51 protein-coding genes and 1 tRNA gene (1 of these 52 only partly in view) are annotated in these 57,671 nt (G+C 38.6%); 24 read left to right on the top strand and 28 right to left on the bottom strand.

Annotated features, from left to right (window positions below; all coding sequences use genetic code 11):
- A protein-coding gene (locus ANA7108_RS0123750) for a DUF3120 domain-containing protein (RefSeq protein WP_026104412.1) crosses the window boundary here: on the bottom strand, window positions 1–321 show its beginning. Its footprint begins 447 nt before the window's first position; only the first 321 of its 768 coding nucleotides appear in the window; the start codon lies at window positions 319–321; its stop codon lies beyond the left edge, outside the window.
- A gap of 187 nt (window positions 322–508) precedes the next feature.
- Between ANA7108_RS0123750 and ANA7108_RS0123755 the strand changes: the two genes are divergently transcribed.
- The 7 genes from ANA7108_RS0123755 to ung all read left to right on the top strand — a co-directional run bounded on the left by ANA7108_RS0123755 (window position 509) and on the right by ung (window position 12,746).
- Window positions 509–1,444 (top strand): undecaprenyl-diphosphate phosphatase, encoded by a 936-nt coding sequence (locus ANA7108_RS0123755; RefSeq protein ID WP_016953333.1) that lies wholly within the window; start codon window positions 509–511, stop codon window positions 1,442–1,444.
- 99 nt (window positions 1,445–1,543) lie between these two features.
- Window positions 1,544–2,866, top strand: a complete 1,323-nt coding sequence (locus tag ANA7108_RS0123760; RefSeq protein WP_016953334.1) for a TIGR03279 family radical SAM protein — start codon at window positions 1,544–1,546, stop codon at window positions 2,864–2,866.
- A 267-nt stretch (window positions 2,867–3,133) separates the two neighbouring features.
- Window positions 3,134–5,953, top strand: a complete 2,820-nt coding sequence (locus tag ANA7108_RS0123765) for a glycoside hydrolase family 10 protein (protein WP_016953335.1) — start codon at window positions 3,134–3,136, stop codon at window positions 5,951–5,953.
- Window positions 5,954–6,478: 525 nt separating this feature from the next.
- Entirely contained in the window at window positions 6,479–10,315 is a 3,837-nt protein-coding gene (locus tag ANA7108_RS0123770; RefSeq protein WP_016953336.1) for a PAS domain S-box protein, read from the top strand.
- A gap of 3 nt (window positions 10,316–10,318) precedes the next feature.
- Window positions 10,319–11,530, top strand: coding sequence for an EAL domain-containing response regulator (locus tag ANA7108_RS0123775; RefSeq protein ID WP_016953337.1), 1,212 nt, complete (start codon window positions 10,319–10,321; stop codon window positions 11,528–11,530).
- A 149-nt stretch (window positions 11,531–11,679) separates the two neighbouring features.
- Window positions 11,680–12,066 (top strand): phosphomannose isomerase type II C-terminal cupin domain, encoded by a 387-nt coding sequence (locus ANA7108_RS0123780; protein ID WP_016953338.1) that lies wholly within the window; start codon window positions 11,680–11,682, stop codon window positions 12,064–12,066.
- Window positions 12,066–12,746 carry a uracil-DNA glycosylase gene (gene ung / locus ANA7108_RS0123785; RefSeq protein ID WP_016953339.1) on the top strand — a complete coding sequence of 227 codons (681 nt, stop codon included), beginning with the start codon at window positions 12,066–12,068 and terminating at the stop codon, window positions 12,744–12,746. Before ANA7108_RS0123780 ends, ung begins: the two co-directional genes overlap by 1 nt.
- A 147-nt stretch (window positions 12,747–12,893) precedes the next feature.
- Here ung and ANA7108_RS0123790 read toward each other — a convergent pair whose 3' ends face one another.
- The 9 genes from ANA7108_RS0123790 to dndC form a co-directional block, all read right to left on the bottom strand.
- Complete coding sequence (locus tag ANA7108_RS0123790; RefSeq protein WP_016953340.1) at window positions 12,894–13,652, bottom strand: HEAT repeat domain-containing protein; 759 nt, start codon at window positions 13,650–13,652, stop codon at window positions 12,894–12,896.
- A gap of 107 nt (window positions 13,653–13,759) precedes the next feature.
- Window positions 13,760–14,293 (bottom strand): N-acetyltransferase, encoded by a 534-nt coding sequence (locus ANA7108_RS0123795; protein ID WP_237741543.1) that lies wholly within the window; start codon window positions 14,291–14,293, stop codon window positions 13,760–13,762.
- Window positions 14,294–14,416: 123 nt separating this feature from the next.
- Entirely contained in the window at window positions 14,417–14,560 is a 144-nt protein-coding gene (locus tag ANA7108_RS30620) for a hypothetical protein (protein ID WP_016953342.1), read from the bottom strand.
- 77 nt (window positions 14,561–14,637) lie between these two features.
- Window positions 14,638–15,039 carry a hypothetical protein gene (locus tag ANA7108_RS0123805; RefSeq protein ID WP_016953343.1) on the bottom strand — a complete coding sequence of 134 codons (402 nt, stop codon included), beginning with the start codon at window positions 15,037–15,039 and terminating at the stop codon, window positions 14,638–14,640.
- Window positions 15,024–16,313 (bottom strand): AmpG family muropeptide MFS transporter, encoded by a 1,290-nt coding sequence (locus ANA7108_RS0123810; RefSeq protein WP_016953344.1) that lies wholly within the window; start codon window positions 16,311–16,313, stop codon window positions 15,024–15,026. Before ANA7108_RS0123810 ends, ANA7108_RS0123805 begins: the two co-directional genes overlap by 16 nt.
- Window positions 16,314–16,407: 94 nt before the next feature.
- Entirely contained in the window at window positions 16,408–16,803 is a 396-nt protein-coding gene (gene dndE / locus ANA7108_RS0123815) for a DNA sulfur modification protein DndE (protein WP_016953345.1), read from the bottom strand.
- A gap of 85 nt (window positions 16,804–16,888) precedes the next feature.
- Window positions 16,889–17,167 carry a hypothetical protein gene (locus tag ANA7108_RS0123820; protein WP_016953346.1) on the bottom strand — a complete coding sequence of 93 codons (279 nt, stop codon included), beginning with the start codon at window positions 17,165–17,167 and terminating at the stop codon, window positions 16,889–16,891.
- Between the two features lie 30 nt (window positions 17,168–17,197).
- On the bottom strand, window positions 17,198–19,186 hold the full coding sequence (gene dndD, locus ANA7108_RS0123825) for a DNA sulfur modification protein DndD (RefSeq protein WP_016953347.1): 1,989 nt from the start codon (window positions 19,184–19,186) through the stop codon (window positions 17,198–17,200).
- 223 nt (window positions 19,187–19,409) lie between these two features.
- Window positions 19,410–21,026, bottom strand: coding sequence for a DNA phosphorothioation system sulfurtransferase DndC (gene dndC, locus ANA7108_RS0123830; protein WP_016953348.1), 1,617 nt, complete (start codon window positions 21,024–21,026; stop codon window positions 19,410–19,412).
- Window positions 21,027–21,201: 175 nt separating this feature from the next.
- Here dndC and ANA7108_RS0123835 point away from each other — a divergent pair, with 175 nt between their 5' ends.
- Complete coding sequence (locus tag ANA7108_RS0123835; protein ID WP_016953349.1) at window positions 21,202–22,800, top strand: DGQHR domain-containing protein; 1,599 nt, start codon at window positions 21,202–21,204, stop codon at window positions 22,798–22,800.
- A 7-nt stretch (window positions 22,801–22,807) separates the two neighbouring features.
- On the opposite strand, the gene ANA7108_RS0123840 is transcribed toward ANA7108_RS0123835, so the two are convergent.
- The 10 genes from ANA7108_RS0123840 to argF all read right to left on the bottom strand — a co-directional run bounded on the left by ANA7108_RS0123840 (window position 22,808) and on the right by argF (window position 33,325).
- The gene (locus tag ANA7108_RS0123840; protein ID WP_016953350.1) at window positions 22,808–23,746 is read right to left on the bottom strand and encodes an HNH endonuclease; all 939 of its coding nucleotides are present in this window, start codon (window positions 23,744–23,746) and stop codon (window positions 22,808–22,810) included.
- 34 nt (window positions 23,747–23,780) lie between these two features.
- Entirely contained in the window at window positions 23,781–24,254 is a 474-nt protein-coding gene (locus ANA7108_RS0123845; protein WP_016953351.1) for a DNA phosphorothioation-associated protein 4, read from the bottom strand.
- A gap of 119 nt (window positions 24,255–24,373) precedes the next feature.
- Window positions 24,374–26,272 (bottom strand): DUF3370 family protein, encoded by a 1,899-nt coding sequence (locus ANA7108_RS0123850; RefSeq protein WP_016953352.1) that lies wholly within the window; start codon window positions 26,270–26,272, stop codon window positions 24,374–24,376.
- Between the two features lie 224 nt (window positions 26,273–26,496).
- Entirely contained in the window at window positions 26,497–27,138 is a 642-nt protein-coding gene (locus ANA7108_RS0123855) for a Uma2 family endonuclease (RefSeq protein WP_016953353.1), read from the bottom strand.
- A 50-nt stretch (window positions 27,139–27,188) separates the two neighbouring features.
- The gene (locus ANA7108_RS0123860) at window positions 27,189–29,258 is read right to left on the bottom strand and encodes an AAA family ATPase (RefSeq protein ID WP_016953354.1); all 2,070 of its coding nucleotides are present in this window, start codon (window positions 29,256–29,258) and stop codon (window positions 27,189–27,191) included.
- The gene (locus tag ANA7108_RS30625; RefSeq protein WP_016953355.1) at window positions 29,255–29,428 is read right to left on the bottom strand and encodes a hypothetical protein; all 174 of its coding nucleotides are present in this window, start codon (window positions 29,426–29,428) and stop codon (window positions 29,255–29,257) included. The genes ANA7108_RS0123860 and ANA7108_RS30625 overlap by 4 nt, the downstream gene beginning before the upstream one ends.
- 81 nt (window positions 29,429–29,509) lie before the next feature.
- A complete protein-coding gene (locus ANA7108_RS0123870) occupies window positions 29,510–29,959 on the bottom strand; it encodes a GxxExxY protein (protein ID WP_016953356.1) in 450 nt (149 codons plus the stop codon).
- A 6-nt stretch (window positions 29,960–29,965) separates the two neighbouring features.
- Entirely contained in the window at window positions 29,966–31,447 is a 1,482-nt protein-coding gene (locus ANA7108_RS0123875) for a DNA phosphorothioation system restriction enzyme (protein ID WP_026104415.1), read from the bottom strand.
- Between the two features lie 194 nt (window positions 31,448–31,641).
- On the bottom strand, window positions 31,642–32,247 hold the full coding sequence (lexA, locus tag ANA7108_RS0123880) for a transcriptional repressor LexA (RefSeq protein WP_016953358.1): 606 nt from the start codon (window positions 32,245–32,247) through the stop codon (window positions 31,642–31,644).
- Window positions 32,248–32,404: 157 nt separating this feature from the next.
- Entirely contained in the window at window positions 32,405–33,325 is a 921-nt protein-coding gene (gene argF, locus ANA7108_RS0123885) for an ornithine carbamoyltransferase (RefSeq protein ID WP_016953359.1), read from the bottom strand.
- A 300-nt stretch (window positions 33,326–33,625) separates the two neighbouring features.
- Here argF and ANA7108_RS0123890 point away from each other — a divergent pair.
- From ANA7108_RS0123890 to ANA7108_RS0123915, 6 genes are all read left to right on the top strand, one after another.
- Window positions 33,626–33,697, top strand: a tRNA-Thr gene (locus tag ANA7108_RS0123890).
- 627 nt (window positions 33,698–34,324) lie between these two features.
- Window positions 34,325–34,708, top strand: a complete 384-nt coding sequence (locus tag ANA7108_RS0123895) for a hypothetical protein (RefSeq protein ID WP_026104416.1) — start codon at window positions 34,325–34,327, stop codon at window positions 34,706–34,708.
- Between the two features lie 304 nt (window positions 34,709–35,012).
- Entirely contained in the window at window positions 35,013–36,071 is a 1,059-nt protein-coding gene (locus tag ANA7108_RS0123900; protein WP_016953362.1) for a DMT family transporter, read from the top strand.
- A 76-nt stretch (window positions 36,072–36,147) separates the two neighbouring features.
- A complete protein-coding gene (locus ANA7108_RS0123905; RefSeq protein WP_026104417.1) occupies window positions 36,148–37,215 on the top strand; it encodes an aromatic ring-hydroxylating dioxygenase subunit alpha in 1,068 nt (355 codons plus the stop codon).
- Window positions 37,216–37,299: 84 nt separating this feature from the next.
- Window positions 37,300–37,548: a ribbon-helix-helix protein, CopG family gene (locus ANA7108_RS0123910; protein WP_016953364.1), complete on the top strand. Its 249-nt coding sequence runs from the start codon at window positions 37,300–37,302 to the stop codon at window positions 37,546–37,548.
- The gene (locus ANA7108_RS0123915) at window positions 37,545–37,964 is read left to right on the top strand and encodes a type II toxin-antitoxin system VapC family toxin (protein WP_016953365.1); all 420 of its coding nucleotides are present in this window, start codon (window positions 37,545–37,547) and stop codon (window positions 37,962–37,964) included. Before ANA7108_RS0123910 ends, ANA7108_RS0123915 begins: the two co-directional genes overlap by 4 nt.
- 308 nt (window positions 37,965–38,272) lie before the next feature.
- Here ANA7108_RS0123915 and ANA7108_RS0123920 read toward each other — a convergent pair whose 3' ends face one another.
- The gene (locus ANA7108_RS0123920; RefSeq protein WP_016953366.1) at window positions 38,273–39,748 is read right to left on the bottom strand and encodes an alpha-amylase; all 1,476 of its coding nucleotides are present in this window, start codon (window positions 39,746–39,748) and stop codon (window positions 38,273–38,275) included.
- A 241-nt stretch (window positions 39,749–39,989) separates the two neighbouring features.
- Complete coding sequence (locus ANA7108_RS0123925) at window positions 39,990–41,579, bottom strand: hypothetical protein (protein ID WP_016953367.1); 1,590 nt, start codon at window positions 41,577–41,579, stop codon at window positions 39,990–39,992.
- A gap of 490 nt (window positions 41,580–42,069) precedes the next feature.
- On the opposite strand from ANA7108_RS0123925, the gene ANA7108_RS0123930 reads away from it, so the two are divergent.
- The 4 genes from ANA7108_RS0123930 to ANA7108_RS27865 all read left to right on the top strand — a co-directional run bounded on the left by ANA7108_RS0123930 (window position 42,070) and on the right by ANA7108_RS27865 (window position 44,375).
- A complete protein-coding gene (locus ANA7108_RS0123930; protein ID WP_016953368.1) occupies window positions 42,070–42,327 on the top strand; it encodes a hypothetical protein in 258 nt (85 codons plus the stop codon).
- Entirely contained in the window at window positions 42,327–42,770 is a 444-nt protein-coding gene (locus tag ANA7108_RS0123935; protein WP_016953369.1) for a type II toxin-antitoxin system VapC family toxin, read from the top strand. The genes ANA7108_RS0123930 and ANA7108_RS0123935 overlap by 1 nt, the downstream gene beginning before the upstream one ends.
- A gap of 220 nt (window positions 42,771–42,990) precedes the next feature.
- Window positions 42,991–43,902, top strand: coding sequence for an ISAs1 family transposase (locus ANA7108_RS27860; protein ID WP_237741570.1), 912 nt, complete (start codon window positions 42,991–42,993; stop codon window positions 43,900–43,902).
- A gap of 44 nt (window positions 43,903–43,946) precedes the next feature.
- Window positions 43,947–44,375, top strand: a complete 429-nt coding sequence (locus ANA7108_RS27865) for a DUF4351 domain-containing protein (RefSeq protein WP_016953371.1) — start codon at window positions 43,947–43,949, stop codon at window positions 44,373–44,375.
- A gap of 78 nt (window positions 44,376–44,453) precedes the next feature.
- Here ANA7108_RS27865 and ANA7108_RS0123950 read toward each other — a convergent pair whose 3' ends face one another.
- Window positions 44,454–45,590 carry a cob(I)yrinic acid a,c-diamide adenosyltransferase gene (locus ANA7108_RS0123950; protein ID WP_026104418.1) on the bottom strand — a complete coding sequence of 379 codons (1,137 nt, stop codon included), beginning with the start codon at window positions 45,588–45,590 and terminating at the stop codon, window positions 44,454–44,456.
- Window positions 45,591–46,014: 424 nt separating this feature from the next.
- Here ANA7108_RS0123950 and fraC point away from each other — a divergent pair, with 424 nt between their 5' ends.
- The 3 genes from fraC to ANA7108_RS0123965 all read left to right on the top strand — a co-directional run bounded on the left by fraC (window position 46,015) and on the right by ANA7108_RS0123965 (window position 48,558).
- Window positions 46,015–46,566: a filament integrity protein FraC gene (gene fraC, locus ANA7108_RS0123955; RefSeq protein WP_026104419.1), complete on the top strand. Its 552-nt coding sequence runs from the start codon at window positions 46,015–46,017 to the stop codon at window positions 46,564–46,566.
- Window positions 46,567–46,618: 52 nt separating this feature from the next.
- Complete coding sequence (gene fraD, locus ANA7108_RS0123960; protein ID WP_016953374.1) at window positions 46,619–47,629, top strand: septal junction protein FraD; 1,011 nt, start codon at window positions 46,619–46,621, stop codon at window positions 47,627–47,629.
- Window positions 47,630–47,778: 149 nt separating this feature from the next.
- Entirely contained in the window at window positions 47,779–48,558 is a 780-nt protein-coding gene (locus ANA7108_RS0123965) for an ABC transporter permease (RefSeq protein ID WP_026104420.1), read from the top strand.
- A 204-nt stretch (window positions 48,559–48,762) separates the two neighbouring features.
- Here ANA7108_RS0123965 and ANA7108_RS0123975 read toward each other — a convergent pair whose 3' ends face one another.
- Window positions 48,763–49,650 (bottom strand): carbohydrate ABC transporter permease, encoded by an 888-nt coding sequence (locus tag ANA7108_RS0123975; RefSeq protein WP_016953377.1) that lies wholly within the window; start codon window positions 49,648–49,650, stop codon window positions 48,763–48,765.
- A 49-nt stretch (window positions 49,651–49,699) separates the two neighbouring features.
- Here ANA7108_RS0123975 and purN point away from each other — a divergent pair, with 49 nt between their 5' ends.
- The 3 genes from purN to rdgB all read left to right on the top strand — a co-directional run bounded on the left by purN (window position 49,700) and on the right by rdgB (window position 52,533).
- Window positions 49,700–50,350, top strand: coding sequence for a phosphoribosylglycinamide formyltransferase (purN, locus tag ANA7108_RS0123980; RefSeq protein WP_016953378.1), 651 nt, complete (start codon window positions 49,700–49,702; stop codon window positions 50,348–50,350).
- A gap of 69 nt (window positions 50,351–50,419) precedes the next feature.
- Entirely contained in the window at window positions 50,420–51,862 is a 1,443-nt protein-coding gene (locus ANA7108_RS0123985) for a phosphoglucomutase/phosphomannomutase family protein (RefSeq protein WP_016953379.1), read from the top strand.
- A gap of 92 nt (window positions 51,863–51,954) precedes the next feature.
- On the top strand, window positions 51,955–52,533 hold the full coding sequence (gene rdgB / locus ANA7108_RS0123990) for an RdgB/HAM1 family non-canonical purine NTP pyrophosphatase (protein ID WP_016953380.1): 579 nt from the start codon (window positions 51,955–51,957) through the stop codon (window positions 52,531–52,533).
- 528 nt (window positions 52,534–53,061) lie between these two features.
- On the opposite strand, the gene ANA7108_RS0123995 is transcribed toward rdgB, so the two are convergent.
- The 4 genes from ANA7108_RS0123995 to hetF form a co-directional block, all read right to left on the bottom strand.
- On the bottom strand, window positions 53,062–53,313 hold the full coding sequence (locus ANA7108_RS0123995) for a HigA family addiction module antitoxin (RefSeq protein ID WP_016953381.1): 252 nt from the start codon (window positions 53,311–53,313) through the stop codon (window positions 53,062–53,064).
- An 11-nt stretch (window positions 53,314–53,324) separates the two neighbouring features.
- Window positions 53,325–53,474: a type II toxin-antitoxin system RelE/ParE family toxin gene (locus tag ANA7108_RS29165; protein ID WP_084776970.1), complete on the bottom strand. Its 150-nt coding sequence runs from the start codon at window positions 53,472–53,474 to the stop codon at window positions 53,325–53,327.
- A gap of 100 nt (window positions 53,475–53,574) precedes the next feature.
- A complete protein-coding gene (locus tag ANA7108_RS0124000) occupies window positions 53,575–53,913 on the bottom strand; it encodes a P-II family nitrogen regulator (protein WP_016953382.1) in 339 nt (112 codons plus the stop codon).
- A gap of 327 nt (window positions 53,914–54,240) precedes the next feature.
- Window positions 54,241–56,709, bottom strand: coding sequence for a cell division protein HetF (hetF, locus tag ANA7108_RS0124005; protein ID WP_016953383.1), 2,469 nt, complete (start codon window positions 56,707–56,709; stop codon window positions 54,241–54,243).
- Between the last annotated feature and the right edge of the window lie 962 nt (window positions 56,710–57,671).

The following is a 57,671-nucleotide window of genomic DNA, read 5'->3' on the forward strand; positions in this document are numbered from 1 at the left end:
AAATCCTAAGAGTAAATCTCCCCAGAGATAGGTTTGTGGACGTGACATTAGTGTCAAACTCAGCCAAATCCAAAATCCGGTCATGGCTAAACTGAGACTGGGTAGCGATCGCACTAACGGCGCTTCTACAAATACTGGTACAGATACTAACAATACAGCCGCCGCAAACACTAACCAAGTTTGTCTCCAAGTTATTGCTATAGGTAGAGACAGACTCGAATCTAGTTCTTTGATTCCTCTATGCTTAGTTTCTAAGGAATGCAAGTTATTATCAATAGCGGAATCGGACGCTGTGTAAGAGGAAAGTGTATTATTAATCAATGTTTTTAATATATGTTACTAAACTTTACTTATCTTAAGATATCATACTTTAAAATCCCCCCTAGGGGCATTTTAATTATACTAGAAGTTTTTGCTCCCTCAAAGATGTTGCCCGGAATAACTGACTATAAGCAGGTAAAGTTGGATAATTTTCTCAGGTTATTGATCCAATATAGGAGCATGGTTAATGGTGACAATATTTGTAGCAAGTGGTATGGACTGGTTATTTCCTATTTGGGGACAGATTTCACAAGTAGAAATACCTACCGAAGCTACAACTGGTGGAGTGAATCTCATGGCTGAATTAATTCAGGCATTTATTTTGGGAATTGTCCAAGGTATTACCGAATTTTTGCCTATCAGTAGCACAGCACATTTACTAATTGTGACAAAAGTATTTGGTTGGAAGGAACTAGGTTCTAAAGATTTTGTTGATGCAATTCAATTTGGCAGCGTTATTGCAATTTTGTTTTATTTTTGGTCACTGATTTCTAGTATTCTTAAAGGTGCAATCAAAGCACTCAAGGATAAAAATTGGGAACAGGAAGAATGGAAAATTACCGTAGGGATTGCAGTAGGAACCTTACCTGCATTAATTTTTGGCTTTCTTTTGAAAGACGTTTTACCTGAGAATGCATTAATCATTGCTATCATGTCAATTATCATGGCAATTTTGCTAGGTTTAGCAGAAAAAATTGGCACTCGTAAACGAGATTTTAATTCATTACAAATTCGGGATGGTATTTTAGTCGGATTAGGACAAACGCTGGCTTTAATTCCCGGTGTTTCCCGCTCTGGTTCAACATTGACAACGGCCTTATTTCTAGGACTAGAACGTGATACAGCCGCTAAGTTTTCATTTTTGTTAGGTTTTCCAACTCTTACCATTGCCACTCTATACAAAAGTCTGAAAATATTCAAACAGTTTCAAGCTCACGAGTTGCCAGATAACATTGTTTTACTGTTAATTGTTGGGATTATTTCTGCCTTTATCTTTTCCTACCTATCAATTGCCTTTTTGATTCGGTACTTACAAACCAAAAATACTTTAGTCTTTGTTTGGTACAGATTAGCATTTGGCAGTGCAATACTATTAGCAATTGCCAGTGGTTGGCAAGATTAATTGTTGAAAGAAGCAAGATGCAGGGGGGCAGAGTAGAATAACTTTACTTTCTATCTATTCCCCAATTAAGAATTAAGAATTACGAATTACGAATTTTCTATGACTATTCATCCTGCCAAAATTACCAAGGTGCTTCCCAACTCAATTGCTGCCGAAATTGGCTTTGATGCAGGGGATGCGATTGTCGCTATTAATGGGATAAGTCCTCGTGATTTAATTGACTATCAGTTTTTATGCGCTGATGAAGTTTTGCAACTAGAAGTTTTAGATGCAACTGGAAAAACTCATCATCTTGAAATTGAAAAAGATTATGATGACGACTTGGGGCTAGAATTTGAAACTGCATTATTTGATGGATTAATTCAGTGTAATAATCGTTGTCCATTTTGCTTTATTGATCAACAACCACCAGGTAAACGTTCTAGCTTGTACTTCAAAGACGACGATTACCGTTTGAGCTTTTTGTATGGTTCTTATCTAACTCTGACAAATTTACCGGAGAAAGAATGGCAAAGAATTGAACAAATGCGGTTATCTCCCTTATATGTTTCTGTTCATGCAACAGAACCAGAAGTGAGAATTAGACTTTTGAAAAATAACCGTGCAGGACAGATATTACAACAACTTAAATGGTTTCAAGAAAGACGATTACAAATTCATGCTCAAGTAGTAGTTTGTCCAGAAATAAATGATGGAAAACATCTAGAACAAACATTACGAGATTTAACATCTTTTCATACTGGAGAAATACCTGCTGTGGCATCAATAGCCGTGGTTCCAGTTGGTTTGACCCGTTTCCGTCCCCAAGAAGATGAACTAATCCCAGTGAGTCAGCAAAAGGCTCAGGAAGTGATTTCTCAAGTTAAATTACTTGCTCAAGAATTTCGGCAAAAATTCGGTTCTAGTGTGGCTTGGTTAGCTGATGAATGGTTTTTAATTGCTGGTGAAGAATTACCTAGCGAAGCGGAATATGAAGAATATCCGCAAATTGATAATGGTGTCGGTTCTATTCGCTTATTTGTGAAGCAATTTACCCATGCTGCTCAGGAATTATTACCGCCAAAAGTATCTCCTCAAAGAAAACTAACTTGGGTTGTAGGTAATGCTGTTGAAAAAGCATTTCAACCCATCGTTAAACAGTTAAATGCTGTAGCAGGTTTAAAAGTAAATATGCAAGCTTTATATAGCGATTATTGGGGACAAAATATTAGTGTGACAGGATTAATCACGGGACATGATTTACTTTTTCACTTAAAAGGGCAAGATATAGGAGAGGGAATTTTATTACCTAGTGTCATGCTCAAAAATGGGGAATTGGTCTTTTTAGATGATATGACTGTGGAGGAAGTTGCTCGTCAACTTAATACAGAAATATTACCAATATCAGGCGTTGAGGATTTAATCAATACCTGCGTAAAGTAATTTGTAATTAAGAATTTTGTAGGTTGGGTTAAGCAATAGCGCAACCCAACAAATGCTTACAAGTGTTGAGTTTCTTTCCGATTGCTCCGCGAACGTTCACGTTCCACAACCCAACCTACATAATTTAATTTTTTGAGCTTAATCAACAAGTATTGGACTGAAACCCATACTTGATATTTGATGTTTTCTGTCAATGCGTAAGTCCTAGTTAATATCTATTCTCACCATTTATCTCTGTTATTATCTATAATTTGTGAGGAATAAATCGTGAAAAATTACGAAGAAAAAGTTAAAAATAACATCAAATTAAAAATTACAACAATAGGCTTATTTTTTTTAAACTTTAATTTTTTAACTTTGAATTTAGGGAAGATGCTGCCGGCTCAAGCAGTGACAGAAGCAGCTGTATTAAGCGTAGTCAAAAGCCAAGATAATGCCAATCAATGGATAGGGATTACCAAACGCTTAGAAACTGTGGGAGTAAAATATTGTGTAATTCCTTTAAGTAGTGTGAACAATGTGGCGGATTTAGGACAGCCACAGGTGTTGTTATTGCCAAATATAGAGACATTAACGACAGTACAAGCGATCGCTCTCAAAGAATGGATGAATCGAGGTGGACGCTTAATTGCCAGTGGACCAGTAGCCCGTTTATCCACACCTGGAGTGCGCCATTTATTGCGAACTTTGCTAGGAGGTTATTGGGGATTTAACTTAAATACTGCCCAAGAATTACAGCCAGCAAAAACTAATCCTCAGGAATGGGCAACTACTAAAGAACTTTTTGGTCAAGCTGTCGGTGCTGTCATGATTCCTGATCACCTTAATACTCAAATTGCTGCTGTTTGGAATTCCCCAGATCATCCAGCCGCAGTACTAACAACTGAGCAGTCCACGTTTCTAGGTTGGCGCTTGGGAACAGATACAGCTTCAACCGCAGATTTAGATACTATTTGGTTAAAAGCTGCATTAAATCGTTATCTAAAATTGTCAACTACAAATGTTCCCACAAATGCGCCAAACTGTTTTTCTACTTCCATAAATCAATCAACAACTCAAACCTCACAATTGAGCAATACTAATCCACCTAAACGAGTAATTACTCCCAAAAAAACCAATCTTGCTAATTCCAGAACGAAACCCAAACCCAAACCCAAACCCAAACAAGTAATTACTCCCAAAAAACCTCATCCGTCTGCACGGGTAAAACCTAAAAACCCAAAATCAATAGCCATAACCCCCCAACCCCAAAATTTCCTAGAGGCCATTGAACAACTGCAAGAAGCAGTGCGTTTAGATGTCATACCCAATTCTAATCAGCCAATTAATAGTCAAGATGCATTGGCTCTCCAACAAGAATTAGAAAATTTAATTGGTCGAGTGGAAAGCGCCCATTTAGCAGCTTTAGTTAATGGCACAAATAGAGTCAGTAACACCCAATCATTGAAAGTAGAAAGTGAAAAATCTGCATCTACCCAAGCAGAAACAAAAGACCTCAGTTTAGAGCAAACCTTAGCTCAAGCCAGAGAAATTGCCAAAAATATACCTGTATTAATTGCCCAAAAGAACTATACCTTGGCACGTCAGCAGTGGTTAAAGACAAAGACGACTTTATGGCAGCAATTTCCTCTCAATCAGCGAGTTGCTCAACCAGAAATCCGCTCCGTATGGTTAGATCGAGGGACAATTGTTAACGCTGGGAATGAAGCGGGACTAGTAAAAATCTTTGACCGACTGTCCCAAGCCGGAATTAACACCATATTTTTTGAAACCGTCAATGCTGGTTATACAATTTATCCCAGTCAGGTTGCACCACAGCAAAACCCATTAATTCAAGGTTGGGACCCCCTAGAAGCCGCCGTAAAATTAGCCCATGCAAGAGGTATGGAGTTACACGCTTGGGTTTGGACTTTTGCAGCTGGTAATCGCCGCCACAATGAGATTATTAACGTTAGTCCTGATTATCCGGGTCCTCTGTTGGCAGCTAATCCCAATTGGGCAAATTATGATCAAAGTGGCAACATCATTCCCGTTGGTCAGACAAAGCCGTTTTTAGACCCAGCAAATCCCGAAGTTCGGCAGTATTTATTAAAGCTATACGCAGAAATTATTAGTCGCTATCAGGTAGATGGCATACACCTAGATTATATTCGCTATCCTTTTCAAGACCCCTTCGCAGGTAGAACTTACGGTTATGGTAAAGCTTCCAGAGAACAGTTTCAGCAACAAACAGGTGTAGATCCTCTGAATGTTACTCCTAGTCAGCGGGATTTGTGGCAAAAGTGGACAACATTTCGCACTGAGCAAGTTGATAGTTTTGTGTCTGAAGTTTCGCAGATATTAAAACAAAAACGCACAAATTTAATTTTATCTGTGGCTGTATTTCCGCTTCCAGAATATGAACGAGTTCAAAAAATTCAACAGCATTGGGAAGTTTGGGCAAGACGGGGAGATATAGATTTAATTGTGCCGATGACTTATGCTGTTGATACTCCTCGTTTCCAACGTCTAGCACAACCTTGGATTAACTCTACTCAATTAGGTGCTACTTTATTAGTTCCCGGAATTCGGTTACTTTCTTTGTCTACAGTAGGAGCATTTGACCAACTGCAATTGCTTAGAGATTTACCCGTTAGTGGTTATGCACTTTTTGCAGCTGAGAATTTTAATACCGAGTTTGATGAACTATTTAGTAATACTCAAGGTAAGGTACAACGCTCCAAAAATGAACCTATTCCTCAGCGTCAGCCATTTCGCACGGCGGCTTTCCGCTATGCAACTCTACAAAAAGAATGGCAATTTCTGAGAGAAAATAATCAATTACCAATATCTACAAATAAAATAGCTGATTTTAATAACCAGTCCCAAGAATTACAAAATGCTTTAAATCAGCTTGCGGTTTTACCTTCTGCTAGTAATTTAATCAAAGCCAGAAATGTTCTAAATCGCTTCAAGTTTAAATTTAGGACTTGGATGAATGTGGAAATTCAGGAAAATTCTTATCAAATTAAAGCCTGGGAAAATCGACTGGTAACTATTGAAAGACTTTTACGTTTTGGTGAGAGAAAAGTGTTGAATAATTCGTAATTAGACATCTCCAGCCATAAAATAGGCTTGATCCTATTTACTCCACTCTGTGGGTAGTATGAAGATATGGAATGGAAATAGATATAGCAGGTGACTCTTAACAGGTGACAGGTGACAGTCTGAAAAGTCTTTTGGTGTCTAGGTTTTATAATCAGTTGGTGTCCTAACCGTCCTGTCCGTTGCTATATGTGTCTCTGTGTCAGAATTTATAAAAGTTTCATAGCTTCACTGATAGTGTTTTTCGGTAAAACATAAAGTAGTAATTTTTGACCATAGCATTTACCGTGTTTATACTCGTGATAATCTTACTGGTTTCGCGTCAAAATGTTTGTGAGGTTAGGTAAATAAATCAGCAGTTTTGGATCACGATACAGAAAATTGCCAGTGGCAGGAGGTATAAAATTTCAGGACAAAGCCTGATGGTAATGGACTTTCAAGTCTGTTAACTGCTGTAAATATCAAGCATCTGTCAATTCTGGCTTTTGAATTCTGCTGTATGTTTGGTAGTAGATACCCAACTAAAGTATGCAAGCATCACCTCATCATTTCTTATTACAAAGCTTAGAGTCAGTGATTGACTTGTCACCGCTGACGGTTGCACTAGAAACACCTATACTAGATGCGATCGCTCTGATGGCGGCAAAATCTCAAGGTGTGTTGGTAAAATCAGCCTCAGATGTGGTTGGATGCTTGACACAACAAGATATAGTCAGGCTCGTAGCGACAGGGACTGATTTGAAAACAGCCCAAGTTGCGGAAGTGATGCAGAAATCAGTTATAAAACTCAATATCCACACAATTAAGACTTTAGATTCAGTAATATCATGGTTATGTCAGCCTCAGTTTCAGCTCATAGCAGTTGTAGATGAGGATGGTGAAATTATCGGCACTATCACCCCTGAAAGTATTTGTTTAGCTCTTTCTGTAGTAGAAGCAGAAATTAGTAATCCCAGATTTGTCTCTTCTTGCCCAATAGTCGAACATCAACTCCTGCAATCCCCTCAAATATTGCAGTTAATCATTGATACCATTCCCCATAGTATTTTCTGGAAAGATATAAATTCGGTCTTTTTGGGTTGTAATCGCAACTTTGCAAAAATGGTTGATTTTGACAATCCAGAAAATATCATCGGTAAAACAGATTACGATTTGCTTTCCAACCATGAAGAAGCTCAATTCTACTGCGTTAGTGACGCGGAGATTATGAGAACTAATCAGCCGCAATATCAAACTATCACACCTAAACAGCAAGCTGATGGTAGCCAAATGTGGCTAGAGACGAACAAAGTCCCTTTGTATAATACTAAAGGTGAGGTGGTAGGTATATTTGGTACATTAGAAAATATCACCGAGCGCAAACAAGCACAAGATGCTTTAAAAATCAGTGAAGAACGTTTTCGTAACTTAGTGGAAACTAGCAGTGATTGGATATGGGAAGTTGATGAAAACTGCATTTATACTTATGTCAGTCCTAAAGTCCGCGATATTTTGGGCTACGAACCGCAAGAGGTATTAGGAAAAACTCCTTTTGAATTAATGCCACCAGCAGAAGCAGAACGTGTGATGCAGATTTTTGCACCGATAGCTGCTGAACGACAATCATTTAAATGTCTGGAGAATACAAATTGTCATCAAGATGGTCATCTGGTAGTTCTGGAAACTAACGGATTGCCCATCTTTGATGTTGAGGGTAGATTCCGTGGGTATCGTGGTATTGATCGAGACATCACTGCTCGCAAGCAGGAAGCAGCGGCTTTATGGGAAACTCAACAGCAGCTACACGCAATTTTAGATAATTTACCAGCAGTGATGTATTTATTAGACACTGAGAATAAATACTTGCTAGTTAACCGCCAATATGAAAAGCTATTCAAGACTACTCAAGATCAGGTAGTGGGCAAGAGTGTGTATGATATCTGGTCTGATGATATTGCTAAGGCATTTGCCGTGAGCAACTCTCAGGTAATTGCAGGTGGTATACCTTTAGAAAGCGAAGAAGTTGTTCCCCATGAAGATGGTTTGCATACTTATTGGTCGGTTAAGTTTCCTTTAAAAGATGCCAATGGAGTCTCTTATGCTATTTGTGGTATCTCTACAGATATTACAGACCGCAAAAGAACCCAAGAAGAACTTTATAAAAGTGAAGAAAGCTTCCGTTTATTAGTAGAAGGTGTTAAAGACTACGCAATTTATATGCTTGACCAGGAGGGACTAGTCAGGAGTTGGAATTCTGGAGCTGAATGTATTACTGGATATCAGGCAGCAGAAATTATCGGGCAGAATTTTTCTTGTTTTTTTCCACCGGAAGATGTTGTTAACTCTCTACCAAAGCAACAATTAGATATAGCAGCGGGGAATGGTCGGTGTGAATGTGAAAGTGTTTTTGTTCGCAAAGATGGTTCCTATTTCTGGGCAAATTGTATTTTAACCGCATTACGTGATCAAACTGGTCAGCTACGAGGTTTTTCTAAAGTTACCCGTGACATTACGGAACGTAAATTAGCAGAGAAGTCTTTGTTGCGGTTGCTTAAAGCCATAGAAAGCACAAGTGATGCTGTTAGCATTGCGGACATATCTGGTCAGTTAAGTTATGTAAATTCTGCATTTATAGATATATTTGATTATACTGAAAGTCAATTAAATGCAGATGAGGGACTCTCAACTAATTTTCACACCAAGGAAGTATTTAAACGAGTAATTGAGACAGTCCACAGAGGTGAATCTTGGCGTGGTGAAGTGATCATGCAAAGTCGTAGTGGGGAAAGTGTACATATAGACTTACGAACTGATGCGATTAAAGATGATACTGGTATGATCGTCTCTGTAGTTAGTATATATACTGATATTACCCAGCGCAAGTTGATAGAGGAAGGGTTAAGACTGCGCGATCGCGCCATCGCTGCCAGTAGTAATGGTATTGTGATTGCGGATGTCACCAGCCCTGATAGTTCAATTATCTACGTCAATCCGGCTTTTGAACGTCTAACTGGTTACTCAGCAGATGAAGTCATAGGGCAGAATTTTCTTTTGATCCAAAGTTCTGATATTAATCAACCAGGATTGCAAGAACTCAGCAATGCTATGCAATTAGGACAAGATTGTACTGTAATTTTACGTAACTCTTGTCAAGATGGTAGCATATTTTGGCATGAGTTAAATATTTCCCCTGTTTATGATGCTGATGGTTATCTCACTCACTATATTGGCATTCAAACAGATATTACTGAGCGTCAACAAACAGAAACTGCATTACTTGTCAGTCAAGAGCGGTTACAGTATTTACTAACTTGCAGCCCAGCAGTTATCTATGCTTCTAAAGCATATGAAGATTTCGGCGCTATCTTTATTAGCGAAAATGTTCAAGCTATGATAGGCTATGAAGCGCGGGAATTTACACAAAGTTCTGATTTTTGGTTTAGTCATATTCACCCAGAAGACGCGCCAAAAGTAATTGCCGAACTTTCAAGGGTATTAGGTCAAACCGAGTACACGTTAGAATATCGCTTTTTACATCAAGACGGCATCTATCGTTGGGTATATGATCAAGGTAAAGTCGTCTGGGATGAAGCGGGTAATCCTCTGGAACTAGTTGGCTACTGGGCAGATATTACCACTCGCAAGCAATTAGAACAAGAACTAAGAGTAGCATTAGAGACAGAGAAAGAACTCAATGAACTTAAATCCCGCTTTATTTCCATGACTTCTCACGAATTCCGCACACCCTTGAGTACTATCCTTTCTTCTTCTGAGTTGCTAGAACACTATAGCCACAAATGGACACATGAAAAACAACTTACTCATCTGCACCGCATTCAAGCGGCTGTAAACCGGATGACAGAAATGTTAAACGATATTTTGGTGATTGGCAAAGGAGAAGCAGGAAAACTAGAATACAGACCATTATTATTTGATTTAGTCAAATACTGCCGTCAGCTAGTGGAAGAAGTAAGTTTGAATTTAAAAAGCCAACATTTAGTATATTTTAGTAGTCCATATGAATCTGTATGTTGCTATATGGATGAAAAATTACTAGGGCATATTCTTAATAACTTACTCTCCAATGCGCTCAAATATTCCCCAGATGGCAGTTTGGTGAATTTCACTCTCACTTGTCAAGACGGGCAAGCAGTATTTGAAATTAAAGACCAGGGAATTGGCATTCCCGAAGAGGATATGCCCCGATTATTTGAATCTTTTCATCGCGCTAGAAATGTCGGTAATATTTTAGGAACTGGATTAGGACTAGCAATTGTTAAAAAGTGTGTAGATATTCACCAAGGTACAATTTATGTTAATACTCTACCAGGAGTTGGCAGCAGTTTTACTGTTACTTTACCATTAAAACAATATCATATGAGGTAAATTATGCCTAAAATTTTAATAATTGAAGATGAAGAATCCGTTCGTGAAAATATTTTAGATTTATTAGAAGCTGAGAATTTCCAAACGATTGCTGCTGCTAATGGCAAAATCGGATTAAATTTAGCTACATCCGAAATACCAGATTTAATTTTATGTGACATGATGATGCCAGAATTGGATGGCTATGGTGTATTAACAGCTTTACGAAAAGAGTCATTAACTGCGGCAATTCCCTTTATTTTTTTGACTGCCAAATCTGCCAAATCTGACTTTCGTCAAGGTATGGATATGGGTGCAGATGACTATCTAACTAAGCCATTCACCCGGTCTGAATTATTGAATGCTATTATCACTAAATTAGAAAAGTATGCAAATTTAAAAAAATCTTTATCAACTCAGGATAAAGTTCATAAATTAACTGAGAGAATGCAATTTCTAGAACCAAAATTACGTTGGGCAATCGAACAAGATAATTTTCAAGAATTTGAAATTTATTATCAACCAATTATTGATATATCTACTGGTGAAATAATCGGTGCTGAAAGCTTGTTACGTTGGCATAGTAGGGAAATTGGTTCAATATCACCTAACGAATTTATTCGTTTAGCCGAATACAATGGTTTGATTGTCAATATTGATAAATGGGTATTGAAGAAAGTTTGTCAACAACTTAAAATTTGGCAGGATTCGGGAATTAATTATTTAACTATAGCTGTCAATTTATCGGCAATTGAATTTAATCAACCAGATTTGATTACCACAATCGTTGACTTAATCGAGTCGAATAATTTGGAAAATCCTGGACTAGAAATTGAATTGACAGAAACCATGGTTATGCAAGATGTTAATAGTGCAATCGCTACCATGAATCAATTACGCTCATTGGGCATCAAAATTGCCGTTGATGATTTTGGGACTGGACAGGCTTCATTAAGCTATATAAGTCATTTTCCTATGAATACACTCAAGATTGACCGTTCTTTTATTCAAAATATCACTTATGATTATCACAAATCAGCTATTACTAAATTCTTGATTAAAATGGGACATGAACTAAATCTTAAGATAGTTGCTGAAGGTGTAGAAACAGAAGCAGAATTATCCTTTCTCCGCCAAGAAAAATGTGATGCTATCCAAGGTTTTATATTCAGTCAGGCATTACCTGTATTAGAATTTGAAAAACTGTTATTTTCTAAAAAATGCTTTTATGTCTAATAAAATCTCCGCCGTTTTTGGTAAATTGGGTTTTACTCCTCTCAACCCAAACTACAAGTTCAGGCTTTTTTAAAATTTGGCGAAGGTATTGATCTAAAAAATATAATAATCTTCAAAATCTAAAATTGTCTAAAATGGAGAAACTAGCTATGAACCAACATCAAAATCAGCTTGAATCCGACATAAATCCAATTTCTTCCCATTCAGGTGAACGCTACTGGGGTAATGTAGAAGTTATAGAAGAGGGCGAAAATTATAGAATTAGTCGGGTAGAAATTAAGGCTAGACACGGCATTAAACCACAAATTCATTATCATCGTCATGAACATTGGGTTGTCGTTTCTGGTGTAGCTAAGGTAACTTGTGATAATAAAGAAACATTGCTGAATTGCAACCAGTCAACCTATGTACCGGCAGCAACATTACATCAGGTAGAAAATCCTGGATCTATTCCTCTAGTAATTCTAGAAATTCAAAATGGTGAGTATTTGGGTGAAGATGATACAGAGCGTCCTTTTGAACTACCTTCAGTTTAATGCAAAATATCCAACTTCCTAGTTCTTGGCAATCTGTTCTATCTGAAGAATTGCATAAATCTTATTTTGGTAAACTCCAAAATTTTTTGACAGAAGATAGGCTATCTTATGATATTTATCCACCTGAAGAAGATGTTTTTTCTGCCTTTGATTTAACACCCTATGAACAAGTGAATGTCTTGTTGTTAGGGCAAGATCCCTATCATAATCAAAATCAGGCACATGGATTATGCTTTTCCGTCAAACCTGGTATCAAACCACCCCCATCTCTGGTGAATATTTTTAAAGAACTCAAAGCAGATTTAGGTTTTGATATCCCCAATCATGGTTATCTGGTGCAGTGGGCTAAACAGGGTATGCTGATGCTGAATGCGGTGCTGACTGTGAGGGCGCATACGCCAAATTCTCACAAAAATCAAGGTTGGGAAATATTTACAGATGCGGTGATTAGTAAAGTTAACCAGAAAAAAGATCCTGTTGTCTTTGTGCTTTGGGGTGGATATGCACACAAGAAATTGAAATTGATTGATACTAATAAACATAAAGTTATACAGTCAGCCCATCCTTCACCACTTTCTGCACGGAACGGATTTTTTGGTAGTAAGCCATTTTCAACTATTAATTCAACTTTGGCTGATTGGGGTAAACCGGAGATTGATTGGGAAGTTGGTGATTGGTAATTGGTGATTGGTGATTGGTGATTGGTGATTGGTGATTGGTGATTGGTGATTGGTGATTGGTGATTGGTGATTGGTGATTGGTGATTGGTGATTGGTAAAAATTTTCACCCTATTTCCTGTTCCCTGTTAAGAGTTCCCTCGTTTTAGTTAAAACCAGCCTTCTTGTTCGAGAGTTTCAATTAACTGCAAACCACGAGGATCACCCACACCCAAAAGTGATGCTTTTGCATCTTCTCGTACTCCTAAATCTTTGTCTTCGGCAAAGGCTTGAATTAAGGAATCAATGGCTGTGGCATAAACTACATTAGAAGGCAGTTCTTTGCACAGTTGACCAATTGTCCAGGCGCTGTTGCTTCGCACTGCGGCGGTGGGGTCTTGAACTAGGGCTTCAATGAGGGGGGGAATTGCACCTACAACCGCCTCATAACCCACTCCTGCCATCTGTGCTAGGGCGCTTGCTGCCCAAAGACGCACGGCGGAAATATCGGTTCTGAGCGCGTTGGCCAGGGGGATTAAGGAACGGCGATCGCGGCAATTTCCTAAAGCCCAAACTACACCTTTGCGGACATAGCCATTAAAATCACGGTTCAGTTGAGTAATTAATGGCTCCACTGCATCCTGGCTAGGATTACGTCCGATGGCATAGGAGGCACTGACTCGCACGAGAGGACAGCTATCAGTTAGTAAGTGAATTAAATGAGGAATTGCTCGTTGATCTTGAATATCGCAGAAAGCACGCGCAGCTAACATTCGTTGCTGGGACTGGGGATTTTCCAGAAGTTCCAGCATTAATTCAGGATCAGGTTTTACCACTTCTGATTCAGCAGTAAGTGGCTGTATGTGGTCTAGGGGGCTTTCTAGCTCCACCCCGACATCCAGTAGGCTTAGGTCGTCTTCGTCGTACATGATTGTTCAATTTCTCTCCCCGCTAGGGATCAACTGATAACCGTTGATTCACCCTTTATACCAGCCAGAAAAACCCTGATAGATATTAAGTTATATTATTTTACAGGCTAACGAAGAGATTTTACCATCCACAGGGATTGTGTTTGATAACCAAGTTGATGATAAAGCTGTAATGCTGGTGTGTTGGACTGGAATACTTGTAGTCCGATTTGGCGATAGCTCTGCTCGCCGAGGGCATCGCCCTTTTGTTTTACCCAATTTTCTACATAGTTCATTAAGGTTGAACCAATACCTCTACGGCGATGTTCTGGGGCTACATAGAGGAGAAAAATGTGAGCATGGCGATCGCCATGTAGTTGATCTATGGCGTTACCAACCCAGACGCAGGCTACGGGGGCAGAGTAAGCAGGAGGCAGAGGTGAAAATTGCTCTGACCCACTCCCCGATCCCTGCTCTCTTGCTTCTTCTACCCACCATACAGGGGTATTGGCGGAGAAATATTGTTCAACTGTGAGGGCTAGGTGGGAAAAATCTTGATTGGGGAACATCTCCTCGTAAGTCCGCTGCATAAACTTGACGAGGAGGGCGCGATCTACGGTGGAGCCTCGGCGAATGTTGTAGCCGGGTAGTAAGGAATTCAAAATTCAAAAAGTGGTAGAAAGGTGATGTGCTGGGAAGAAAATTACCTCTTCCCTAATTAAGAATTACCTACGGGATTGTTGGCATAGCTGTTAGCTAAACTCTCCCACAGGGAGCAAGAGGCATTAAAAATTGCGAATTACCATACCGATTGGTGCGGGTGCAGCCATATCGGAGGGTAAAAAGATGCGAGCGCTGACTGCCACTAAAGCAAAGGTAAATATCAGCACTGCGAGCAAAGGGGCGATGTATTGACGAAATATAGCCATATTTGGGTTTTAGTTAGCTAGGGATTTTCTGAAAAAAAATTATTTGAGTAAAACACTCGGTACTCGGTACTCGGCACTTACCGCTGATCACGGTCTAAATCATCTAGCACCCTTTCACAATACCAATTTTCTGGCATCCCAGGATAATTCTGCTTGGCTTGTTCAATTAATCTTTCAGCAGCGGCGACATCACCAGATAATCTAGCAATCAGTCTGTTTTTTAAATAGTTACCGGTGCTTTCTTCGTCTACTTGGTTGGGTATGCTGCCTTTAAATGGCTGTGATGGCTCTCGCCGCAACTGCCAAAATAAGACGTAATACAGTGTGCCAAAAATTAAAATCAGGCTGATTGTGCCTAGGAGTGTGAGGAGGTTAAACCCCAGAAATCCTAGAACTAACTGGGAGAGTACGTAGCCCAGTAATAAACCTGTGACTATGAGGACGAATGTACCGACAAGAATGACTACTTGGTTCCCCATATATCCTCTTCTTCTTCTAGTCCTGGTCTGGTTGCTGCCATTGGTTTGGGATTCCAGGGGGCAAACAATGGTAACAGGAGAAGTCCTGGTACAGCAGCAAAGATACTAATTACGAAAAATAATGGCCAACCTGTACTTTTTGCTAAGGAACCTGCTGGCGCAACTAGAATATCACGACTTACGGCCATAAAACTAGAAAGTAAAGCATACTGAGTGGCGGAATAACGCGGATTACACATATTCATCAAAAAGGCAACGAAGGCGGCTGTTCCTAACCCAGCACAAAAGTTTTCTATATTAATTGTCAGTACGAGAACCTGATAATTTTTCCCCACTTGTGCAAGTACAAGATAAGCTAAGTTGCTAACTGCTTGCAAAGCACCAAATACCCAAAGTGAACGATTCAGTCCAATTTTACTCAAAAATGCTCCACCTGCAAGTGTGCCGACTATTGTGGCTATGAGTCCCATTCCGCCTTGAATTGCTCCAATGTCGGTTTGTGTGAAGCCTGTTTGCAGTAAAAACGGCGTGGACATATTGTTGACAAAGGAATCGCCGAGTTTATAAAGGACGATAAATAACAGAGTGAGTATGGCTTGAACTACGCCTTGACGTTGAATAAATTCCCCAAATGGCAGGATCACAGCGTCGGTTAATGACGCTGGTGGATTTATTTCTTTTGGTTCTGGTGCAAATAGGGTGGCAATAATGCCTATTCCCATGCCTACTGACATTAATAAGTATACTGATGACCAGGAAATTCTATCGGCAAGGATTAGGGCTAATGATCCTGTGAGTAGTAGGGCGATGCGATAACCTAGGACGAATACTGCTGCACCTGCACCCATTTCTAGTGGTTCGAGAACGTCGGTGCGGTAAGCATCTGCGGCAATGTCTTGGGTGGCACTCAGGAAGGCGATCGCAACGGCGTTGATGGCTAACAGTTGTAGGGCTTGTTTGGGCTGTTGTAATGCCATGCAAGCGATCGCTATCAATAACCCAATTTGGATTATTATTAACCAACCCCGTCGTCTGCCTAAAAATGGCAACGTAAACCAGTCTAACAGAGGCGACCAGAGAAATTTTAAGGAGTATGGCACGCCTACAAGGCTAAATAAGCCGATGGCGGTTAAATCTACGTTTTCCACTGTCATCCAAGCTTGTAAGGTCTTGCTGGTTAAAAACAGGGGCAAACCAGATGAAAATCCTAGTAGTATCAAAGCCGCCATTTTCCGGCTACCGAACACTTGCAGTAGGGATTTGACTGGATTCATTAGTTTAAATTTCCTTCTCACTGAAGAGAGTTGCAGTTATCTTGCCATATTGGCTATGTGTTTTCCTGCCTACACGCCAATTGACATTGCAAAATCAGGATTGTACTTTGTTTGTGGCGATCGCAATTAAATCTTCAATTTTCTTGATATTCTGATCGCCGGCTAGATAGCCAATTCCCCGATGTAAATGTAGGCGAAATTGCGTAATTAGGGTTTCTCTATCTGTATCGAATCCGTCGTTGTAGCAGCGTTGTTTGAGGGCTAAAAGCAAAATATCAGATATTTCTCCACCGAAAACGCGCCATGTCATTTCGACGTTGCTATCTTGGGGGATGGGTACGGGTGAGGGTGGGGTTATTTCTGCAAGGGAACGACAAAATGCCCACCGACATAATATGTTCCATTGGTCGATTTTTGTACTGCGTTTAAGTTTGAGAAGTTGTTCTTTGGCTGTTTGGGAGAGTTTAATTCTTTCTATTGGTGATTCCATGTTTTTTTGATTAACGAACCGCAAAGACGCGAAGAGCGCGAAGGTAAGAAAAAATAAGGAAGATGTAGAAAAATTTGGTGCTATTTTACCAAGAGAGGATATTTTTATTTTCAAAAAGATTACAAACTACACGATTTATAAAACTGAGATAATCATCTATTTCTTCATAACTATCTAATTCTTTTTCTTCTTCTGGTGTAAGTTGAGAATCTTGTTGTTGTAAAAGTAATTTTTCAATCCGATTCTGAACATTACTAGAAGCACGAAATATAGGTGTTTCTTCTTGTAACTCGATGCTGATAGCACCTTCTAAGGGTAAGGTAGCAGGTAAATTATGTAAAGTTGGTAGTAAGGGAATAGTCATATTTAACTCTGTGAAATACTAAATGATATTTTACCAAAAATAACCGTGTTTTATTGTGGTTTCTCTTTTGCTGGAGTTGTATTGGAGGAGGTATTCGCGGGCTATTGCTTCGGTTTCTTTGAGGTTTTGATATTCTTTTTTCCCGATTTCGGTGTCGGTGGAAAGGAGGATGACTTGATGGCTGGCTGAGGGAAAGTATCTTTCTACTAGGTTGTTACGGTGGGAGGAGTCTAGTCTTCCTAGGGGGGTGTCTATGGCTACGGGTAAGCGTCTTCCTGATACTTTGGCTAGTCCCCATAAAAATGCGATCGCTAATAATTGTTTTTCACCCGCAGAAAGTCGGTGTTTGGGGACTGGTTTTCCGTTTAAATCATATAATGATAATCCGAAGGTTTTGCTATCAATAGCAATGCGGTGTACTAAGTCTGATTTATGTAATAAATATAGAAAACAGTTTTTTACTTCTTCTTCTAATTTGTTCAATTTTCTCAGGGTTAATCTTTCTCGAAATACCTTTAATGTTTGTTGAACTTTTAAGGCAGAATCAATAATGTGTTCACTATTTTGATATTTGAGATTTTCTACTGTATATTCATTTAGTTCTTGTCTCAATTTTTTAGTTTCTGTCTCTAATTCTATCAATTTTTGAGTCATTATTTCTGACTGAGATTTAATTCTATTAAATTGAGTTTGTGCTTCTTTTACTGCTTTTTGCAATTTTGTATATTCTTCGGGTGCAGCCGCAGTTTGTACTTGTCTTTCTAAGGTGAGTATTTCTTCTTCATAATTAGTTAATTCATCTAACTGTTTTTGGGCGGTATTTTGGGAAATTTGTAAACGATAAGTTATATTGTCAAGTAAACTTAAACTTTCTTCATCTCCATTTAACCAAGTATTTTCTGTTGATAAGTTATTGGTATATAAGTTATTGATATCTTCAGCTAAAAAAGATTGAATATTAGTAAGTTTATTATTTTCTAGATTTAATTGTTGTAGCCAATTTAGTAATCTTTCATCTCTGGCTATTAAGACATCTTTCGCTAATTGGATTTGTTGAGTTTTCAGTTCTTTTTCTCCCTGTCTTTGGACTTGCGATAATAAAGGACTAATTAAAGCCAACGGTAAAACATCAGCGGCTAGTTCACATAAAGATTCACGGACTTTATTAGCAACTTTGATTTTATCTTCTTTTTCTCTTTCTAATTGGCTACGTTCAGCAGCAATTTTACCACCTTCATTAACAAATCTATCTAAAGCTTCTTCATGAATTTTTTCTAATTCTGTAACTTCAATATTGAGATTTGCTAGTTTTATCTGATTATTTTCGTATTCTTCCTGTTTTTCATGGAGTCGGGTTTCAATTTCTTCTAATTTTGCTAAATCTTTTGTATCTGCAAATTCTCGTTTTTTGCGATTTACTAAAATTTCTAAATCAATTGCTAATTTATCGGCTAATTCTAAACCCAAAAGTCCGTTAATAGCATCAACAACTATGGGCGGCGGTATTTCCTGTTCTGCAAGTTCTTTAACTTGTTCACCGTCAAAGAGAAATAAATTGGAAATACCTAAAGGTAAAATATTTTCTATATATTCATCCCAGATATTTGCTAATGAATCAATTGGCCAAGTTTCATCATCACCTAAAATGCCTAAATGGTCTTTACCATCTTTAGGATTTTTTTCCCAAGTCCGAACAATACGATATTTTATTGGTCTATCTTCTTCAATATGTTCAAAAACTAATTCAATACGAGTTTTTTCTGTAGGGTTAGCTTTACTATTCACACATTGGGTGAGAAAATCACTATAACTCAAATTTCCCCTTGTTGAACATTGGGCGCGTTGTCCATATAATGCAAGGCGAATGGCATCCATTAAGGTGGTTTTTCCACCGCCATTCATTCCCCCGAAAAGGATAATTGGGCGAGCGTTATCTTCATCAATTTGGGGGTTGAGGTTGATGACTTGTTTACCAGCATAAGGACCGAAGTTTTGCAGGACTAATTCTAGGAATATCATGGTTTTTGGGTTATTTTATTTGTGTGTGTTTTTTAACGAACCACAGAGGCACAGAGGACACAGAGGAAGAGAGAAAGGAGATGTTTATCTAGTTTTATCTCGTTTTCTGGCTCTGACAGGGAATGCTTTCAAGAGGCTCTGCCTCTGTTATAATTAGTTGAGGTAGAATCTCAAGATTGGCATTCTTAGCTAGAGGATAGGAAGGGGGAATGATATTTGCCCGTTATTCCCCATTATTATCCTTTTGTGCATATTTGAAGTTAGCCCAAGTTTGTGGTTTACTCTCTTGTTTTTCGGGGGTATCTCCTAAACTTAATTGCTTGAATTTTTCCCGAATTGTGGCAACATCACCTTCTAATGCTGCTTGTCTTAAATCCCGTTTTAAATGGGCATTTGCAATGGCTTTTTCTGGTGAACGGGAACTTGTATCAAAGCATTTTTCTAGGCTTTCGTAGATACCCACACGGCGAGTTTTTTTCTTGAATTGTCTTTCTGTATCTAATAGTCTGGCCATCAATTCTAAGTGCATTCCGTCACCGTCACAGATTTCTTCTAATACTCCCCATTCATCACTACCAAGTATGCTATGGTCAGCACCAGGACGAGGATCTTTAAATACTTCTCCTGTGACTTCTTCATATATGCGGGGAACACTATCATCAAATTCGTGTTTTTCTTCTAACCATATTCGGCGAATTTCACTCAATTCAGCTTGAGAAATTAGGGTAATATCGCGCATATTTTCGGGTGCATTTTCACGCATTTCAGTTTGCGCTGTCAATAATTTTCTTAACCAATATTCTCGCCAATATTTTGTATACGGACCATGTATAGGTTCAACAGATGTTTCCCCATTTAAATTACGTTCAAATAATTGAACTTCTCCCCAGATACGACGAAAATCTCTTTTTTCGCGGTCACGGTCAACATCTAATTCACTCCGAAAATCAACTAACGGTTGTAACCATTCTTTTTCTTCATCATTTTGAATCATTGCTTGCATAGATTTATCACTATTAACTAATGTGCAAACCCAGCAACCAAAGCGAGAACTACCACAGCTAGGAGTAGAAGTATCGACAACTAAAGGACATTCATTATCTGCTGTTGCACCTCTATACATAGAAAATAAATCTTTATTGCTATATCCCCAAGGGTTTTCCCATTGCATTAAATATAGCCAAACTTCATCAGTCTGCCAATCTTCAATAGGTGTGTAAAGTAGAGAATTTATTAAATTAGGATGAGGACAAAGGCGTTCTCTGACTCGACCTACTTCACGTTTTTCCATAATCAAACCACGAGTTATGCTTTCAGTTTTGCGAGTTCCTAAAATAACAATTGTTTCACCATTAGCTCTCACAACGTCACGAATAAAAAGATTGGAAGGTTCTATTTTTAGCCGTCCGGTACACCAACGGAATTTATTGCGCGGTGCTGGGTAGCCTTTACCAATTAAACCTGCCCAATATGTTTGTTTAGTTTCTGGTTGCAGCAAATGAGGTTGTATTGGCATTTTCTGCTCTTGAGCAGCTACTTCCATTTGTTTTAATGAGTTTTTTACCCAAGCTGAAACATAGGGATTTTCTACCCCTGTATCTGTCGTAATTACATGAATTGGCTTAGTTCTTTTTTCCGGTGGAAGTCCAGAAATTGCATTCCAAATAAGCTGTAAAGTAGCAGTGCTGTCTTTTCCACCCGAATAGCCTACTACCCAAGGTATCTGGTCTAAACAATACAATTCTTGAATTTCTGTCGTCAAAGCTTGGATATACTCCACTAACTCTGCTACAGTACGATTCGGCTGATTTTTATTTTCTGGCTGTTGTGCTGTAGTCATTTTTCACCACCTACGTATATATGGACTTAGACTCAATACTTCCCTGCGAGGGAAATCATCTGGTATATAAATAAACCTAGCTATGAGTGCAAAATATTTTTAAAAATTGCATCCCTAGTATCCATTTTTTTTGACAATAAAGCAAGAGTTAGTTACTAAGTTTTCAAAAACAAATATGAATGATAGTACAAACACACTAAATGATCAACTCGCTAACGAGTATTTAGAACGGGAAAATAAGGATAAACAGGTATTAGCTTTACTGCTAGAAAGGTTTTTAGAGAAGAAAGACCAAATTCTTGTCCAAAAGACAGAAATGGGTGGGACTGAGGCTTATGTAGGTTCTGTAACATTAGAATGGTTCGCGGGACGGGTACATTTTGCGTCTGGTTTACCCCTGCTGCAAAAAAAGTACAACCCAGAGACAGAGAATATTGAAATTGACGCTGATAGTATTGATGAAATTCAACAACGTCCTGTTGATTGGTCGCGTCAAGCACCGTTAGTACAGTATTTAGCAGCGAGAAAAAACCATAAATTTCCGGCTGTGTTGGTGGTAATTAATCAACCTTGGGTAGATAACCCCAAAGCAGCGGAGTGGGATAGTCAAGGAAGGGCTAAAAAAGCAACTACTGATTTTATACCTTTAGATAAAGATGGTAAAGTTGGTTTACTGAATATTTCTGAAGAAAATGTGACAATTTATGCTTTAGATGGTCAGCATAGATTAATGGGTGTCCAAGGTTTAATGGAGTTAATTAAATCTGGTAAACTCCAACGTTATAAAAAAGATAAAACTGCTGATGAAAGTTTTATTACTTTGTCAGATTTGATTGAGAAATATCAAGTAGAACCTGCTTATTTACAAAATTTACGTCAAGAAAAGATTGGGATTGAATTTATTTGTGCGGTGAATACTGGGGAAACTCATACAGAAGCAAAACGACGAGTAAGATCAATTTTTGTTCATGTGAATTTGATGGCTGCACCTTTAACGAAAGGTCAGTTAGCACAATTAAATGAAGATGATGGTTTTGCTATTGTAGCGCGAAAAATTGCGGTGACACATCCACTTTTAGAACAAAAACCAAATCGAAATCCGCGTGTTAATTGGAATAGTGCCACAGTAGCCGCTAATTCTACGGTTTTAACGACGCTGCAAGCTTTACAAGATATGTCTGAAAGGTATTTGGGGCAAAAGTTCCCCCACTGGAAACCTTTGGAAAAAGGGTTAATTCCCATGCGTCCAGAAAATGAAGAAATTCAGGAAGGAATTGCAGATTTTAGACTACTTTTTGATAATTTAGCTAATCTTCCCAGTTATAAAATATTGGAACACGAAGAGACAACTGTTTTGCGTCGCTTCTATTTTGAAAAAGATGGTGGTGAGGGAAATATGTTATTTCGTCCAGTTTCTCAAGTTGCTTTAGCGCAAGCTTTGGGAACTTTGGTATTTAAAAAAGGTTTTGCTTTGACGGATGTTTTTAAGAAGTTGGAGAAATTTGACCGTCAAGGGGGTTTTAGTGGTATGGAATATCCTCAATCTTTATGGTATGGGGTTCTCTATGACCCAAATAAAAAGCGGGTACAGGTAGCAGGAAAAGATTTAGCTGTGAAGTTATTAATTTACATTTTGGGGGGAATGACTGAAAAAATGGAAGTTACTGCTTTACGTAAAGCCTTAGCTAATGCTAGGACTATTGAAGAACAAACCATAAGTTTTGATGGAAAGTTTGTGAAACCGCAAGATGTAGGACTTCCAGTTATTATATAATGGCTAATTATGGCTGAAATATATGATGACGATGCCATTGTAAAGCTTCAATATCTGGAAAATATTTCTCTACTTTAGGTAATATGAGTATTTCCCCATGAAATTCTGTTATTGTTCTAGCATGGGGAGATACTTCTTCTAATTCTTTACTAACGATAATTTTGTATTTATCATCAACAGCAAACCAACCTTTATCAAAAGCCCAATGATGATTTTTACAAAGTGCTATTCCGTTATGTATTCTACTGTCATAAAATGCAGAAAATGGCTTTATATGTGCGCCGTCAACAATATTTTGATTACCAGTTTTAGTAACTTTCAGTCCACAAAAAGCGCATTGACAATCATATACAGAAACAATAGCTTTTCTAAAAAAGGCATTTCTAATTAGTGTTTTTTTTAAACTCCATTTAGGGTTGTTAGGTAAATTTTCAGTATCATCTAGTTTTTCTATTTCTGGATAATCTTGAAAAGTCTGATTAATTTGTAGAAATTCCTCAATTTGATCTTCATTATCCGAGAAAAAAGCAGCTACAAGTACATCAATTAATTCTTTTCGAGAAGATTCATCTTGTAAATAGTTAAATAATTCCCTGTCTAAATATGCGTATTCAACAGCCAGTTTTAATTTGTTAGTTGTTTTTGGTTGTAAATTATTAAAACCTGCTTTTATTTGTACGTGCCAAAATCCCTCATTTTGTAGATGAAAAAATGGATAGTGTAATCCCCCTTGATAAGATTGTGAGCCAATTACATCCCAATATTTATTAAAAGCTTCAATTAATTCATCTGAAACAAAAATTTGATTATTGGTAATAACTCCTCTCATAATTAAATCAATTACGGTTAAAAGTAATATCGGTTTATATTGAGCATTGCCACGTTTTCGGCTATTACTTACTTTCAAATTAGAGAATTTTTCACAATAAAAACGGAGATTATTCATGTTTCACTACTTTGTAAAAATGTAAGCAAATGGATCATTTTAAAAATCTACTTAAATTAAATTCTTCTTCTATGTTATTTTCTTGATAATCTCTTGCCGTAATTAAAATTACTAGAAGTTGTGCTGCATAATCAACAACTCCGCGCAATTCACTTTGTAATATTTCTAATCCACCATTAGCATACTCTTCAAATATTTGAGTCCGTTTATCCTCATATTCATCTTCCCTAGACGCAAGTATTTGGATATCACTTGTCTCAACAATTCCTAATAATTTTATAATTTTGTCATATCCAAGTGAAGCAAAATTGTCTTGTGGAATTGGAGAAGGATCTCTTTTTGTGGTATCTCCTAGAGGAACACTTTTTTTATACTTTACTCCTAATGCTGCTGCAAATATCATCACCTCCACATAAGTCTGGAAAGGTCCCGGTGTTTCTTTAGAAGCTAGTAACGATTTCACCAACTCAGCCTTATCTTGAGCAATTTTGATTCTATTTGCAGCCATAATATAAATATCTACACCCTTAATATATCAAAACAAACCTCATTTACTAATACTACACTCTTACATTCTTCTTTGCGCCTTTGCTCCTTAGCGTCTCTGCGCGAAACAAAATTATAAAATTACCCCTCAGTTTTCACAGTCAAAACTTGCGGAGGAGTAGAATCAGGAGGATACAAAAAATCTACCTGAACTTGTCTTTTTTCACCCGGTGCTAACTTCAACTTTACCAAAGCTTCCCCAGGTTGTCCCCGTCGCTGTACCAAATGCACATAGCGCGTTTTTTCCCCACCATTATCATCCGTATAACGCACCCGCACAGTACCCCGGAAAAATATTTGTTCCACTTGTGGCTTCAAAAACAACAATCTATCAGTACCACCTTCATCCTTAACAGGCGTTTGAATTGATACAGCTACAGTTCGGGCTTGACTACTAGAATTATATAGAGGTAAAGTCAGATTATATTCTACACCGTAGTTACTATGGGCAAAATACGCCGTATCAGGATAGCGTTTGAGCATTGACGCACTCTGTATTTGTCCTGTGCTGAGTGTAATTAAATGAACCGTTCCCAAAGGATAAGAAACCGCCTTTCCTGGCTGGGGTAAAGTTAAATTAGGGACATTTGGATTATCTGTAATATTTGCTTCCCATTTTGTCCCTTGAGAAACACCCGCAACGCGACTAAATACCGTTGGTTCTCTGGGAGGGTCTAAAGGCGTGGGAATGGGGTCACGCTTTCCTGCTAAACTGCCTGTATCTAATAGCTGTAGCCATTCTACAATAGTTGGAGGGCGATCGCTCCTCTTTGCTAAATTTGCCATAAAAATCGGTTTATTGCTACTCAACCGCATCATCACCGTGCGACCATTAGAAGAAGGTGCTTGCACAGAAATAGGTAAACTAGCTAAAATTTGACTTTCACCCGGCTTTATCACCAGTTTGACAGGAAATATCTCTTGCTTAACCCCTCGCAGCACATCACTCATAGTCCGACTACCAGGGCCAGCATAAACCGTACCTTGGGGATTATCTACTATATCTGGTAAATTAATAAAAGGCGCTTCCCGTGAAAGATAACTAGCAGCTTGTAAAACTTCAAGATTCACTGCTTCATTACCTGGATTATGAACAATAATTCCCTGATAGATAGTCCGGTTTTGGGTTATAGTTTCCGCTCTAACAATGTGATGAGAAAACACATCAAATCTACCTTGAAAGGGATAATTTAAATGTGCTTCTTTGATTTTTTTCCCTTCTGGAGAAAAAGTAGAAAGTAAAATTCCATCAGTATCTACAAGTTCAGGACTATTACTATTAAAAGTAGGAAGAGAATCTAATTTTCCTGGTAAAGCGCGTACCTCTTGCGGTTGTACTTCCACACCAGCAATATATTGAGGAGGGACAGCGTAAATATTTAAAGCTCGACACATTAAAGTCGCAACTTCACCTCTAGTAGCTATTGCTTGAGGCTTTAACTTTTTAACATCAGGATAATTAACAACAATACTATTAATAGTTCCCGCAGCTATAGAACTTTGAGCATAATTAGGAATTAAATTAGCATCTTCAAAATAACGTTGTAATATCTGATTTGAATTAGATACAGAACTATAATTTTTTCCCCCAGCGACAACACCAATAATTTGCGCTCTAGGAATTGCTTGATTAGGTTGAAAAATATTTCCTGGATAACCAGAGAAAAACCCTTTTTGATAAGCAGTATTAATTGCTTTATATCCCCAATAATTAGGAGATACATCGTTAAATATAACCGAATCCCTTTTTATTGGTGCATTAGGAAAAGCATTTAACATTAAAACCGCAGCTTCTGCGCGGGTAACAATTGCATTAGGACGAAAACTACCATCAGGATAACCAGTAAGTAACTTCCTTTCTCCTAATTGTTGAATACAATCTTTCCCCCAATAGTTTTGAGTATCAGAAAAAGCCAAAACACGAGCAGGTAAAAAGCTTAAAGCCAAAGTAATTATAAATAAATAATTTCTAACTAACATTCTTTGCACCCTATAATTGATAATTAACCGCTGATATAGGAATAATATTTGATTTATGAAAAGATACGTAGGGTGCGTCAGACTCCATAAATTCTATTAATAAACAGATTTGTAATATCTGACGCACCCTACAATACCTAATTTTTTTCAAAAATCAAATATGACTTCTATAAACATAAATAATATTATCACATTTGCCTCTCTGCGACTCTGGGTGATACATATCAACTAAAAATTCCCAACAACCAACGATTAACTTCACCATCATCTTGAGTTAGACTACGTTGAATAGCTTCTTTAACAGTAGCTATTTGTAAACCCGGTAAAACCTTCGACTCCTCAATTCTTCTACTTCCTCCGTCAATAATTTCAAAAGCAATAATATCATGATTATTAGCATCCATCACCCAATATTCCTTTACCCCCAATCGTTCATAAAGTAACCGCTTAAACCCTAAATCATCATTTACAGAAGAACCAGCAATTTCTACTACTAAAGTCGGTGCTGCTAACTCATTAATATTGACAGGAGAATTATTTAAAGGTGGAAATATTATCTTATCCCCAATATAAAAAGCTAAATCAGGTTGACATTCTCCTTCACCTATTTTTCTAAAGCTGGTATTAGTAGCTTCAATAATTTTGATATTTTTGAGAGTAGCAAATAAACTCACCACCTTAGAAACAATAGAATTATAACGGCCATGACGAAAACCAACTGGTAACATTTCAATCCTCATGTAATTTTGATAAAAATAAAATCTTCCTTGCTGATAATCAGAATGTTCAGCAACTTCCATAAACTCATCCCAACTAACACTTACCCACGTATCTGTCACCAAATTTTGCAAATTTACAGTTAACATATAACTCCATTTCCTCTGTGTTCTCTGTGTCTCTGCGGTTCGTTACTCTTCTACCGTTCAACCTCAACAATTTCAGTATATTCAAAACCATTCAAACTCTGTCGAACCAAAGCATATCTTTCCCTACCCAACTCAATAAAATCCTGTTCACAATTAGGTTTAGAAGAATAATAAACCAACACATATTCCTTCCCAATTTTATCAGCAATTTCCTCCTCAACCTCCACCCTCCATTGAGTCTTAGTTACTAAAACGATTAACTGATTTGCTAACTTAGGAATAGTTCTCGCAATGTGACGACGAGAATTAGCATCTAAACTTCCAAAAGGAGAATCCATGACAATGGGAAAAGTGCTACTATCAGGAACCATCATCATTTTCCGTTTCTCACTCCAGTCGCGCACCTTATCAATAATACTAGCGATAAAAGATAAACTGAGAATTTGATTTTCTCCTGTAGAAGCTGCGACTGGTGCTTCAATTCCCGTCGTATTTTCCACCAAACTCAACTCATACTTTTCGCTAATTTTAGGAACATATGGAGTAAAAGACATATCTGAGAAAATTTCCTGTACCCGCTGTTCCAATTGCAGACGAAACTGATTTTCTTGACGATTTTTAACTTCCGATAAACGTTCAATTGCATCTTGAGTAGCATTAATGCGACGCTGTGCTAAAGATTGTTTTTCTTCATTTTGCTTTTGCTTAGATATTTGTTTAAATAAAGCATCAATATCAGTTTTGAGGTGAGAGAGTTCCTGTTGATTTGCACCTTGTTCTCGATTTAATTCATCAATTTTCGCTTCAATTTCATCAAGACGTTTTTGTAAACTGCTAATTTCCTCATTCGGATCTTTTCGCAGTTGTTCTTGAATACCCGCTAATTCCAGTTCAACTTGATTAAGATTTTCCCGTAACTGTTGAATTCGTGCTTGTTCCCTATCCGCTTCTTCCCAAAATGAAATTGCTTGTTTGTCAATTTCATCAACTTGTGCGCTCATTCTAATTGCGGTTTCTTCCACTGTCGAAGAACCTGCTTTTCTCATTATATTTTTAACATGAAAATGAGTATGAGTACCTTCCCTTAAATCTGCACCACAAATACAACGTCCTGATTGTAATAACTCATCTAAAAATTCCCGCGAAATTCCCACTGTCAATTCACCACGTTGTTTTAAATCTGTAAATATTTCCCGAAATTTAGCTGTAGTTTCCGATAATAGAACTGTATAACCTCGTGCGGAAATAACTTTTTTTAAATTTTCCCGTGTTTTCTTCAATTCTTCCCGTAAGCTATCCCTTTGTGATTCTAAGTTTTGCTTTCTTTCCTGTAATTCCTTAACAGCACTCAATTCTCGTAACTTATTACTAACTTCCTTTTTAAAAGTTTGTTGATATTCCAACTCTTGATTTATTTCTGTTTGACGTTTATTGATATTGTCAATTTCCAGTTCTTGTTTTTCCTGCTGAGTTAATAACTGTTTAGTTTCCGCGTCACCAATATTTTTCAAATCAGTTTCTAAACTCTTTTTAGCATCTTTCAGATGTTTGATAGAAAGTTCAATTACTTCCACACCTAAAAAAGTCCTAATTGCTTCTGCAATTTCTGCTTTGTTATCAGAACGCACAATTTCTTCAATGCGTTCACCGTCAAAGAAAAAATATTGATGTAAACTTGCTGGTAAAATTTGAGTAATGATTTCCTCAGCTTGCTGAAGGGGAAAATACCATTTTCCGTCATCTCCAGCAACTTGAATTTTTAACTGAGTTTTACCAGCTTCAATAAAATCACTTTCATTTTTATAAACCCGACAACCACGAGTAGCACGATAACGATTACTTTCATGTTCCCAACCAACTTCTACCCAACATTCTACAGGTTGACTAGGTTGAGATTCTGCAATTGCGCGTTTATTTACTAACTGTTCTGTTGACGCAAACGCAGCACTAAATTTTTCATATAATACCCAGGTAAACGCATTCAAAATACTGGTTTTACCTGCGCCATTACTACCATAAATCATCGTAGTATTGCGAACATCTCCACCAGCTAAAGTTATTTCTGGGGTTTTTCCATAAAAGGAACGAAAATTACATAATTTAATTGAAGTTAGCTTCATTGCACCGCTTCCTTCACTATTGTGAGAATATCATCATTAATATGACCTTTGCTCTTTCTATCTAATCTACTTTTCTCTAATTTACATACCTTATCAATAATTTGCTTGACTTCTGGTGGTGCGGTGGTAATTGGTTCTTGTACATCTTCAATATTTGAATGTTCTGGCATTTTTTTGTTTGTGTTTAGAGGTGTAAGAGTAAATAAACCGCAAAGGCGCGAAGGGCGCGAAGGAAGAACGAAGAAGAGAATTTAAGAAGAGAGGATGACTCGTTTTATTCCTTCTTTGAGGATGGGGACGTTAAAGTTTATGAGGAGTCCGAGACGGTTATTTGTCATTTTTAGATATGAAATAACTTGAGCTTCGTGAATGGGAGCTAATTTTTCTACAGCTTTCAATTCAACAACTAAAATATCACCAACCAAAAAATCTAATTCACCCTCACCAATAAGATTACCTTTATAATTTATTGCTACTAAATATTTAGGTTTACAAGGTATCCCCCGCAAACGCAATTCACAACATAAAGCTTCCTGATAAACCCTTTCCAAAAACCCCGCTCCCAACACCCGATGGACCTCAATAGCCGCACCAATCACCGCATAAGCCAATCTCTCCACCTCATCACCCAACTCCCTCATTCTTCCCTCTTCCTTCTTCATTCCCTCTTCCTTCGCGCTCTTCGCGCCTTCGCGGTTCATTTATCTTCAAATATCCAACAAACCATATCGCTTTTGTAAAGCCAATAACTTCATCCTAGCTTCCCCAGCGTTATCTGCTAAATCAGCAAATTCCACAAAACGCCGTAATTCCTTCTTTAACAAATTCCTTTCTACTTCGATAGTTTCTCTATCCAAATCTGGAGGTAAAATAATCATATCAAATATAGTTGCCCTATCCTTACCTGGATGAGGACGCAAAACTCGTCCGCGACGTTGGATAAATTGACGGGGATTTCCTGAACTTGATAAAATTACCGCAGTTTGAATAGCGGGAATATCCACACCTTCATCTAAACAACGAATAGCAACTAAACCTTGCAATTCTCCACTTTCAAATTGACAGCGTAAAGTTTCTCTTTCTTCTAAAGAAGTTTGTGCGGTGTAGGTGCTGACTTTATAACCTAATTCTACCCCCAAAATTTTAGAAACAGCTTTGAGTTGACGCAAAGATGAACGTTGTCCGGTTTCTGGAGAACCATCACTACAATAAAATAGAGTATGGCTTGTGTCTTTGCGAGTCTCCATTAATTCCCGTAAAGCTGTTAATTTATTTTCTGCTGTACCAATTAACCTAGCACGTTGTATTAATAAAGATTTGATATCTTCGTTGTCTTCAAAATCGCCAATATCACCATGATCTCGTTCTCGATATAATAATGAGCGGCCGATTTTTTTGGTTAACTTAAGATAGGCAATACTTTCAGCCTCTGTCAATTCTACCAAAACGGGATAATAAAGATAATGTACCAAAGCTCCTTGTGCGATCGCATCCTGTAAACTAAACTCAGGTTGGAGAACAGAACCGAAATAATCAAATAAAGATTCTGTCCCCCCATCATCAAAATACCTTTCTGGAGTCGCAGATAAAGCCAGTCGCAACCCCACATTCCGAGGTAAACTTTCCTCTAACCTAGGTGCGCCCAAATTATGGGCTTCATCACCAATAATTACAGTTTTAGCCGGAAAATATTTAAGTTGCGACTGAAAACCATCACCAATTAAAGTCGAGTTAGTGGTAATTACCGTCACAAAACCTTGAGAACCAGAACGCAGATTATAAATTTGCGTTGATAGTTGACCTTGCCAAGTACGTAAATTCTCGAAAGCCAAAATCGGCTCCAAGTTAAATTTCTCACATTCTCTAGCCCATTGGCTGACAAGATGACGATAGGGACAAACCACCAACAAGACTTGTAACCCAATCTGCTGATACAATTCACAAGCAATAGCCAGTGCAGTAATAGTCTTACCACTACCAGTAGCCATTTTTAAAGTTCCCCTACCATTATTAGCAAACCAGCTAGTAATAGCTTCACGCTGATATCCCCGCAATTGCAGAGATAAAGGCATTTTTGGACATCCCGGTAATGGCTGCTTAACGTGATAACTGCCCTTTTTCTCGCCCACATAAGGTAACTTGAGAGAGAAAGAAGGCAATTTCTGCACTGGTGTTTGCGTTATATACATAAATTGGTGATTGGTGATTGGTGATTGGTGATTGGTTAGGACTTATACAAAAACTCTCCCAAAATTTTATTTCGACCTGTTCTCTGCGTCCTCTGTGGTTGGTTATTCCGTGAATCGTGCATAAGTCCTATTGGTGATTGGTAATTGGAAAAACTCTTACCCATTACCCATTACCTATCACCCATTACCATTTTTCAGTTATAATCCCGCCAAACACCAATTAAAGAACCTTGTACCTGTACTTGCATTGCTGGTACTTCAATGGGATTGTACTTAGGATTTGCCGGTTTGAGAGTCACCAGATCATCATGACGATAAAAACGTTTTAATGTTGTACCATGTCCTTCAACTCTAGCTGCCACAATAGTTCCATTTTTTAACTGATTGGGTTCTGCTACCGGACGCAAAAATACCACATCACCATCAGCAATCAAATCTTCAATCATGCTATCACCAGCAACCCGCAAAGCATAACTATGGGCAGGTAATGATAAATTAGCCAAGTCTAAATGTTCTACAGCATCCGTAAAAGGTTCAATTAATCCCCCAGCAGCAATAGTTCCTAAAATCGGCACACCTAGCTTAACAGAACGCAAAACCCGAATCGTTCGCGCCTTACCTTCTTTCCATTCAATATATCCCTTATTGCGTAAATGCTCCAAACGGCTTTGAATCGGTGCTGGTGACTTCAGGTTCATTCCTTGCATCATTTGACGAATAGAAGGCGAATGCTGATTCATTCGGATATATTCTGTCAACCATTCGTATAATTCTTGTTGAGCTTCTGTTAGCCTTTCCATAATTTTTTCGGGAAGTAATTACAAATGTCTCTAGAACATTAGTACTACAAAAATCTTCCCTTAACAAGATTCAATTGAAGATTAATGGTAATTGGTAATAAATAATTTGGAATTGTTATTTCTCTTACTCATTACCTATTACCCATTACTTAGAAAGCTACTTAGCCCCTAAAATACTAGCCAGTAAAGCCTTTTGAGCGTGTAATCTGTTTTCTGCCTGATCCCAAACCTTTGATTGAGAACCCTCGATTACTTCCTCAGTAATTTCTTCACCACGATGGGCTGGTAAACAGTGTAAAACAATTGCCGCTGGATCTGCAAGACTTAATAAGTTTTCAGAAATTTGATAAGGTTGAAAAATTGGCAATCTATTATCAGCTTCTGCCTCTTGTCCCATACTTGCCCAAACATCAGTGTAAAGTACAGATGCACCTTTAGCAGCTGCTTCTGGATCATGAGTGAGAACAACTTCAGTTTTATTATTAGCTATTGTCCTCGCTTTTTCCACAATTTCTGCATCTGGTGCATATCCCGACGGAAAAGCCACCCGCACATTCATTCCCACCAATGCACAACCCAACATCAGAGAATTAGCGACATTATTCCCATCACCCACATAAGTCAAAGTTAAACCAGCCAAAGTCCCAAAACATTCTTGAATTGTCAATAAATCAGCTAAAACCTGACAAGGATGTTCTAAATCTGTCAAGGCATTAATCACAGGAATTTTGGCATAATCAGCAAAAGTCTCCAACTCCTGCTGGGCAAAAGTGCGAATTGCTAAAATATCCAGATAACGATCCAACACTCTGGCTGTATCCTGTACAGGTTCTCCACGACTCACCTGAGTCACATTGGGGTTAAGATCGATTACCTGTCCACCCAGTTGGTACATCGCCACTGTAAAGCTTACTCTCGTGCGAGTTGAAGCTTTAGAGAATAACAAACCCAACACTTTATTACATTGCAACTTTAGCTGTTGCGACTTAAGCAGAGTTGCCAATTCTAGAAGTTCTTGCAGTTCAGTAGAACTCAGATCCGCCAGACCTAATAAATCTCGTCCGATCAATGCTGCCATGCTGATGATGTTTAAATAATAATGATCTGTGTCTGTGCCTTTACTCAGCCGCCTCAAAAGGAATACAGTCTTAAAACTGTACCAAATATTGTTACTTTGAGCTACAGAACTAAAGTCAGCTTTTGTAATACATAATCAGTTTTTAACTAAACAGCATATTTTTGCTTTTGATACAAGTAGCCAGGGACTAAAAATAAGCTATGGATGAGAGAGAAAATTTCTTCTGCTTAACACTAGACAAATTTCATATTTATGATATGATTATAAATCAGTGAGTGCTTAAAGCTTACTTCCCAAATCGCCAGCATAGCACAGTGGTAGTGCATCCGACTTGTAATCGGAAGGTCGCGAGTTCAAATCCCGCTGCTGGCTTAATTTAGATTAGCAAATTAAGGTTGATTCTTGAAGCAAGTACGTGTTTATTCGCGCACAGAATCGCCGAAGTCTTGATTATTGATGATTTTTCAAAAAAGTTTTGAGTTAAGTTAATTAATACGCTCAATTAACTTGCTTAAAAATATTTCATCAAAACCCTATTTAAAATTAATATCATGTCCGCCTAATCACTTATCAAAAAAAATCTCCGCGTAAGAGCGTCTCCGTGTCTTGAGCGTCAGTCTAAATGATAAGTATATCTCTGACGAGACGCTACGCGAACAACTGGACATGATAAGTAGGTGAACGGAAAAAAACCGTAGACGCGCAGCGGCTTCTCGAAGAGTACTATGTAACGAAAAGTAAAATCTCCCAAAACCTCTTCTCTGTTCCCTGTTAAGAGTTCCCTGTTCCCTTGTCATAACGACAATTTTTAACGCCAACCTACTTATCATTTTAATGAGGTTAATAGGGTAAGGTTTGTTTACCTACCCTTAAATATCATCTAATTTAGTGAATGCTAACTTGCTTTTAACAGGCATCATTAGTGGTTTCAAAAATTCACTTGATATTTGATAGTGAATGGAATAACCTAGATAGTCAGTTATCTTTTTTGGGAAGTTTATGAACAAAAAGCTCATACTGAATTTACTAGCCAGTTCCTCAATTTTTACATCGTTGATGTCTACACTGGGTATCATTAATCCTGCCCATGCTAGTGTTAATCTGACCCAGCGATTAATCCACACTAATGACGGTCGTACTTGTATTACCAATCCTCACGGTCTCAAAGACTTTGTATGTATTCGAGATTCCGAGAGAGATCCAAAGGCTGTTCCTGTACCCAAATCTACGTTAGTCTCATCGAAACCATCTGATAACACAATTGCTGAACTTAATTTTACAGATGAAGAAAGCGAGGCCGCAATTAGAATATTTAAGTGCGATTGTCCCTATTGCATCAATTCTTTACGACAATTACGCGGTATGGGCAACTTGGTTTACTAAGCTTTACGAGTATTAGCCATCATAATTTTGACTCGACTTTTTATTTCCCTTGAGTTTGTAGAAGTTGATTACCAGAAAATTAGCATTTTTGTAACCAAATACCCATTAAATCTTTTAACTATTCTATAGTTAGATTAACTAAAAATTGCGATCGCTAATCACAACAGATCAAAACTATTACTTTGTATAAAGTAAAACTTGGTTTTGAAGGTTTTTAAATTTTAATTCCTTCTCCACATAATTTCAGTTTTGTCTCACCTAAAGTATTTACAATTAAAAGTATTTTCTTTACAGTGGTGTTATTGTGACCAGACAGAGAAAAAGACATCTTTCCATCCCCAAAATTCCAGGTCAAATCTATCTCTGGCTGGCAATTCTGATTTTTGGAGCCTCTAGTGCAGTTACCCGCAAACTAACGCAAATCGGCGCTCAACACTTCATCGATGGTCGAAATCCAATTTCTCTGTGTAATGTTTTATTCGTAGGTAATCTCTGCGCTTTAATAGTTCTGTTACTAATTTATGGACGACAGTGCAATAAAGCGACTTTGCAGCAACTGTCAAAAAAAGATTGGTACTTACTAACAACGGTAGCTATTTTATCTGGAGCCATTATTCCCGGCTTAGTTTTTCAGGCATTAGCAATAACAAGAGTCAACAATATCATTTTGATTGGCCGCTTGGAACCACCGTTAACTATGGCTTTATCAGTGTGGTTACTGCGGGAACGGGTGAATCGTTGGGACGTTATGGGAGCCTTGGCTGCATTTGTTGGTGTCACCCTCACTATTCTCCTTCAACCACCAGGAGCAGCGATGATGAATATGGGAGGTGTAGGAGTTGGTATTGGCGAACTATTAGTAACATTCGCTGCCTTGATTTCTGTAGTTTCCACAATTATTGTCAAAGGATGGCTTGCCCATATCCCCCTAGGAATCTTCAGTATCTTTCGTACGGCTCTAGGAACTGTAGTATTTTTCTTCCTGGCTTTAATTCTCTATGGCCGCGACCACTTTAAAGATGTATTATCACCTTTTCTGTGGCAGTGGATGCTTGTTTATGGTGGCGTAATTGTCGTCCTAGGTCAATCATTTTGGCTTAAAGGCTTGAGAGCTTCTACAGTCTCAGAGGCTTCCTTAGCCGGCTCTTTTACCCCCATTGTCGGTATTCTAGCAGCTTACTTGGTACTGGGAGAAGCCCCTACCGTAGCTCAATATATCGGTGGTAGCTTGGTTTTGGTTGGTATATTCTTGAGCCAGATTGGGATCAGACTTCAGAGCAATCGCAAAAATACATCTAAAAAAGTAAATTCTCTTCCAGCAGAACAAGAAGTAGAAACTGGAATGGGATTTAAGGGCATATAGAACTTATCTGCAAAGAAAACTTGTTGTCTACCGCTATTGTCGGATATATTGCCTTTAGTTATACGTTAGTTATATTGTGATAGATAACAACAACCTTTTATTACGTAATCTTTGGTACTACGCACTACCTAGTTGTCTGCTCAAACCAGGTAAAATGGTTGCCCGGATTTTCTTAGGAGAACCAGTGCTACTGATGAGAAGCCAAGATGGTAAAGTTTCTGCTGTGCGCGATATTTGTCCTCATCGGGCTGTACCCTTGAGTTGTGGTCGATTCGATGGGCAAGAAGTAGAATGCTGTTATCACGGTTGGCGTTTTGACCCGGCTGGACATTGTGTCACAATTCCATCTTTATTGCCTGAGCAATACACAGATTTAAGTCGCTTCAATGTGCAATCATATCCTATCCATGAAACTCAAGGCAATATTTGGATATATATGTCCGATGGGGATAAATCTCAACCCCATGCTTCAGAAATGGAAGTTCCCATAGTTCCAGGTTTTGCTGCTGAACAACAACCCCAACTAGTTGAGGTAATGAGGTTTCCTTGCTTTATTGATCATGCGGTAACAGGTTTAATGGACCCTGCTCATTCTCCCTATGTACATCGGGTATGGTGGTGGAGAAGCGGAGAACTACATGAAGAAGTCAAACAATTTGATCCTTCACCTTACGGGTTTACAGTCCGACGACATAAGTTGTCAGAGAATATGGAGAATATGAGCCGATTATATTGGTTAGTAGGTGGTGGTATTCCGGAAGTAGAAATTTCTTTTCGTTTACCTGGTGTGAGAATAGAAGAGATTACCTTTGGTAAACATCGACTTTGTAATTTGACCGCAGTTACACCAATTTCTGAGACAGAAACTGAAGTGAATTTTGTTCTTTATGGAATGCCTTCTTGGTTAACTGTATTCAAACCTTTAATTCATGTACTAGCACGGAAATTCCTGGGACAAGACCAAACAATTGTAGCAAAGCAGCAAATTGGACTTAAATATGATCCAGTGCTGCGATTAATTAAAGATTCAGATATGCAAGCCCAATGGTATTACCAGTTAAAACGGGAGTTTGCTCGCGCAACATCTGAAAAACGGGAATTTGTCAATCCTGTTAAGAGTGTTTTACTGCGATGGTTTGCTTGAAGAACTAGTTAATTGTACAATTAGTTAACAACAGGCTGAATAGGTTTATTGTTATTGTCAAATCAAGACACTATAACATCCGACATGAAAGAAGAACGTATTACCATCTGTATTGATGAACAGGAACACTCTCTTTTAAGCAGTCTCTCCCTCCGGGAGAATAAGACTGAATCGGAGATAGTGCGAGAAGCACTGAGAATGTATTTTCAATCTGTAGGTTCTCAAATGTCCTGTTACGATTTGGCTAAGGATTTAGGAATCATTGGTGTTGCTGGAGATATGCCATCTGACTTAAGTACCAACACAGATTATTTAGAGGAGTTTGGCAAATGAGCGGCATTCTCATTGATACAGGTCCCATTGTTGCCATTCTTTCTTCAGCCGATAACCATCATAAAATCTGTGTTGAAACGCTTAAAAAACTCTCCCCACCTCTTCTTACTACATGGCCTGTGATAACCGAATCTCAGTATCTTCTGCGGAAGAATAAAAAAGCTCTCCAAGGATTATTTCATGCATTCTCTGGAGGATTATTTGCGCTAGAAGAGTTACCTTCTGAATCACTACCTTGGCTAGAAAATTTTCTTACAAAATACGACGATATAAATTCTCAGATTGCTGATGCCAGTCTTATGTATGTAGCAGAGCAAAAAAACATTGACACTATTTTTACTCTAGACAGAAGAGACTTTTTTATTTACCGTTTCAGTAATAAAGAAGCGCCAAAAATCATTCCTACAATGCTGTAAATTGAATTTTGGTGATGGATCACCCAGAAAAACTGGGTGAAAACAATTAAATTATTTCTTAGTGCTGAAGATGGTAGTGAACATCATCAACATCCCACCTACCAAAATAGCGATCGCTAATCCCCCAGTCACCAAATCCAAAGTATTGCTATTATCCATAATTGCTCCTATTAGTTAAGTTAACTGCCAATTGTCAACAACCTAAGTAATAGTACCCTATTCACAAATTAAAACGAACCTCCAAATGAGGAGATTCGCTAATGCTTTCAATCAAATAGGATCAAAAACCTATTTGAGTTTTAAATTCATCAATCTTGAATCCACACCGAAACTGAGCCACCTTGACAAGGGAACTCAGCCCAACCCTCTTCACCCGTATAAACAGGTTCTTTAATCTGTTCAGTCAGATCGTAAAATTTGGCGTTAGGTTTACCAACTTCCATCCATTTACTACCACCAGATCCATTACTCATAACTACAGCCAGCCCTTTGGGGTGTTCTGTATCTCCTAGTCTTGTCCAGCCAATTACATTTTGGTCATCAAAATAGTCATATTGTGGACCATAAGCAAGATTCTGACGAGCATAGAGAAATTTGTCAATTAACCAACGATGAGAAGGCATAAAAATCTTGTAATCGTTGCCATCTCTGCCCTTGTCTTCATATTCTGCACCATAATAGTCAGCATAGAATACGCAAGGATAACCTTCGCCACGGAGAAGAATCAAAGCATAAGCCAAAGGTTTAAACCAAGGTTCAACAGTTGATTCTAAAGCTTGCAATGGTTGGGAGTCGTGGTTTTCCACAAAAGTGACAGCTTGAGTGGGTCGTTCCTGCATTAATGTCCCATCAAGAATGCACCGCATATCATAGTCACCACCTGATTTACTAGCACGGTGGAAATTGAAGTGGAGAGGAACATCAATTAAGGACATTTTGTTCTCAACAGTATCGAGATACCAGTGCAATGAGGTGATATCGTCCTCCCAATATTCACCCACTGCAAATAAATCTTTGCCCACATATTCCTTGAGTTGATCTAACCATTGAGGAAAGAACCAAGCGGAAATATGTTTAACTGCATCTATACGGAAACCATCAATTCCCGTAGTGTCAAGATACCATTCACCCCAACGAGTTATTTCTTCTCTGACTTCCTGGGATTGAAAGTCCACATCACATCCCATCAAAAAGGCAAAATTACCTTTTTCTAAAGCGACATAATCATCAAATTTTTTACCATCAAATAAATAGATAGTATTTTGCTCTTGGGAATAATCATCATAATCTACAGCATCAAAGTGCCACCAATGCCACTGGAAGTCGGAATGTTTGCCTTGACGACCGGGAAATGTGTAATGGGTATAAGCATTGATATCGTGTGGCTCACCTTTGGGATTAAGCCGATTATTATGGGAGAATGGTGTGGCTTTAGCGACTTCGCTCTCATCTCCTCCCAGTCTGTGATTGAGTACAGTATCTGCGTAGACTTGTAAACCCTGTTTTTGAAGTGCTTGAATAGCATCTAAATACTGTTGGCGATCGCCATATTTAGTGCGAATTGTGCCTTTTTGATCAAATTCGCCCAAGTCGTACATATCATATACGCCATATCCCACATCATAACCACCTGCTATTCCTTTATAGGCTGGTGGTAGCCACAAAGCCGTAAAACCTGCATCAGCTAATTCTTGAGCTTTGTTTTTTACATCATTCCACAGGATTAAATCGGGATCGATATACCAGTGAAAATACTGCATCATTGTGCTGTTGATTTGGGGCATTTAGCTGATTTCCTAAAATAGTTGACAAAATAATGGCGAAATATGAAAAGCTCATCCATGAATTTTTTGGATAGCCAGAGCTTTTTAATTACTCCAATAGTTACTTGGTATTTTACGGGAAATCACTGTTTTTTTGAGAAAATTTTAGAATTTTATATAACCAGCAAATCACCTTACGTAATGTAGAGATGTTTCATGGAAGGTCTCTACAAGAGTTCCTATCTGTTGATCGGATACAATATTATTCGCGTTTTTGTCTTGTTTGCCAAGAAACATAGAAAAACAAAATAGCCAATAAAATATAGCCTACAGCCCAATTACCACCAGTTCCCCAACCTAAATTAACAACTGTATCGGCAATTGTCCATTGATAACTGTGCATCAAACCTACCCAAGATAAAACCGCACCGCCTAAAGACCAATAAGCCGCTTTTTTAAAATCTCTTTCAATGATGAAAACGGTAATAGCTGCTAAAATCATCGCTGAAAAAATAAAACCTTGTTCTAAAGCAAATGCCCCATCAATAAAGGTGTCACTTAATTTAAATTGCTCAATTAATGCCGGGGTAAATGGCTTTTCTGGTGTGCCTAAACCCGCCGCCCGCAAGGCATTTTTAGCGATTAATGCCCCCCATCCCGCAATACCTGGTAACAAGCCTACAACTACCGCCGGCGCGTGGTAAGAGGGTGTAGCGGTGAAACTTTGAGCGACGATGACAATACCTATCCACAGGACAATGGCCATACCTGCGTCAATGGGGACAAAATAGGCAAATAGGGCGATCGCACCACTTAAACACAAAACGCCCATAATTATACCATTGGCGATAGAATAGCCCACTCTTGCCCCTAATGCTTTCCATCCGGGATGTCCGATATAGATAGTTGTGGGGAAACAAGAACCAAACACCGCAGCCACAATAGTACCAATCCCGTTAGCAGCTAAAGACGGTACGGCTGGGTAAGTATCTCCCGCAGCTTCGGCACTTTCTAAGTTTTGAATACTACCAACTAGGTTAAATAATCCCATTGGTAAAATAATACTTAGGTATTCTACTAAAACCGTGCGACTTTCCCACAGTTGTCCTATGTATATACTAGGAAAATAAAAACCCAGAGGTGCAACAGCTTCCGTAAATTTAACATTATCCCAAGTAACTAAACCTGTTCCCCAAGCTAGGGCAATTCCCAATAATACGGATAATAAACCCCCAGGAATGGGAAAGCGGACTTTACCAAAGTAGGTGACAAGTATTACACCCAAAGGAACTAAACCGACAATGGGATGGGCAAAGGTACGGAATAAAAAACCAATAGCAATGAAGGTAATAGCAATACCGCTGAGAGTGGAAAGCATAGCTGCACGTGGGGCAATGCGACGTAAGGGGTTGACGATAAAAGCACCTAAAAGTTCAATTAAACCCGAACCTAAACAGGCCACTATACCGGCTTGCCATGCTAATTCTGAGGCTTGTTCTGGGGGTATTCCTGTGGTGAGTGCTGTTAGCCGCACAGGTAACATAACTAAGAAAATATAGGCAAATAGACTGATGGTATTGATACCATAGGGAAGGGCGGTTATATCATCACGTTGTTCTTTTGTGCCTTGTGTTTTTGCTAACCAACCGTAATAAAAATTACCGATAATTAGACTTAAAGCAATTCCTGGTAAGATGCGTCCGTAAACTAGGGAAGGTGAAAAACCTAGTACGGTTTGGCATAAACTGACAATTAATAATATTTGAATTAGGTTATCTAGTACGAGGCCAAATAAGCCATCTATATCTCTGCGAACAAACCAACTGGGGGTTTTCGGGGTTGGGGTTTCCATTTTCCTAGATTTTGATTGTTCTCGGTTTCAGGATATCAGGAAATGGTTAGTAGTAGTTTTCAACTCTAGAAATTTTGCAATAAGTCTAATTGTTTACAGTACATATAGTAGGTAAAACAATGGAATTAGAGTTTTTGCTAGTTTATTTATCGGTGAAGTATGTATGATGACATTCGTCAGGGTTTGTGTTCAGTACAAGGGAGTTTATACATACATTAATAAATAATAATTAATCTACAGAGTAGATTATTAATTCTTATAGCTAACGCTCAAATAATCGAGAATGATAGTTTTATAGATTCCAGAAGTGATACCGGATTTATCAGGGGACGCTTTGCGACTTAGCTAACTGTATTCCTTGCGGGACAGCAGGAAATGTATCGCAGTTTTGGCAATTAATTTTATAACTTCTCTCTGCTAAATCTACCTACTTACAGCAAATACTATATTAATAATGTAAAATAAATACTATTAATTTCTAACCAGAATCATGACCACTATTAAAGAAAAACTCCTAGCCGCAATTGAAGCTGTTCCTGAATCAATACTAGAAGAAACCCTGGACTATCTCGAATACCTCAAAACCAGAAAAATTAAACCAGTAGATATTTCTCACAAAGACGAAGAACCAATATTACGCGGTTCTAAAGCTAAAGATTTGCTACAATTTGCCTGTACTTGGCAAGGTAATGATTTTGAAGAATGTCTTCAACTTGTTTATGACACTCGTTCTCAGGCTGAATTTTAATGTATCTCCTAGACACTAATCATTGTAGTCGGATTATCTTTGGTGAACCTCATCTTATTCAAGAACTACAATTTCATGGCGACAAAGGTGTTACTACTAGCGTTATTGTCCGTGGAGAACTGCTTTATATGGCAGTCAAATCTGAACAAAGAGATGCAAATTTGCAAAGGATTCAATCTTTTCTAAATACGATAGACCTTTATCCTATTAATTTATCAATCTCAAATATTTACGGTGATCTTAAAGGTAAACTTGTTAATACATTTGGACCTAAAGAAAAAAGTGAACGGCGGAAATTTAACATTCAAACTCTCGGCTTTGGGGATAATGATCTTTGGATAGCGGCTACTGCAATTCACTACAGTCTTACTGTAGTCTCAACAGACAATGATTTCCAACGTATCCAGCAAGTCTATAATTTTGCTTTAGAATCTTGGGTTTAAATTAATAGTTTATGTAGGTTTAGTTGAGGTGATCGACACTGAGGCATAAGTTTTACCAATATACTAAGAACGGTTTAAAGCTTTGGTTTTAAAATCACCAAGAGTATTGATATACAAAGACTTTTGCCTTGGCAAAAGTCTATTAGTTACCCGTTTTCAGTATAATCTGTATTTTTGAGGGATATCCAGTCCAGATACATTTAGAAGAGTATTTGAGAAAATAAACCCCAAAGAATTTGAGCAATGTTTTCGGAACTGGGTGCAATCATTAGTGGAGAAATTGGGTGTAGAAGTAGTTGCTATAGATGGTAAAACTCATCGAGGGTCATATGACCGAGAATCGAAACTAAAAGCCTTGCATACAGTGAGTGCATGGGCTTGTGAAAATAGGTTGATTCTAGGGCAAACAAAGGTCAGTTGTAAATCAAATGAAATCACCGCCATTCCAGCACTGTTGGAGACTCTGGACTTATCTGGCTGTATTATCACTATTGATGCAATGGGTACGCAAAAATCAATTGCCGAACAAATTATAGCTGAAAATGCTGATTATATTTTCAGCCTAAAAGATAATCATCCTACACTACATCAACAAGTAAAAAATTGGTTTGAAACAGCACAATCACTAGACTTTAAAGGTGTTGATGTCAGTATTAGTCAACGTGTAGAAAAAGGACATCATCGCATCGAAAATCGCACAGTTTATACTGTTCCAATTTTAGAATTACCAGCTCTTTATGAACAAAACCAATGGGCAGGATTGACAACAGTAGTCATGGTAGTTCGTAAGATTCAGCATTGGAATAAAACTACCCATGAGGTGCAATTTTATATCACTAGTCTCAAGAGTGATGCTAACAAAATTGGTAGTGCAATTCGACAACATTGGGGGATTGAAAACTCCGTTCATTGGACATTAGATGTCACTTTCCATGAAGATGAATCTCGAATCCGTTCTATGCACAGTCCACAAAACTTTGCTTTATTACGTCGCATTGCCCTCAATGCCTTAGACCGAGAACCTACTTTTCGTCGTAGTATTCGACAAAAGTCAAGGCGAGCTGCGATGAATGATCAATACATGGTTTCTGTGTTAGCAGCATCCATAGCAAACTATTCTCCTCTGCTCTAATTCCTCTGTCAATAGGGTTTGAGATGCGCTAACCCTGATTATTTTTGGATAATCTGCCATTATTACCATTAGCGCCATTAACTCGGACAAATTCACCCCAAGGTTTATTATCCCAAATTGCCAATAATGTTGCTAAAATTGCAGATAGGGAGACTAAACAGGATATTGCAGCTTACACAGAGATTTTAGCAGGTTTGCGGTTTGAAAAAGATTTTATTCGTCAATTGTTAAGTGAGGATCTTATGCAAGAATCAGTAATTTATCAGGACATTTTGCAGAAGGGAGAACAAAAAGGAGAAGTTAAATTTTGTCTACGTTTACTTAATCAAAGGTTTGGAAAACTTGATTCCGAAATAGTAGAAAGAGTTAAATTCCTACCTGTGGAACAGCTAGAAAATTTAGGTGCGGCGTTGTTTAATATTTCTGAAGTTGCTGATTTAGTAACTTGGTTAAATCAAGAAGAACATCGCTAATAGTGATTTTTGGGTTGGGTTTTCTCAACCCAAATAAAAACTAGATCCCCGACTTCATAAGTCCGGGATCTTATCCATTTAAAAATCTACCCCCCGTTTCAATTCCACACCTTGATTAGCATAGTGTTTATGACAATAAACCTCAGAATGAATACTAGCTAAATCAAAATATGCAGGTTGATTTTGACAACGACCGGTAATGATAACTTCTGTGTCGCGGGGTTTACGCAATAAAGCTTGCACAATGGGATCAACAGGAAGTAATTCTAAATCAACAGTAGGATTGAGTTCATCGAGAATGATGGTTTTATAAATTCCAGATGCGATCGCAGTTTTGGCAATTTCCCAACCTCTTTCTGCTTCCACATAGTCTAATTCTTGGCGAGAATTACGCCATACAATCGCATCTCTACCACAGCGTAAATGATCCACCACTTCTGGATAAGACTGCTGTAAAGCCGCTATGGCTGCATCTTCAGTATAACCACTACCACCCTTCAACCACTGCATAATTAATACACGAGTAGAACCGGGATGATTAATTCCTCTCCCAATCGCTTGTAAAGCCTTACCCAAAGCACTTGTAGATTTACCCTTACCCGCACCTGTATAAATTTCAATTCCCTCAATAAACAGTGCTGCTGCTGTCGGGTGGTGGTGAGGTTTCATTTCCGAGTGTAAATCCGCAATATCGAGTAACTGTTGCGGTGTCGCTCGTCCGGTAGCAATAATTTCCAATTCCTGGGGTTTAGATTTTAGAGTTTTTACTACCTCATCGACAGGAAGCAAACCCAAATCTAAAACCGGGTTAATTTCATCTAAAACCACAACCGAGTATAACCCTGATGCGATCGCACCTTTAGCCACATCCCAACCCCGCAAAGCCTCCTCTCGGTCAAAAGGGGTAATCTCATCATGTCCAAAAAACTCGGCTCTCCCCGTGCGAACCTGATCAATCAAATGGGGAAAACCACGCTGTAAAGCTGCGATCGCTCCATCCTCATCATAATCACGTTCTGGTCCTTTGAGAAACCGCAGCAGTAGAACGCGATTAGAATCACTCGGTGTATTTATTCCCAAACCAATCGAGCGCAAAACCACCCCTAAAGCCGCTTGGGACTTACCTTTGCCAATACCATCATAGACGTGAATTTGGCCAATGAGCCGTTCAGAACGCACTTGCGCTGTGCGAATACCAATGCCATTTCTTGTCATTTCTGGAAAAGCTGTAACGTCACCGTCTCCCATTTTACCTAAACTAGCAACGCTTTGCGTAATAAAAATTAATAATTAAAAATTTAAAAAGCTGATGAGGAATGCTTTTCAGAAACTTTATAGCTGGTTCTCCCGTAAGCATGGGGTTGCTTTATTTACAATAAAATCACTAGGATGTAAGTAAAAATTTTGCCTGTTCCCTATTCTCTTCTTTGATGAGATAATTGCCTCCATCATCCGTACCATCTCAGTTATACTCTACCTTTACCCCTGACTCTTGACAAATGATACCTTTTAGATTTAGGTTGCTCATTTAACCCTGATGGGTAAGAAAAATCTTTAATTTAAAATCTCAAGTGTTAGTTCTCATCCTTTAGTGGGTGGGTTAAATCCAAAAACCAAAATCCAAAATTTATTTAACTTTATGTCTGAAGAATTATCACTTCCCAGAATTTTACCCATTGGGGCAATTGTGTTTGAAACTTTGTTCTTACTAGTTGCTATTCCCATAGAAGGTTATATTCTCCATCTCTGGCTAAAATTTGACAAAAAAACCAGCATTTTTTATGCCATTGCCATGAATGTTTTTTCTAGTGTCATTGGCTGGACTATATTTTTTATAGCCGAGCCAATATTACCGATAAACATCAAGTCAGAATTAATTAGCTATGTGTTTTTTAATAACTTCAAAAATCTCGCAACTCAAAGCTATCTTGTCATCTTTGGCTTTATTATATTCTTTACTACTTTTTTAATTAAGTTTTTTTTATTAAAAACATTAATTGTGTCTTTGGGAGAATTTACTAAAAGCGAAGACAATACACTACTTTCTCAACGCCAAAGATTAAAATTAACCAACAAAGCAAAATTACGAAACACCAATTTAATTACTACTACTTTAATAGCCAATTCCCTTAGCTACGGTGCTATTACTATTATTTTATTAATTCGTACCTACTCTGGAGGATTGAAGTAATTTAAACTCCACAAAAACATCCTTAAACATTCAAAAAAATAGAGGTAAAAATATGAATGCATCATTGTTTAAAGAAATAATCATTCTCTTTAATTTTGTTCAAGGTTTATTCTTAGGAATTCAAAAGCTTTTAATGCCTCCCAAGGCTTTCTCTTGGCAAACACTAATTTACTTAAGTGTTTTTTCTTTGGTAATGTCATATTTCTCTCTAGGTTATGTAAAAGATGTAATTGCATTTTCAGGTTGGGTCTTCTTAATAGCTGGTACAGCTTGGTATACCACCGACGACCCTTTAAGAGTTCCCGGAACTTTTATGCCAGTGGGAGCATTGGTAACTGCTTTTTTAGTGAGTGTCTTCGCTTTTAGTCGTGATGTGAATTTAGTTACACCTAAAACTATAGTTTTTTGGCCAACAATTGCGGCAATCATTACCGCAATCCCAGAATTTTTTGTAGGAACAGGTACAAACACAAAAGCTACTCTTCCTAAACAGCAAGACCGCCAAAAAATTATCATTTTAATTGCTTGGTCAATGCTAATTAGTTGCTGGATTCAGTTTTACTTCGTCATAGATAAATGGTTAAAAGAATATCCCAGTTTACTAGTAGATGATTTTCAACGTAGCACCTTTGTAATTAAACTAGAGCCAAAAGCCAAAATACCACAAAATGGGGCTATGATTTTGAATAAAGTTCAGCCTCTAATAGAAGAACAAATAGTGACGCGACCTTGGTCAGAAGTAGAAAGATGGTTATTAGAAGCCAACCAGCAAGTGGGAAACTTGGGTAATAGAATGATCGATAAAAATCTAGCACAATATGCAGAGAGGAAATTATGGCGGGTTGAACCCCGTGTAGTCAATGTTAACTCTGGATATAGATTAGATATCCTGAGTATTTGGACTGGTCCTAGTGCAAATAAACGCGGTTTTTATCTCCAAAAATCTTGTCGCATCCAACCAATTGCAGCCATCAAACAACCAGAAAATAAAAATGCAGTTGCAGGAATTGATTGCGATCGCACTAGTAGATTTTTCCTTGGTTCACCACCACCACAGCAGTAGGGAAATGGGGAGACACGGGGACACGGGGACGCGGAGATGGGGAGACACGGAGACGCGGGGACGCGGGGACGCGGAGAAAATGAAGAATAACTTAATTACCAATTACCAATCACCAATCACCAATCACCAATCACCAATCACCAATCACCATGAACATAACTAGAACCTTTGTAATGTCAAAAAATGTGTTTCAGGAAGTGATCCGCGATCGCATCCTGTACATTATTGGTTTTTATGCACTCATACTCGCTGTTGCTAATCGGGCAATTTTTGAATTTGCAGCCACAAGCCAGGATAAAATATTTTTAGACTTTGGTTTAGCAACAATGAACGTAATCGGTTTAATTGTTGTTGTTTTTATAGGTACAGGACTAGTTAATAAAGAAATTGAAAAGCGGACTATTTTAATGTTAATTGCCAAACCCATAAGTCGTAGTGAATTTATTGCTAGTAAATACTTAGGTTTATCCGCAGTTCTAGCTGTAATAGTCTTTTCTATGACAGTTATTTACCTGGGATTTTTGCAATTTGGCAAAATGTCTTATCCAATTTTTAGCATCCTAATTGCATCATTTTTCTTGTTTTTGCAGTTATCTTTAATTACAGCAGTAGCTATCACATTAGGAGTTTTTACCAGTTCTATCATAGCCACAGCTTTAACATTTGCTGTCTATTTAATGGGGAATATTACTCAAGATTTAGTCGCTCTTGGTCGTTTGAGTCAAAACCCAGGTGTAGAAAGCTTCACACAAGGTTTATATCTTATACTCCCAGATTTATCTCGCTTAGATTTGAAAAATGATGCTGTTTATGGATTCCAAGCAATACCTGACACAATGACATTAATTGGTAATGCAGGCTATGGCTTAATGTACAGTTTCATGCTATTAGCAATTGCCATCTTAATCTTCTTACGACGAGAGTTTTAAATAATTCGTAATTCGTAATTCGTAATTCGTAATTGGTGATTGGTGATTGGTGATTGGTGATTGGTGATTGGTGATTGGTGATTGGTAATTGGTAATTAAGTTATTCTTCATTTTCTCCGCGTCCCCGCGTCCTCTTCTTCCCCATCTCCGTGTCCCCGCGTCCCCGTGTCAGCCCCAATCATAACTCTTTCGGCGAAGACAATATTACTCATCTCTCCAAGTTCTTAACTGCAAATAAACTAGTAACAAAGTAACAATTAACAACACCGTGGCTACAGCTGCGGCATAACCAAAATCAAATTGACCAAAAGCTTCTTGGTAAGTGTAATAAACCAGCAAATTGGTAGAATTTAAAGGACCACCACCTGTAATCACATAAACAGGCTCAAAACTTCGCAATGTAAAAATAGCAGTCGTAACAGTGGCAAAGATTAAAGTCGGTCGTAGTCCAGGTAAAGTAATATGCCAAAATTGTTGCCAACCATTAGCTCCATCTAATTCTGCTGCTTCATAACGACTAAGAGGAATTGCTTGCAACCCAGCCAAAAAAACCACCATATTGAAACCTATTTGTTTCCAAATACTAAATAAAATGATGACTGGCATTGCCCAAAAAGTATCTGCTAACCAAGATATTTCTGGAATAGAAAATATCTTTAAAAGCTCATTTACTGGTCCGGTATTTTGAAACAACCAGCGAAATCCCAAACCAGCAGCTACAAGAGAGGTAATTGAAGGCAGAAAATAAGCACTTCGCAAAATTAAAAGCCAAGCGAATGAGCGATTTAATAACACTGCTATTCCCAAGGGAATTACCAAACTGGGAACAAGGCTACCAAAAGTAAAATAAACTGTGTTAAAAATAACTTGCCAAAAGTCAGAGTTTAGTAACAAACGCCAATAATTTTTGAAGCCAACCCAATGAATGCCATTAGAAGTGAAAATACCCGCAGTAAAACTGAGATAAAACAAATAGGCAATTGGCCAAATTATAAACACTCCTAACAAAATCAGTGCGGGTGTTAGAAAAATCCAAGCCGCGACTGTATCATTATCCAGTAGTTGCAAACGGGAAGAACGGGATGTTTTCATGGCAATATTGGTGATTAAATGTATATCTATGTAATTTTATCGACATTTTATGATTCAAGATTCCCTAATTAATGCTACTAGTCTAATTTCTCCCGATATTTCTAGTGAAAAATTACCACTAGCCACTCCCTTGAAACTGGGGATTATGGCTTCTGGAAATGGCAGCAATTTTGAGGTAGTTGCCCAAGCTATCGAGGCAGGAAAACTAAACGCCGAAATTCCAGTTTTAATTTACAATAATCCCGACGCTAAGGCAGCAACACGAGCTGCAAATCGAGGTGTAAAAGCTGTACTTTTAAATCATCGGGACTACAAAAACCGCAAAGAATTGGACAGGAAAATTGTGCAGACATTGCGGCAGTATGATGTAGATTTGGTAATTATGGCAGGCTGGATGCGTCTGGTGACACAAGTATTAATTGATGCGTTTCCTAACAAAATTATCAATATTCATCCCAGCCTCTTACCTAGTTTTAAGGGTGTTCGGGCTGTAGAACAAGCTTTAGAAGCTAGGGTGAAAATTACTGGTTGTACGGTGCATTTCCTGTCTTTAGAAATGGACAGTGGTCCAATTTTGATGCAAGCCGCAGTACCTGTACTCTCAGATGATACAGCAGAAACACTTCACGCTAGAATTCAAGTTCAGGAACATCGAATTTTACCATTAGGGATTGCCCTAGCCGCTCAAACTCATTTGTAATTATCATCCTAATTACGTAATACATTGTATAAATGCTAAAATCCTCAGTTAGAAATTCAGGATATATCCATGCCAGTTTTAACTAATCCAATCAAGTTTGGTACAGATGGCTGGCGAGGCGTGATTGGCGAAGAATTTACCTTTGAACGCCTAGCCTTAGTAGCAACTGTTGCCGCCAAAGTGTTACATAACACGTATTTTTCTACGGTTGGTAGTCGTACAATCATTGTCGGTTACGATCGCCGTTTTATGGCTGAAGAATTTGCCCGTGTGGTTGTTGATTCTGTTACCGCTGCTGGCTTTGATGTACTATTTAGCGAAACTTTTGCCCCAACTCCAGCATTTAGTTGGGCTGCTAAAGAACTCAATGCTTTAGGGGCGCTAGTGATTACAGCCAGTCATAATCCTGGTGCATATTTAGGACTAAAAGTTAAAAGTGCTTTTGGCGGTTCCGTACCACCTGAAGTTACCCAGGAAATAGAAGGGCTGTTAACGGTGGAAGTTCCACTTGCAGCTAACCCAGGGAAGGAAGAGAAGTTTGATCCCTGGCCAAGTTATTGTCGAGCATTAGAAGGTAAAGTTGATATTGACAAAATTAGGCAAGCAATAAAATCTGACAAATTAACATTATTTGTGGATGTCATGCACGGCGCTGCTGCTGGGGGACTAGCAAGACTATTAGGTGAACAAGTAAAAGAAATCAACAGCAATCGTGATCCCCTATTTGAAGGTGGTGCGCCAGAACCTTTACCTAAATACCTTTCTCGGTTATTGTCAGTAATTAAAAATCATGGGGAAAGCCATAAATCAGGTTTAACTGTGGGTTTGGTATTTGATGGAGATTGCGATCGCATTGCCGCAGTAGACAAAGACGCTAATTTCCTCAGTTCCCAAATATTAATCCCCATATTAATTGACCACCTCACCCGCAGGCGTAACTTTACCGGCGAAATCGTCAAAACAGTTAGCGGTTCTGACTTAATTCCTCTTGTCGCTGCATCACTAAACTTGTCTGTATTTGAAACCGCAGTTGGTTATAAATACATTGCTGACAGAATGTTAGCTTCAGAGGTATTACTAGGTGGTGAAGAGTCTGGTGGCATAGGCTACGGTAGCCACATTCCTGAAAGAGATGCTCTACTATCAGCATTGTATGTGTTAGAAGCAGTTGTAGAATCAGGTTTGGATCTAGGTGAATATTATCGCCTCTTACAACAACAAACTAATTTCAGTTCAACCTATGATCGCATAGATTTACCTTTAGCAAATATGGACGTGCGAGGACGGTTATTGCAACAATTGCAAAGCCAACCTTTAACAGAAATTGCTGGTAAAGCAGTAATTGATTGCAAAACAATTGACGGTTATAAATTCCGTCTCGCTGATCAAAGTTGGTTAATGATTCGCTTTAGTGGCACTGAACCTGTTTTACGTCTTTATTGCGAAGCACCCACATTAGAACAAGTTCATCAAACCCTCGCTTGGGCAAAAACTTGGGCTGAATCTAATTAGAAGAGATGGGGAGCAGGGGAGAATAACTTTCTATCTATTCCCTATTTCCTTCTTACTGTCACCTGTCACCTGTCACCTGTCACCTAATCCTAATGACTAAATTACTCGTAGTAGCTACAGGAAACCCCGGTAAGTTAAAAGAAATGCAAGCTTATTTAGCTGATTCAGGTTGGGAATTAACTCTCAAACCTGAAGATTTGGACGTTGAAGAAACAGGGGACACTTTTGCAGCAAATGCTTGTCTCAAAGCCTCTGAGGTGGCCATAGCTACGGGAAATTGGGCGATCGCAGATGATTCTGGTTTAAAGGTAGATGCCCTCAATGGTTCACCGGGTGTATACTCTGCTCGTTATGGCAAAACTGACGCAGAACGCATTGCTAGGTTATTACGAGAATTAGGAAATACAGAAAATCGTCAAGCCCAATTTGTCTGTGCAGTAGCGGTGGCAAATCCTGGGGGAGAAATAGTTTTGCAATCTGAGGGTATTTGTCGTGGTGAAATTCTTTATTCAACCCGTGGTGAGGGTGGTTTTGGTTATGATCCTATTTTTTATGTCCCAGAAAAGCAATTGACTTTTGCCGAAATGTCACCAGAATTGAAAAAGTCAATTAGTCATCGTGGTAATGCTTTGAAGGCTTTAGTTCCGCAGTTGGTTAAGGTGTTGGGGTAAGAGTTTTTTTGGGGTTATTCGTTTTCTATGGAGGATAATTTTAACGAACCGCGAAGGCGCGAAGGGCGCGAAGGAAAGTACACGAAGGAAGAAGAGAAAAGGTGCTGCAAAAAGCAGTTTATTGGCAGTACCTTGTGTTTATATAATCAGGTCTGGAAATACATCCTATGCTAGACGTTCTACAAAAACGAAATTAGAAAATAAAATTAACCTTTTTCCCATATTACTGGATATACATCTAAAATTTGATCATCAAGCTTTACTAGCAAGAATTTATGCCGTAACTTGTATATTCCCAGTTGATATCCAAGGAGAAATAGTTGCTTTAATTTCCTTACCAATCTTTTGTTCAGCTAGTCTGAGTTCATAACCTATCTTCCGCACCCTCAACTGTCACAATCGGTTTTTACTCTTTTTTGTGATGATATGAGGATGTATTGTATACCACATCTCAATGAATTAACGGATACATGATGTCGATAAGGCATAATTTATATCCAAAAATCAAGAGAGAATTAAGTGATAATACTATGTGACACCCCAGGGTGCGGAATGTGGGTCATAATTTTTCTGCAAATTCATCCAAAATTCAGCACTAGTACCAAACCATTGTCCTAGCCGTAATGCAGTATCAGCAGTAATTGACCTTTTACCATTAATTATTTCGGTAATTCGATTTTTTGGGACATGAATTAAACGAGCTAATTCACTTGCACTTATTCCTAATTCATGCAGTTCATCAGCTAGAATTTCTCCAGGATGAATAGGTGGACGCGCCATATTATTTTCCTTTAGTGATAATCTGTAATTTCTATGTTGAAAGGTTTTGGTTCATCGTCTGGCCAATTAAAACAAATTCGCCATTTTTCATTAATGCGGATGCTGTATTGACCGTTTCTATCACCTTCTAAAGACTCAAAATGATTACTTACGTAGCACAATCAAACCACAAAAGGCGCTGCTGATGTTAGAGATGAAGAAAAATCTGGAAAATTCCTCATCCCCTAATTCAACAACGCCCACTTTCTATATATTCAACACTTACACGGCTTCCGTGTTCTTTTCCCCAGTCCGAATCCGTACAACTTGCTCAACAGGAGAGATAAAAATCTTACCATCACCGATTTCACCAGTCCGGGCTGCGGCGATAATTTTATCAACCACCATATCTACTTGGTGATCTTCAACCACGATTTCTACCTTCAGTTTTTGCAGAAACTCAACCGTGTATTCCGAACCGCGATAGCGTTCAGTTTGACCTTTTTGTCGTCCAAAACCACGGACTTCAGAAATAGTCATCCCCACGATTCCCGCATTAACTAAGGCAATTTTCACCTCATCGAGCTTAAATGGGCGGATAATAGCTTCTACTTTTCTCATTTTTTTCAATTCCTAACTTCTAAGAGCATTGTTTATAGAAAAACTCGGTAAGTGTAAAACTCAGTCCCTTGAGGGCTGAAATCTAAGCGACACTTCGGTAGTCTCAGTCACCACTTGTGAGACTTTGGTCTCAGTGATATCAAATCCGTTTGAACAACCACGCTAAAAATAAGCTATAAACATTTTGTTACAGGATTGAAACTATGTGCATTTTACCGGATTTGTATCACTCGTAATATAATCATCATGTCAAGGTGTAACTCCTTTAGCATCATGAAACAGTTAAGACACACTTTCAGCTAAGAATTTAGGGGCAAAAAGATAGACTCACTGACTCTGTTCTTGAAGGAGTGATCGCCAATCTGCGATCGCTTTTTCTGTCCACAGCCAATTCTGAGCTAATTTATCTATGGTAAAGTTGACAGGTTCGTTTTCAATCACAGTTTGACGCAGCTTAATGGCTTCTTTAATATATTGCCCTTGTTTGGCAGCAGATTGATTATTTGCAGATTTATATAAACCCAAGGCTAATCCTGCATAAGCAGTTAAAGCCTCTTGTGGCATAACTAGATTAGGAGATGTCGTTGCTGTCGCATTTGAATTCTGGGACTTGAGGGCTAAATTCAAAGCTTTGAACCAAGCGTCATTAGCCCGATTGAGATTTCCCTCCGCATAGTAAGCAAATCCCAAAGCATTATTATACAAAACAGAATCTGGCTGATCTCGCACTGCAATTTCCCAGTAACGACGGGCATCATCAATACTATATTTTTTATCGCTTGTTTGGGCAAATTGCCAAGCTAATCGACCACGGAAAAAGTTAACTGATGGTTCGTCAATTTGTTTAGCGGGAATCAGCGCCAAAGCGGTTTCTGCTGAAGCCAAAGCGCCACGATTGAGTAGTTCATCTACAGCATCTAGCCCAGGTTGTAAATTCCCTTGACTCAATTTTTCTGTAGCCGTAGCGGTGACAATTCCTGTTGGCGATGTTTTTAAGTCAATAGGTACTTGTTTACCCTTAACAAAAGGCTGAGTAGGAATAGGTGGGATTTCCGAAACTACCGACTTTCGATGATGCCACCAATTTAAACCAATAATCAGTGCGATCGCACTTGCACCCACAATGGCTAAAATTGGCCATAGCCGACGTTGACGGCGACGTAGTTGCTGAGGTGGTAATGTAGGTGGCTGAGAATTTCCCAGATTACTGGACAGATTTGGGATATTCGGCACAATTTCAGTGGGACTATCTACCCATTCGACTACATCCTCCTGAATCAGCGCAGACTGCTGAAGAGAGTGATGATGGTCACGTTTTGGTGGCTTTAGTTCTTCCGTGATAGAAGTTTCTCCTGTTGGGGCTGGGGGATTACCTATCTGGCGAAACAAATCAGCAACAATTGCCGAATCCTCATCATAATTGGGGTGATCATACTCAATATCATCTAAAAGATCCCCCCAATTATCATCCCCTAACCAATCTAATTCAGAAGCATCCCGTGCTAAACCAGAGGGCATGATATCCTCCATAGCTAAAGGCATTTGGGGATCGTTTGTCACCCCTGAATACATTGAATTAGCGGATTTTCCTGCCGATGACTGATATTCATTGAGTAACTCAGAATTCGTAAATAAACCCATTTGCGGGGTGAGAAAGCCTTCAAATTCCCGCTGGAGATACAACATCGGTAACGCCCAGTACATCTGGTGAGAACCATAGGCAGAAATTAAGCCCTGACGCACCCTACTCACACATAAATCCAAGGGATAACCTTGACTTAAATTACGGTAAAACAATTGTGTCAACGTCAGTGCTACTTCATCAGGAATTCGTTCTGACATAGCCAAAACGCTTCTTAGACCTCTTTTCACCAAACTTTCAGTTAGGTTGCGTTCTCCCGTCTCCCCAGAGCTATCAGACTTAGCTCTATATGCTCCCAAGCAGGAGTTAAACACTGCCATTTGGATATTATTATTCACCAGCAAGCCGGCTAAATCATCACCGCTAAGGGTTTCTGTTAAGCCAGTTCTTCTACTAACTAAATAAATTTCTCCCCCATTAGCCCCCAAGTTACTATGACCAGAGTAGTGCAGAACATGATATCGTCCCTGTTCTAGGGCTTGAGTTAACTCTTCCCTTCCTGGTTGATCGAGGATAGTCAGTTCAATTTCGGGGACATAATTGCCGTTTTCAGTCCGGGGGGTTTGGCGATGAAGTTCTGTTTGCAGGTCAATTGCTTCTTGTTTGAGCAAATCAAGACGCACTTGATCAGTGGGGGAAGAAATGATCATCAACACGTTCACTCCGCTTTCTTCCTGTGGCGTGGGAATGTTGCGTGTTGGGATTCGTGATGTGGAGTGAACTCCGCTTTGATAACGTGAAAAAGTGATGTAAGGCCCAGTAGCTAAAGGGCGATCCCCTGCGTGCATCACTTCCCACGGTAAACGCGCTAACCTAGTATCTTTGAGTCCTAAGCGTAAACGCAATACCTGTTGCTGATTCTGGGCAATACCTTGGGCAGTAATCCAACTATCTCTCAGAGTGCCTTGAAACAGTGCATTATACAATTGCTGACCCAGTGCCACCCAGTTTACAGAGTTCCTAGCCATGACATCACCCTGTAACACTGACTGTAACGGGTCATTCATCAAATGTCCTGCGGCGGCTAACCACTCAGCGACCGACCAAGTCACCAGTTCTTCTGCCAATGGCACCCCAGGCGCGACTTGTTCCGTCCGCACCAAGTAGTCATTTTGCCCTACTGGGGTTACGGAAATGTGAAATTCCTGGGTCACAACTTCTCCTGTTTGCCTCCTAAATCCAGTTTGAACTGCGAAAGTCTCTAGTTTTGGTTTTCCGCCTGCTGATACTTTAGATGCTTATTCTCAGCGAATGTTTCTGATTCGGCGTGGTTTGGCTTGTTTTGCCGATGGAACTTTATCCGGATGAGATTGCTTCAGACGAGAACACTTTATTGGTAGATGCACCTTGATCTTCAAATCCCCTGGTAGGTTAACACCCGCCCAGGGGTTTTTTTAATTTTGGCAAAAAAAAGTCATCTCTGACCCAAGAATTTCTTCTCAAAGAATAGCAGTTTCAAACCCTGATAACTAACTCCCCTAACCAGCTAACAACGACAGGAATTTTTTCCGTAAGTGCTATACAGCGACATTTGGGCAAATTCATCCGGAGCATAGTGGTTTAACCCAGAACGTTTAATTGGTAGATGCACCCTGATAACTAATCTCCCCTAGCTGGCTAACACCTCTGGGGGGTTTTTTTAGTTTACAAACAACAATAACCAAGATGTAACCCAATTGATCCGGAGCATGACATTAAACTCAGAACATTTAATTTAGTAGATGCACCCTGATAACTAACCTCCCCTAGCTGGCTAACACCTCTGGGGGTTTTTTTTAGTTTACAAACAACAATAACCAAGATGTAACCCAATTGATCCGGAGCATGACATTAAACTCAGAACATTTAATTTAGTAGATGCACCCTGATAACTAACCTCCCCTAGCTGGCTAACACCTCTGGGGGTTTTTTTTGAGTTTATCAACAACACCCATAATCGATTTTAATTGATCCGGAGCATGACATTAAACTCAGAACATTTAATTGGTAGATGCACCCTGATAACTAATCTCCCCTAGCTGGCTAACACCTCTGGGGGTTTTTTGTGGTTAGTATCAATCATACTACCGCTCAATAAAATCTAGATTAATCTCAAAATTATTGTTTGCAATTGGTC

The organism is Anabaena sp. PCC 7108 (assembly GCF_000332135.1).
GTDB lineage: Bacteria > Cyanobacteriota > Cyanobacteriia > Cyanobacteriales > Nostocaceae > Anabaena.

Coding starts and splice junctions, on each gene's coding strand:
- ANA7108_RS0123920 (WP_016953366.1), bottom strand. CDS start 39,748: ATGCCCCAAATCAACAGCACAATGATGCAGTATTTTCACTGGTATATC.
- ANA7108_RS0123755 (WP_016953333.1), top strand. CDS start 509: ATGGTGACAATATTTGTAGCAAGTGGTATGGACTGGTTATTTCCTATT.
- ANA7108_RS0123965 (WP_026104420.1), top strand. CDS start 47,779: ATGAACATAACTAGAACCTTTGTAATGTCAAAAAATGTGTTTCAGGAA.
- ung (WP_016953339.1), top strand. CDS start 12,066: ATGCAAAATATCCAACTTCCTAGTTCTTGGCAATCTGTTCTATCTGAA.
- ANA7108_RS0123820 (WP_016953346.1), bottom strand. CDS start 17,167: ATGACTATTCCCTTACTACCAACTTTACATAATTTACCTGCTACCTTA.
- ANA7108_RS0123770 (WP_016953336.1), top strand. CDS start 6,479: ATGCAAGCATCACCTCATCATTTCTTATTACAAAGCTTAGAGTCAGTG.
- ANA7108_RS0123855 (WP_016953353.1), bottom strand. CDS start 27,138: ATGTTAACTGTAAATTTGCAAAATTTGGTGACAGATACGTGGGTAAGT.
- ANA7108_RS0123780 (WP_016953338.1), top strand. CDS start 11,680: ATGAACCAACATCAAAATCAGCTTGAATCCGACATAAATCCAATTTCT.
- dndE (WP_016953345.1), bottom strand. CDS start 16,803: ATGGAATCACCAATAGAAAGAATTAAACTCTCCCAAACAGCCAAAGAA.
- ANA7108_RS30625 (WP_016953355.1), bottom strand. CDS start 29,428: ATGCCAGAACATTCAAATATTGAAGATGTACAAGAACCAATTACCACC.
- ANA7108_RS30620 (WP_016953342.1), bottom strand. CDS start 14,560: ATGGCTATATTTCGTCAATACATCGCCCCTTTGCTCGCAGTGCTGATA.
- ANA7108_RS0123840 (WP_016953350.1), bottom strand. CDS start 23,746: ATGAATAATCTCCGTTTTTATTGTGAAAAATTCTCTAATTTGAAAGTA.
- ANA7108_RS0123850 (WP_016953352.1), bottom strand. CDS start 26,272: ATGTTAGTTAGAAATTATTTATTTATAATTACTTTGGCTTTAAGCTTT.
- ANA7108_RS0123860 (WP_016953354.1), bottom strand. CDS start 29,258: ATGAAGCTAACTTCAATTAAATTATGTAATTTTCGTTCCTTTTATGGA.
- ANA7108_RS0123910 (WP_016953364.1), top strand. CDS start 37,300: ATGAAAGAAGAACGTATTACCATCTGTATTGATGAACAGGAACACTCT.
- ANA7108_RS0123995 (WP_016953381.1), bottom strand. CDS start 53,313: ATGGCGCGTCCACCTATTCATCCTGGAGAAATTCTAGCTGATGAACTG.
- ANA7108_RS0123790 (WP_016953340.1), bottom strand. CDS start 13,652: ATGTACGACGAAGACGACCTAAGCCTACTGGATGTCGGGGTGGAGCTA.
- ANA7108_RS0123915 (WP_016953365.1), top strand. CDS start 37,545: ATGAGCGGCATTCTCATTGATACAGGTCCCATTGTTGCCATTCTTTCT.
- rdgB (WP_016953380.1), top strand. CDS start 51,955: ATGACTAAATTACTCGTAGTAGCTACAGGAAACCCCGGTAAGTTAAAA.
- lexA (WP_016953358.1), bottom strand. CDS start 32,247: ATGGAAAGGCTAACAGAAGCTCAACAAGAATTATACGAATGGTTGACA.
- fraD (WP_016953374.1), top strand. CDS start 46,619: ATGAATGCATCATTGTTTAAAGAAATAATCATTCTCTTTAATTTTGTT.
- dndC (WP_016953348.1), bottom strand. CDS start 21,026: ATGACTACAGCACAACAGCCAGAAAATAAAAATCAGCCGAATCGTACT.
- ANA7108_RS0123935 (WP_016953369.1), top strand. CDS start 42,327: ATGTATCTCCTAGACACTAATCATTGTAGTCGGATTATCTTTGGTGAA.
- ANA7108_RS0123760 (WP_016953334.1), top strand. CDS start 1,544: ATGACTATTCATCCTGCCAAAATTACCAAGGTGCTTCCCAACTCAATT.
- ANA7108_RS0123950 (WP_026104418.1), bottom strand. CDS start 45,590: ATGACAAGAAATGGCATTGGTATTCGCACAGCGCAAGTGCGTTCTGAA.
- ANA7108_RS0123875 (WP_026104415.1), bottom strand. CDS start 31,447: ATGTATATAACGCAAACACCAGTGCAGAAATTGCCTTCTTTCTCTCTC.
- argF (WP_016953359.1), bottom strand. CDS start 33,325: ATGGCAGCATTGATCGGACGAGATTTATTAGGTCTGGCGGATCTGAGT.
- dndD (WP_016953347.1), bottom strand. CDS start 19,186: ATGATATTCCTAGAATTAGTCCTGCAAAACTTCGGTCCTTATGCTGGT.
- ANA7108_RS0123810 (WP_016953344.1), bottom strand. CDS start 16,313: ATGAATCCAGTCAAATCCCTACTGCAAGTGTTCGGTAGCCGGAAAATG.
- ANA7108_RS0123835 (WP_016953349.1), top strand. CDS start 21,202: ATGAATGATAGTACAAACACACTAAATGATCAACTCGCTAACGAGTAT.
- ANA7108_RS0123805 (WP_016953343.1), bottom strand. CDS start 15,039: ATGGGGAACCAAGTAGTCATTCTTGTCGGTACATTCGTCCTCATAGTC.
- ANA7108_RS0123870 (WP_016953356.1), bottom strand. CDS start 29,959: ATGAACCGCGAAGGCGCGAAGAGCGCGAAGGAAGAGGGAATGAAGAAG.
- ANA7108_RS0124000 (WP_016953382.1), bottom strand. CDS start 53,913: ATGAGAAAAGTAGAAGCTATTATCCGCCCATTTAAGCTCGATGAGGTG.
- ANA7108_RS0123930 (WP_016953368.1), top strand. CDS start 42,070: ATGACCACTATTAAAGAAAAACTCCTAGCCGCAATTGAAGCTGTTCCT.
- ANA7108_RS0123985 (WP_016953379.1), top strand. CDS start 50,420: ATGCCAGTTTTAACTAATCCAATCAAGTTTGGTACAGATGGCTGGCGA.
- ANA7108_RS0123975 (WP_016953377.1), bottom strand. CDS start 49,650: ATGAAAACATCCCGTTCTTCCCGTTTGCAACTACTGGATAATGATACA.
- ANA7108_RS0123895 (WP_026104416.1), top strand. CDS start 34,325: ATGAACAAAAAGCTCATACTGAATTTACTAGCCAGTTCCTCAATTTTT.
- ANA7108_RS0123775 (WP_016953337.1), top strand. CDS start 10,319: ATGCCTAAAATTTTAATAATTGAAGATGAAGAATCCGTTCGTGAAAAT.
- ANA7108_RS0123925 (WP_016953367.1), bottom strand. CDS start 41,579: ATGGAAACCCCAACCCCGAAAACCCCCAGTTGGTTTGTTCGCAGAGAT.
- ANA7108_RS0123845 (WP_016953351.1), bottom strand. CDS start 24,254: ATGGCTGCAAATAGAATCAAAATTGCTCAAGATAAGGCTGAGTTGGTG.
- purN (WP_016953378.1), top strand. CDS start 49,700: ATGATTCAAGATTCCCTAATTAATGCTACTAGTCTAATTTCTCCCGAT.
- fraC (WP_026104419.1), top strand. CDS start 46,015: ATGTCTGAAGAATTATCACTTCCCAGAATTTTACCCATTGGGGCAATT.